Raw genomic sequence first — 42581 nt, forward strand, 5'->3', positions numbered from 1 at the left:
CGGCATCCGCACTAAACTGGGGAATTTTCATCCAGCCGTTTTGGGGAGATTACGTCCAGCACTCACAAACGGCACGTTCAACCATCTCGTGGCCTTCGGCGTGTCTGTTCTGGCGGGCCAGCGGGAGGCTGATGTTGACGAGGGTCTCCACGTTGTTGGGATCAAGCGATAGCGCCGCTTCGTAGGCCGCGATCGCATCCGTCTCTTCGCCGAGGTTGGCAAGGATCAGGCCGCGCAGATTTTGGGCGGGCGCAAATGACGGGCGCAAGGTCACCGCTTGATTGATCGCAACCTCTGCCGCGGTGAGATCGCCAAGGTGCACATGCGCCTGCGCCAGGAAAAAACAGGCGGTCGGGTCGCTGTCCCGCAGGGGTTCGACAATCTTGATAGCTTGCACGTGGCGCCCTGCCAGAATCAGGGTCTGTGCCAGATTGTGCCGCGCGTCGATAAAGCCCGGATCAATCTTCATCGCGCGTTGAAACTGTGCGATCGCCTCGGGCACCTTGTTCATGGCCGAAAGACAGATGCCAGCGATGTTAAACGGCTGTGGATCCCGCGGAGTCGTCTTTTGCAGGCGTTTTGCAATCTTCAGGGCCGGTTTGTAGGCGCCTGAGTTGAGATAAGAGGTAGCTATACCGAGGTCCCGACTCGCAATCATTCCGAAACCGCCTTGTTAAAAAACTGTTACAATTCGCTGCCCGTTATCACGATGTGCAAGCGCGAAGTGTGAAGCAGTTCACGTAAATCGGCGGATTTCTCGGGAGATTTGCGATTATCTGCACGGATGGGGGCAAAATCCCCATTATCGCCTGTTTTATAGCCATTCCGAAAACGCATAGCGGTCAAACGCTAGTGTCGGTTGTTAGGTCATGAAATGCGACCTATCTCCCCGGTGTCACAAAATAGACATGAACGACCAGCCGGGAAGGGATCCCGGTTTTGCCGAGATCAAGGACGACGACGATGGCCTATACAACTTCCGCTACCCAGACCTATTCCTTTGGCGCCCGCATCCGCGCCGCAGTTGCGAACTTCCGCACCACTCTGGCCCGCCGGTCCGAATACCGGCGCACCTATGCGGAACTGGAAAACCTGTCCAACCGCGAGCTGGCCGATATCGGCGTGCGCCGCTGCGATATCAGCAACATTGCCCGGCTGCACGCCCACGGTAACTGATCGGACACCATAGCCCGGCCTGACTTATTGCCTCCCCCGGACTGGCCGGGATCGAAAGACGCCTCTGCCCCGCGCAGGGGCGTTTTTAATTTGTCTGGCGACGCCTTGCGCGGGAAGCTTGGGGCGGACAGGGGGGGGGGCGTACCCGGAGGCAGGGCTTGATATCGCCCGGCACAGCGTCTATACGCCCCCGGTGGCAATCCAAGCCACAGAATCAACAATCAAGAAGAGCCGAGGTTGGCCCGCTTACGCTTCAGGGGTCACATCCGGCAAGGAGAAGCGAAATGAAACTTCATGAACTGCGCGACAATCCCGGCGCCGCCAAGAAACGCACCCGTGTGGCCCGTGGCCCGGGTTCCGGCAAAGGCAAAATGGGTGGCCGTGGTATCAAAGGTCAGAAATCCCGTTCGGGTGTTTCGATCAATGGCTACGAAGGCGGCCAGATGCCCCTCTACCAGCGTCTGCCTAAGCGTGGCTTCACCAAGCCGAACCGCAAGACTTTCGCTGTTGTGAACCTGGGCCTGATCCAGAAGTTCATCGACGCGGGCAAGCTGGACGCGGCAACCATCACCGAAGATTCGCTGGTCGAATCGGGCCTGCTGCGCCGCAAAAAAGACGGTGTGCGGATCCTGGCCAAAGGCGATTTCTCGGCCAAATCCAACATCACCGTGACCGGCGCGTCCAAATCTGCCATCGCGGCAGTTGAAAAAGCGGGCGGCACCCTGACCGTGGCGACAGCAGCTGCTGCTGAGTAACGGCTTGTGAGCGGCGCCGATGCCGCTTACATAGGTCACAGTTTTTCCATACGCCGCCCGAGCCGGAAAACGGTTCCGGGCGGCGTTTTCGCAAAAAGAGACCCATTTCATGGTATCAGCAGCAGAACAAATGGCGGCGAACACCAGCTGGTCCGCGCTCGGCAAGGCCAAGGATCTGCGCAACCGCATCCTATTCACCCTCGGCCTATTGATCGTCTACCGTCTTGGCACATTCATTCCGGTCCCGGGCATTGATGCCTCGGCACTGCGCGAATTTATGGAGTCGGCGGGGCAGGGCATCGGCGGCATGGTGTCGATGTTTACCGGCGGTGCGCTTGGACGGATGGGCATTTTTGCCCTCGGGATCATGCCTTACATCTCGGCATCGATCATCGTTCAGCTGCTCACCTCCATGGTTCCGGCGCTGGAACAGCTGAAAAAAGAAGGCGATCAGGGTCGCAAGAAAATCAACCAGTACACCCGTTACGGCACCGTCGCGCTGGCAACGGCGCAGGCCTACGGTCTGGCGGTGTCGCTGGAGTCCGGCGATCTTGCGACCGACCCTGGCATGTACTTCCGGTTGGCCTGCATGATTACCCTGGTGGGCGGCACCATGTTCCTGATGTGGCTGGGCGAGCAGATCACCCAGCGGGGCATCGGTAACGGTATCTCCCTGATCATCTTTGTCGGCATTATCGCTGAGGTTCCCGCAGCCATCGCGCAGTTCTTTGCCTCCGGCCGCTCCGGTGCCATCAGCCCGGCGGTTCTGATCGGCGTGATCGTGATGGTTGTCGCGGTAATCATGTTCGTGGTCTTCATGGAACGCGCCCTGCGCAAGATTCACATTCAATACCCCCGCCGTCAGGTGGGCATGAAGGTCTATGATGGCGGCTCGTCGCACCTGCCGGTCAAGGTGAACCCGGCGGGCGTGATCCCGGCGATCTTCGCCTCCTCGCTGCTGTTGTTGCCGACCACGATCTCTACCTTCTCGTCGGGTTCGGCCTCTGGTCCGGTAATGTCCTGGCTGCTGGCCAACTTCGGCCCCGGTCAGCCGCTCTACCTGCTGTTCTTCGTGTCGATGATCGTGTTCTTCGCGTATTTCTACACCTTCAACGTCTCCTTCAAACCTGATGAAGTGGCGACGAACCTGAAGAACCAGAACGGCTTTGTCCCTGGCATCCGTCCCGGCAAAAAAACCGCTGAGTACATCGAATACGTTGTGAACCGCGTTCTGGTTCTGGGCTCGGCCTATCTGGCGGCTGTCTGCCTGCTGCCGGAAATCCTGCGCGGTCAGTTCGCCATTCCGGTCTACTTTGGCGGCACCTCGGTTCTGATTGTTGTCTCGGTCACCATGGACACGATCCAGCAAGCGCAAAGCCATCTGCTGGCGCACCAGTACGAAGGTCTGATCGAGAAAAGCCAGCTGCGTGGCCGCAGTAAGAAACGCACAAAACGGGGGCCCGCTCGTCGATGAATATTATTCTTTTGGGCCCGCCGGGCGCGGGTAAGGGCACGCAGGCCCGTCATCTGGTCGAAACCCGGGGCATGGTACAGCTCAGCACTGGCGACATGCTGCGCGATGCGCAGGCTAGCGGCAGCGAGATGGGCAAGAAGGTGGCCGAGGTCATCGCCCGCGGTGAGCTGGTCACGGATGAGATCGTAATTGGTCTGATCCGCGAAAAGATTGCCGAAGGCGCCGAGGGTGGTTTCATCTTTGACGGCTTCCCGCGCACGCTGGGGCAGGCAGATGCCCTGACCGACCTGTTGGCCGAGATGGGGCAGAGCCTGGACGCCGTTGTTGAAATGGCGGTGGACGATGCAGCGCTGGTGGCGCGGATTACCGGCCGGTCGACCTGCGGCGATTGTGGTGAAGTCTACCACGATGAAACCAAACCCTGGCCCGCCGATGGCAAATGCGCCAACTGCGGCAGCAGCAACATCAAGCGGCGCGCGGACGACAACGAGGAAAGCCTCAAGACCCGTCTGATGGAATACTACAAGAAGACCTCGCCGCTGATCGGCTACTATTATGCCAAGGGCAAGCTGAACAAGATCGACGGTCTGGCATCCATCGACGAGGTTCAGGCCTCTATCGCCAATGTTCTCGACTGATCTGAAAAGTCGGTACAGAATGAAAAAAGAGCCGGGCTTGTCCCGGCTCTTTTCGTTTTGGTAAGGCGAGCAGGGAAGGATGGGCGGATCTTTTAAAAGGACCTTGCCAATGACGTCTCCCACCCGTTCCGTGATCAATGCCGCGGCTGTTCTCTGTATGGCGACGACGTCCCCCGGATTTGCCGAACGGTATTTCGTCAATGATCCCGCCGCCTGCCCGACAAACGCGGAGGAGCAGGACCAGCTGATGGATTTTGCCAATGACGGTGGGCTGATCCTGGAGGAGGACGGCTTCAGCTCAATGGAGTATTTCTGCAGCTTCGAGCCGGATCTGCAGTATCATTGGGACGGCTATCAGGTCACGACCCATGTGGGGCATTGCCAGACGCCCGGGCCGGTTTTCATGCCAACCTTGTTTACCTTCGTGATGACTGAAGAAGCCCCGGGGGAGATCGCACTGTTCGACAGCAACGAATACACGACGCGGTTTTATTCCTGCACCGATTGACGTCGTCCGGGCAGGATGCAGGCGATGTGGGAGGATGTTGCCCCTGGGCCCATAAACTTTGACGTTTCCGCCGGGCGCCGGGTTGACGACATGCGGAATTCTCAATAGGGAAGCCCATCCCTCTTGGGAATCAATCCAGGCGGCCCGATTCCGTGCCGCGTGAGTACCTCGATACATTATCTGATGAAAAGCCTCTCGGGGCGTCATCAGGTGTTGTGAAAAAAGGTTCTGGAGTTACGGAACCGCAACGAAAAGGAAAGTGACACGTGGCACGTATTGCCGGCGTAAACATCCCGACTGCCAAACGGGTCCCCATCGCCCTCACCTATATCACCGGAATCGGCAACACTTCGGCGAAAGCCATCTGTGAAGCCGTTGGCATCGACGCAACCCGTCGCGTCAACGAGCTGTCCGACTCCGAAGTTCTGGCCATCCGTGAGCACATCGACGCAAACTACACCGTTGAAGGTGACCTGCGTCGTGAAGTGACCATGAACATCAAGCGTCTGATGGACCTGGGTAGCTACCGTGGCCTGCGCCACCGTCGTAACCTGCCCGTTCGCGGTCAGCGGACCCACACCAACGCTCGCACCCGCAAAGGCCCCGCAAAGGCCATCGCTGGTAAGAAGAAGTAAGGGAGGGTTTGATCAATGGCACGCGATAAATCCCGCACGAAGCGTAAAGAGCGCAAGAACATCGCCACCGGCGTTGCACATGTGAACTCTTCGTTCAACAACACCAAAATCCTGATCTCTGACGTTCAGGGTAACGCGATTTCCTGGTCCTCCGCTGGCACCATGGGCTTCAAGGGCTCCCGTAAGTCCACGCCCTATGCGGCGCAGATGGCTGCAGAAGATGCAGGCAAGAAAGCTCAGGATCACGGTGTTAAAACCCTCGAAGTCGAAGTTCAGGGCCCCGGTTCGGGTCGTGAATCCGCACTGCGCGCCCTGGCCGCAATCGGGTTCAACATCACCTCGATCCGTGACGTGACCCCGATCGCGCACAACGGCTGCCGCCCGCCAAAGCGCCGCCGCGTCTAATTATTTACGACTTTCGCTGGGGCCCCGCTTGATTTGTCGGGCCCCAGTACGTCATTTTAAACCTCGGGCGTCTGCACCTTCGGACATGGGGTACGGACAGGAATGGAGGGACTGCATGATCCATAAAAATTGGGCAGAACTGATCAAGCCGACACAGCTTGACGTGAAGCCGGGCAATGACCCCGCACGGCAGGCAACCATCGTTGCAGAGCCGCTTGAGCGTGGTTTTGGTCTGACACTGGGCAACGCACTGCGCCGCGTCCTGATGAGCTCGCTGCAAGGCGCGGCCATCACCAGCGTTCAGATCGACAATGTTCTGCACGAATTCTCCAGCGTCGCCGGCGTTCGCGAAGATGTCACCGACATCATCCTGAACCTCAAAGGTGTGTCGCTGCGCATGGAAGTCGAAGGCCCCAAGCGCCTGTCGATCAATGCCAAAGGCCCCGCAGTTGTCACCGCTGGTGATATCTCGGAAAGCGCCGGTATCGAAGTTCTGAACCGTGATCACGTGATCTGCCACCTCGACGATGGTGCGGACCTGTTCATGGAACTGACCGTCAACACCGGTAAAGGCTACGTTTCGGCAGAGAAGAACAAACCGGAAGACGCACCCATCGGTCTGATCCCGATTGATGCGATCTACTCGCCGGTGAAAAAGGTCTCCTACGACGTTCAGCCGACCCGTGAAGGTCAGGTTCTGGACTATGACAAGCTGACCATGAAGGTTGAAACCGATGGTTCCGTTACGCCGGACGACGCCGTGGCCTATGCTGCGCGCATCCTGCAGGACCAACTGTCGATCTTCGTCAACTTCGACGAGCCGGAATCGGCTGGCCGCCAGGACGAGGACGATGGTCTCGAGTTCAACCCGCTTCTGCTGAAGAAAGTGGACGAGCTGGAGCTTTCCGTGCGTTCGGCAAACTGCCTGAAGAACGACAACATCGTTTACATCGGCGATCTGATCCAGAAGACCGAAGCAGAGATGCTGCGTACGCCGAACTTCGGCCGCAAGTCGCTGAACGAGATCAAAGAAGTGCTGTCGGGCATGGGCCTGCATCTTGGCATGGATGTCGAGGACTGGCCGCCGGACAACATCGAAGATCTGGCCAAGAAATTCGAAGATTCGTTCTGAGAATAAGGGGAGGGCGTAAGTCCTCCCCAACTACAAATGCCCACGTTGGTGGGGACAATCAGGGCAAACCCGCCCCAAGGAGAGCAGCTGACACGCATCGGCTGACAGACAAAGCAAAACCTTTAGAAGGAACTAGAAAATGCGTCACGCACGTGGATATCGCCGCCTGAACCGCACCCATGAGCACCGCAAGGCTCTGTTTGCAAACATGGCTGGCTCGCTCATCGAGCATGAGCAGATCAAAACCACTCTGCCCAAGGCAAAAGAACTGCGTCCGATCGTTGAAAAACTGATCACGCTGGCGAAAAAAGGCGACCTGCACTCCCGCCGGAACGCCGCCTCGCGTCTGAAGGAAGACCAGTATGTGTCGAAACTGTTCGACGTTCTGGGCCCGCGCTACAAGGATCGTCAGGGCGGTTACGTCCGTATCCTGAAAGCCGGCTTCCGTTATGGCGACATGGCGCCGATGGCGATCATCGAATTCGTTGATCGCGACGTAAATGCCAAGGGCGCTGCCGACAAGGCGCGCGTTGCCGAAGCCGAAGCGGCTGCCGACGACGAATAATAAATTACAGGCCACAATGGTCTGTCATTCTGGCCCCTGCAGCTGTGCCTGCAGGGGCTTTTTCATTTCTGTCCTCGCGTGCCGGTCCGGCAGGGGACCGCGACTGGCGCCGTTGCTGCGCTTGCATTCCGCCGCCAGCCTCCGCATATCCTGTTCTGACCGAGGAATGGAGGCGATATGATCCGCGCTGTTTTGACCGCTCTGATGCTGGCTCTTGCTTTGGGGACGCAAGCCCCTGCCGAAACGCGGGTGCCGCAGTCGCAGGCTGAGATTTCACTTGGGTTTGCGCCGCTGGTGAAACAGGCGGCCCCCGCAGTGGTCAATATCTACGCCAAGATCGTGACCGAGGCGCCGCAGGCATCGCCTTTTGCGGGCGATCCCTTCTTTGACGATTTCTTCCGCAGTTTTTCCAATCCGCGCCCCCGGGTGCAGAACTCATTGGGGTCGGGGGTGATCCTTGCCGAGGATGGCATCGTTGTGTCGAATTACCACGTGGTTGGCATGGCGACGGAAATCCGCGTCGTGACCACTGACCGGCACGAATATGACGCCCGCGTGGTCCTCGCAGATCAGGCCAGCGATCTGGCGATCCTGCGGCTTGAAGATGCAGAGGGCCTGCCGTTCCTCAATCTGCGCAACAGCGATCAGGTTGAGGTCGGCGAATTGGCTCTGGCCATCGGCAATCCCTTTGGTGTGGGGCAGACGGTCAGTAGCGGTATCATTTCGGGGCTGGCGCGCACGGGCACCGGCACCGGAGAAGGTTTTGGCTATTACATCCAGACCGACGCACCGATCAATCCCGGCAACTCCGGCGGCGCGCTGATCGACGTGAATGGCGAGCTCATCGGGATCAACACACGGATCCTTAGCCGTTCGGGCGGATCCAACGGCATCGGCTTTGCCATTCCGGCCAATCTGGTGCGGGAGTTCCTGCATCAGGCCCGCGCGGGCGCGGAAAGCTTTCAGCGCCCCTGGGCGGGGATGACCGGGCAGCCGGTGGATGCGGATCTGGCGGCCTCGCTGGGGATGCCACGCCCTGAAGGCATGCTAATCTCCGAACTCCACCCCGAAAGCCCCTTTGCCAAGGCGGGATTTGAAGTCGGCGATGTGGTGACCGAGGTCGACGGCGAGCCGGTAAATTCACCCTCCGAGATGGTGTTCCGCATGACCATTGCCGGTCTGGGCGGCAGTTCGGACGTGGCGCGCTGGCGCGGCGGTGAGAAAAAAGTGGTGCGGGTCGAGATGTACAGCGCCCCGGACAGTCCTGCGGCCGACCCAGTGCAACTGGGCGAACGCAGCCCACTGCCCGGGCTGACGGTGGCGCGCATCAATCCGCGGCTCATCGTGGATTTGCAATTGCCGTTGACGGCCGAAGGTGTGGTGATCGCCGATCCGGGGCCTTATGGCGCACGGGCAGGGCTGCAGCGGGGCGATGTCCTGCTCGGGATCAACGGCGAAGCGGTCACGGCGCCGCAGGATGTGGTCGATCTGATGGGCCGCACGCAGGGCTGGTTGGTTCTCGACCTGTTGCGGCGCGGGCAGCGCGTCAGCCTGCGCTTCCGGCTCTGATCCATGGCAGATCTTTTTGACAGCGACGCGCCACAGCCCACGGGCGGCGAAGAACCGAACAGGCCGCTGGCGGACCGTCTGCGCCCGCGCTCCCTGTCCGAGGTGATTGGCCAGCAGCAGGTGCTGGGACCGGAGGCACCGCTGGGTGTCATGCTGGCCTCGGGATCGCTGTCCTCTTTGGTGTTCTGGGGGCCGCCGGGCGTGGGGAAGACCACCATCGCGCGGCTTCTTGCTAAGGAAACCGATCTGCATTTCGTGCAGATCTCGGCCATCTTCACTGGCGTACCGGATCTGAAGAAGGTGTTCGAGGCGGCCAAGCACAGGCGCGCTAACGGGCAGGGGACGCTGCTGTTCGTTGATGAGATCCACCGTTTCAACAAGGCGCAGCAGGACGGATTCCTGCCGCACATGGAGGATGGCACCATCCTTCTGGTCGGGGCCACCACCGAAAACCCCAGCTTCGAGCTGAACGCCGCTCTGTTGTCGCGCTCGCAGGTGCTGGTGCTGGAACGCCTGCCGCTGGCGGATCTGGAACTGCTGACCCAGCGCGCCGAGAAGGAACTGGGTAGGGCGCTACCGCTGACCGGCGATGCGCGCGACGCGCTGCAGGAAATGGCGGATGGCGATGGGCGTGCGCTGCTCAATCTGATCGAACAGGTCTCTGCCTGGCGGGTCGAGTCGCCGCTCGGGCGCGAGGCGTTGGCGACCCGGCTGATGCGGCGGGCGGCGAAATACGACAAATCCGGCGAAGAGCATTACAACCTGATTTCGGCGCTGCACAAATCCGTGCGCGGCTCGGATCCCGATGCGGCGCTTTACTGGTATGCGCGCATGCTGGAGGGCGGCGAGGATCCGCGTTTTCTGGCCCGGCGGCTGACCCGGATGGCGGTCGAGGATATCGCGCTGGCGGACCCGCAGGCGCAGGCCGTCTGTCTGCAAGCCTGGGAGACCTACGAACGGCTCGGTAGCCCGGAAGGGGAGCTGGCGCTGGCGCAGGCGGTGATCTATCTGGCACTCGCGCCAAAGACCAACGCGGGCTACATGGCCTACAAGGCCGCCCGACGGTTGGCCAAGGAAACGGGCAGCACGCCGCCACCGAAACATATCATGAATGCCCCGACTAAGCTGATGACCGAACAGGGCTATGGCGCGGGCTACCAGTATGATCATGATGCCGAGGATGGCTTTTCCGGGCAGAACTATTTCCCCGAAGGCGTCAAACGCCCGGTTCTCTATCAGCCCGTCGAGCGCGGGTTTGAACGGGAATTGAAACGGCGGACCGAGTTCTTTGCCAAGCTGCGGCTACAGCGGAACAGTTGACCGGGTGACGGGCGGATCAGGTCAGGCGGTGACCTCGACCCAGGTGCCCATGCCCGCCGCGTGATGCGATAGCATATGGCAATGCAGCAGCCATTTGCCGGGGTTGTGGGCGTTGAATGCGACGGTCCGCGTCTCCCCGCGCATCATCAGCAGCGTATCGCGCAGGGGACCAAGCCCGCCGCCCGGCAGGACTTCGGCAAAATGCATGCCGTGCAGATGCATCGCATGGGGAAAGGCGGTGTCGTTGACCATGGTGAGTTTGACCGTCTCGCCAATGGACGCGCGCACAAGCGGGGCGTTCGGTCGGCCGACCACGCCATTCAGCGCCCAGAATTGACCCGCCTGCGCTAGCGAGCGCATGCCTTGCGTCTCTCCCTGCCACTCAGCGGCCCGCATGCCGCCCATGGCGCCGCCCTCCATGCGCAGGGTCGCACTGCGCGCATTGCCGAGGGTGATCGCATGGTCCGGGTTGGGTGGGAGCGGTGCGGGCATGTTGCGGGTGCTCTTGGTTCCGGCTGAGACCGGAAAGCTCGCCTGCGCGTAACCGCCATCGCGTTCGAACTGCACCAGAAAGGCATCCTCGCCCGCGTCGGCCGTCACATCGACGATCAGGTCGATCCGCTGTGCGGGTGCCAGCAGCAGTTGGTCGGGGATCTCTTCCGGCGCCGTCAGAGGCATGCCATCATAGGCCATGATCCAACCTGTCAGCCCCTGCAGCCCAAGGGCAAAGATCCGGGCATTGGCGCTGTTGATCAGCCGCAGGCGCAGCCGGTCGCCCTGCTGCACGGGGTAGCGCGCCTCGATCTGTCCGTTGGTCAGCATCACATTGCCCATGCGCCCGGCGTGGGACATGTCGTGGGGGTGATCGAACACCGGGTCGACCGCGGCATCCTGCATGAGGCGGATGTCATCCAGCATTAGAACAAGATCCTGATCCACATCGGGGGCGTCGTGTTCGGCCACGATCAGTGGGCCCTGAATGCCGCGCTCCACCTGTTCGACCGACTGGGCGTGGGAATGGTACCAATAGGTCCCGGCATCCGGCAGGGCGAAATCATAGGTGAACTCTGCGCCCGGCGCGATGGGGGCCTGCGTCAGTCCCGGCACGCCGTCCATGGCGTTTTCGATGCGGATGCCGTGCCAGTGCATCGAGGTTTCTTGCGGCAGCCCGTTGTTGACCTGAACCTTCAGCCGGTCCCCTTGCCGGGCCTGCAGGGTCGGTCCCGGCATGCTGCTGTTCACCCCCCAAAGATCTGTCTTGCCGTATTGCGCGGGCGCGATCTGTTGCTGCAGGGGCGCCAGCGCAAGCTGAACCGGCGTCGCGGCCCAGCCACTGCGGGGCAAAAGCGGCAGCGCGGCAAGGCTGGCGAGAAAGGAACGGCGAGATGGCATCAGGGTCTCCTCCCAGTGGATGGCTGACAAACTAAGGGGGCCTGCAGGTCTGACAAGACATCCACCCACTGGAAGGTTGGCATGAATTTTGCGTTTGGCCGCCTTGCGCGTTGAAAACTTGACATCCGTGGCCCGCCGCGCGACAGACCGCGCATGTATCTCACCGTTCTATATGTCGCCCTCGGCGGCGCCCTTGGGGCCGCCTGCCGCTATCTGACCGGGCTTGGCGTGGTCCGACTGTTCGGCCATGGCGATTTTCCCTTGGCGATCATCACCGTCAACGTGATCGGTTCCTTCATCATGGGGGTCTTTGCTGTCACCGCCGCACACAAGGGGCTGACCCATCTCAGCCCCTTTGTGATGACTGGCATGCTGGGTGGCTTCACGACCTTCTCGGCCTTCTCGCTTGAGACGGCGAATATGATCGAACGGGGTGCAATGGGGCAGGCGGCTCTCTATATTGTGCTGTCTGTGGGACTGTCTGTTGGCGGTCTGTTTTTGGGCCTGATGGCCGCCAGAGGAGTTTTCGCATGAGCGGCGTTCAGACAATCACCGTCACCGAAGAGGATGCGGACCAGCGCGTGGACCGCTGGCTGCGGCGCCTTTTTCCGCATGTCAGCCAGGGCCGCATCGAGAAGATGTGCCGCAAGGGTGAGCTTCGCATTGACGGTGGCCGGGTCAAGGCCAGCACCCGTGTTGAGGCCGGGCAGTCCGTGCGCGTGCCGCCGCTGCCGTCGGCTGATCACCAGCCGATCACGCCGGAAAAGCGGCGGATTTCGGATGCTGACGCAAAGATGATCCAGTCCTGTGTGATCTACAAAGACGACGATGTCATCGTGCTGAACAAGCCCCACGGGCTGGCAGTGCAGGGCGGCAGTGGCACCACCAAACACGTGGATGGCCTGTCCGAGGCTCTGCGCTTTGGCTATGATGAAAAGCCCCGACTGGTGCACCGGCTGGACAAGGATACCTCGGGTGTACTGGTTCTGGCGCGAACGCGGGCAGCCGCGCAGGCGCTGACCGCCGCCTTCCGCCATCGCAACACGCGCAAGATCTACTGGGCGCTGGTTGCCGGCGTTCCGACGCCGTACCTGGGCGAAATCAAGGCTGGTCTTGTAAAGGCGGGCGGCCATGGTCGCAGCGGCGAAGGCGAAAAAATGATTGCGGTGCACCCTTCCGAGATCGACAGCACGCCAGGCGCCAAGCGGGCGCATACCTTTTATGCCACGCTCTACCGGGTGGCGGGGCGCGCGTCCTGGGTGGCGATGGAGCCGGTCACCGGCCGCACCCATCAGCTGCGCGCGCATATGGCCGAGATCGGCCATCCGATTGTCGGCGATGGCAAATACGGCGGCTCGGGTCAGGAAAACCTGGGCGACGGTTGGGGCGCACAACTGGGCGGTATCATCAGCAAGAAGCTGCATTTGCATTGCCGCCGGATGGCGTTTGAGCATCCGGTGACGAAAAAGCAGATCTCGGTCACCGCGCCGTTGCCCGAGCATATGAAAGACAGCTGGGATACCTTTGGCTGGACCGAGGATCTGGCGGCGGAGGATCCGTTCGAGGGCCTCCTATGAGTGCCCCGCTGCGGCTGGTACTGTTCGATGTGGATGGCACCCTTGCCGACAGTCAGGCGGCCATCACTGGCGCGATGAGCGCGGCCTTTGCGACGGTGGATCTGCCCGCACCTTCGCGCGATGCGGTCCTGTCGATTGTCGGGCTGTCGCTGCCGCAGGCCATGGCGCAGCTGGCGCCCGAGGCTGGCGCGACGGCGCAGGCTGCTTTGGTGGACGGTTACAAGCAGGCTTACATGTCGGCGCGCCAGGCTGCAGGGGCGGGGCACTCGCCGCTGTTTCCGGGCGCACGGGAGGCTTTGGACGCCCTGCACGCGGTGCCCGAATACCTGTTGGGTGTCGCGACCGGGAAATCACAGCGGGGCCTCGATGCGCTGATCGCGGCGCATGATCTGGACTGTTTCGTGACCCGGCAGGTGGCCGATCACCACCCGTCCAAACCGCATCCCTCGATGGTGCTGACGGCGCTTGCTGAAACCGGAGTGGACGCGCGCCATGCGGTGATGATCGGCGATACCAGCTTTGATATGGATATGGGCCGCGCGGCCGGGGTCACCACCATCGCGGTGGACTGGGGCTATCACCCGTCAGAGCGGCTGCAGGCAGACCATATGATCGGCAGTTTTACCGAGTTGGAACCGCTGCTAGAGAAGATCTGGAAGGCATAAGACAATGAGCGAATGGGCACCGAAACGATTCTGGAAAGCCACGGCAGTCGCCGAGACGGATGACGGCTATACCGTTGAACTGGACGGGCGCCGGGTCAAAACCCCGGCAAAGGCTCTGCTTGAAGTCCCCTCGCAGCAGATGGCCGAAGCCATCGCAGCGGAGTGGGACGCGCAGACCGAATCGGTCAATCCCGCCACCATGCCTTTTACCCGCTCGGCCAATGCTGCCATCGACAAGGTGACCCATCAGCACGCCGAAGTGGCCGATATGCTGGCTGAATATGGCGATTCCGATTTGCTGTGCTACCGGGCCGATAGCCCGAAGGAACTGGTCGCCCGTCAGGCCGAGGAATGGGATCCGGCGCTCGACTGGGCGCATGAGGCGCTGGGCGCACGCTTGCATCCGCGCAGCGGTGTTCTTCATCAGCCGCAGGATGCGGCCACTATTGCTGACCTGCGCGCCCGGGTGCATGGGATGACCCCATTTCAGCTCGCTGGGTTTCACGATCTCGTGGGGATGTCGGGGTCTCTGATCCTGGGATTTGCCGCGGCTATGGACTGGCGCGACGCCGAGGAGATCTGGCAGTTGTCCCGGCTGGATGAACGCTGGCAGGAAGAGCAGTGGGGCGTCGATGAAGAGGCGCAAACCACAGCAGAGCTGAAGCGTGATTCTTTTTTGCACGCTAAACGGTTCTACGATTTCTCGGGTTGAGACAGCCGCCGGGATAGGACGTGAGACAGGAAATATCACAGCGGGACGGTTGAGCGAAAAATTTTAACAATCGCCCCCCTGTTCGCTATGCGTCCATCGAATTTGGTGATCCAACCCTTGACGTTTGTTTATGAATCCGCCCAAACTTCCCTGTGATTTAGGTGTTTTCCCTAGATCCCGTCGTTCCGGTATGGCTAACGGCGGAAAAAAACCACCAGTACAGGTGGAACATCAGGAAGAGGTAAAAATGAACAAATCCGTATTTTTGGGCGCGCTGACCGTGGCCGGGATTGCAGCTGGTGCAGCTGCTGCCGGTACGCTGGACGATGTGAAAGCCCGCGGCAAACTGAACTGCGGCGTCACCACCGGTCTGGTCGGTTTTGCTGCTCCGAATGCGAATGGGGAATGGGAAGGTTTTGACGTCGCCGTCTGCCGCGCTGTTGCTGCGGCCACTCTGGGCGACTCGACCGCTGTTGAATTCGTGCCGACCACCGGCAAAACCCGCTTCACGGCTCTGGCCTCGGGTGAAATCGACATGCTGGCGCGTAACACCACCTGGACCTTTTCGCGCGACGTCGATCTGAAGTTCGAATTCACCGGCGTGAACTACTACGACGGCCAAGGCTTCATGGTTCCCAAGGACCTGGGTGTTTCCTCGGCGAAGGAACTTGACGGCGCAACCGTCTGCATCCAGACCGGTACCACCACCGAGCTGAACCTGGCGGACTTCTTCCGCTCGAACAACATCAGCTACGAGCCGGTTCCGATCGAAACCAACGCCGAAGCACAGCAGCAGTATCTGGCTGGCGCCTGTGACGTTTACACCACCGACGCATCCGGCCTGGCCGCGACCCGCGCAACCTTTGACGATCCGGCAGGCCACGTGCTGCTGCCCGAGATCATCTCCAAAGAGCCGCTCGGTCCGCTTGTCCGCCACGGCGACAACGAATGGGGCGACGTGGTCCGCTGGACCCTCAACGCTCTGATCACCGCCGAAGAGCTGGGCGTGACCTCGGCCAACCTGGCTGAGATGTCCGCAGGCACCAACAACCCCGAAATCAACCGTCTGCTGGGCACCGAAGGTACCCTGGGCGAGATGCTGGGTCTGTCGGCTGACTGGGCCAAAAACGCAATCGCCGCTGGCGGTAACTATGGCGAAATCTTCGCCAAGAACATCGGTGAGGACACCCCGATCGGTCTGGCCCGTGGTCTGAACGCACAGTGGACCGAAGGTGGTCTGCTGTACTCGCCGCCGTTCCGGTAAGCACAAAACGAAGAGGGCGCAGGATATCCTGCGCCCTTTTCCTATCTGAAAAAAATGAGCTTCGGATTTCTGCGGAGCAGGGGAAAACCCTGCCGGGACACAGATCTGTAGCCTCGGGGATCTCTTTACATGTCAACTCTCTCTGACCCTCCACAGGACGGGTTCCGGCTGTCTATGTTGATCAACGATACCCGCTATCGTTCATTGACCTTTCAGGCGATTGCCGCGCTCCTGCTTGCACTTTCGATCTGGTATCTGGGGAATAACCTGATCCAGAACCTGCGCGCCGCGGGCCTCAACATCTCTTATGACTTTCTGGGCAATCCCGCCGGCTATGATATCAACCAGCGGCTTGTCGAATATGACAACCAGGACAGCCACGGGCGTGCCGCCCTTGTGGGCGTTCTGAATACGCTTCTGGTTGCTTTCCTTGCCTGCGTTACGGCGACGATTTTCGGCGTGATCGCCGGCGTTCTGCGCCTGTCCAACAACTGGCTCGTCTCCAAGCTGATGGCGGTCTACGTCGAGATCTTCCGCAACATTCCGGTTCTGATCTGGATCATCATCATCTTTACGATCATGACCGCCGTATTGCCGGGACCGCGGGCCTTCCGCGGTGACAATCCGGATTCGACGATGCTGCTGGATCTCTTCGCCTTCACCAACCGGGGTGTCTACATTCCGATGCCGTGGTTCGAGAGCGGTCTGTTTGCTTCCACCGCCCTCAATTGGGTTCTGGTGCTGGCGGTTCTGATCGGCTCGCTGTTCGTCACCCGCCGGATCGAGACCTGGGCGACCGCGAAACAGGAGGCCACCGGCGTGCGCCCCAAGACGCTGCTGATGGTGCTGGGCGTCTGGCTGGTGCCATTCATCCTGCTGATGCTCATCATGGGGCTGACCTGGGAAGTTCCCGCACTCAAAGGGTTCAACTTCCAGGGCGGTATCAAGATCGGCGGTCCGCTGATCGCACTGTGGTTCGCACTTTCGATCTACACCGGTGCCTTTATTGCAGAGAACGTGCGGGCAGGGATCCAGGCGATCTCCAAGGGCCAGACCGAAGCGGCGGCCGCGCTGGGACTGCGGCCCGGACGCATCATGAACCTGGTGATTCTGCCTCAGGCGCTGCGGGTGATCATTCCGCCGCTGATTTCGCAGTATCTCAACATCACCAAGAACTCCTCGCTGGCGATCGCCGTGGGCTATGCGGATATCACCGCGACCCTGGGCGGCATTACCCTCAACCAGACCGGACGCGCAATCGAATGCGTGCTCCTGTTGATGCTGTTCTATCTCACGGCATCGCTGGTCATCTCGATGGTGATGAACATCTACAACGCCTCCGTGAAGCTGAAGGAGCGCTAAGCCATGAGTGACAAGACAACCCATCAGATTGCCTTTGTCGCCGAAGGCACCATTCCGCCCTCACCGCCGCCTGCCAGTCAGGCTGGCGTGGTCAGGTGGCTGCGGGAAAATCTGTTCTCCAGCATTCCCAACGGGATCCTGACCCTTGTGGCGCTGACCCTGATCTACATGATCCTGCAGAACACCGTGCCCTGGCTGGTGAATGGCGTGTGGACGACCAACTCGCTGAATGAGTGCCGCGAGGTTCTGGATGGCAAGGTCGGGGCCTGTTTCTCGGTTCTGACCGAACGCTGGCACCAGCTTCTTTACGGGTTCAAATACCCGGCGGAGTTCTACTGGCGCCCGAACCTCGCGCTGGTTCTGCTGCTGGTGGCGATTGCGCCAGTGCTGTTCTTCGATCTGCCCCGCAAGATGCTGATCTTCACCGCGCTCTATCCCTTTATTGCCTTCTGGCTGATCTGGGGTGGCACAATCATGGCGCCGATCCTGGCCCTTCTGGGGTTCATCGTTGGCGGCGTGGTGTTCCAGATCTATGGACGGGGTTCCTTCGCCGCGGGCTTCTTTGGTGGCATTGCTGCAGCCCTGATCATTTGGTGGCTGGGCAGCTTGCTGATCCCCGAAGGGGCGTCGGACAATGCGATGCTGCCAGCGGTGCCTTCGCGTGATCTGGGGGGCTTCATGCTGAACCTGATGCTGGGTGTGACCTGCGTGTCGCTGTCCCTGCCGCTGGGCATTGCCCTGGCGCTGGGCCGTCAGTCTGACATGCCGCTGATCAAATGGATCTGCGTGGTCTTCATTGAGTTCGTGCGCGGTGTGCCGCTGATCACGCTGCTGTTCGTGGCGTCGGTGATGCTGGCCTATTTCTTCCCGCCTGATGCCACCGTGGACCTGTTCCTGCGTGTGGTCATCATGATCACCATGTTCTCCGCGGCCTATATCGCCGAGGTGATCCGTGGTGGTCTCGCGGCCCTGCCCAAGGGGCAGTATGAGGCGGCGGATTCGCTGGGGCTCGATTACCCGCAGGCAATGCGTCTGATCATCCTGCCGCAGGCGCTCAAGATCTCGATCCCGGGCATCGTCAACGTGGCCGTGGGCCTGTTCAAGGATACCACGCTGGTGTCGGTCATCTCGATGTTCGACCTAGTGGGTATGATCCGCGGACCGATCCTCGCTTCGACCGAATGGAATGGCGTCTACTGGGAGCTTCTGGGCTTCGCTGCCGCTCTGTTCTTTGTCGTCTGCTACGGCATCTCACAATACTCGCAATGGCTGGAACGCCGCCTTGCGACCGATCACCGATAAGGAGGCCAAGACATGACTGGCACTTCACAAATGCAGGTATCCGACAAAGTCGCGATCACCATTGACGGAATGAACAAGTGGTACGGGTCCTTTCACGTGCTGCGCGATATCAACCTGACGGTCTATGAAGGCGAACGGATCGTGATTTGCGGCCCGTCCGGCTCTGGTAAATCGACACTGATCCGCTGCATCAACGCGCTGGAAGAGCACCAGCAGGGGTCGATCACCGTGGATGGCACGCTGCTGTCGTCGGATCTGAAGAACATCGACAAGATCCGGTCCGAGGTTGGCATGTGCTTTCAGCACTTCAACCTGTTCCCGCATCTGACCATTCTGGAAAACTGCACGCTGGCGCCGATCTGGGTTCGTAAGACGCCCAAGAAGGAAGCCGAAGAGCGGGCGATGCATTTCCTTGAAAAGGTCAAGATCCCCGATCAGGCCAACAAGTTCCCGGGCCAGCTGTCCGGTGGTCAGCAGCAGCGTGTGGCGATCGCGCGCTCGCTTTGCATGATGCCGCGCATCATGCTGTTCGATGAGCCGACCTCGGCGCTTGACCCCGAGATGATCAAAGAGGTGCTCGACACCATGATCGAACTGGCGGAAGAGGGCATGACCATGCTTTGCGTGACCCACGAGATGGGGTTTGCCCGTCAGGTGGCGAACCGGGTTATCTTTATGGATGCGGGTCAGATCGTTGAGCAGAATGAGCCGGAGGCCTTCTTCAACAACCCGCAAAGCGAACGTACCCAGCTCTTCCTGAGCCAGATCCTGGGTCACTGATCTTCCCGATCATTGCGCCAATAAGAAACCCGCCGGATATTCCGGCGGGTTTTTCTTATTGTGGGGGCTCAGGCGCCCAGAAGTTCGCGTGGCACGATGAAATCCACCACCTTGCCGCTGCCCCAGGTCAGATCGCTCCAGCGGTCGATGTCAAAGCGGGCGATCAGCGTGGCGCCGGTGGGGTAGTCGTCAAATCGCGAATGGTCTGGCGGATGGCTTACGATGGCATGGGCAAATGCGGCAATGCCCGGGTTGTGGCACAGGATCATGGTTCGCGGATGTTCGGCCTGTTTCAGAACCTCAAAGATGATCTCCGGGCTGGCGTGGAACAGCCGCTCGGTAAAAACAGCCGGGGCGAAGAGATCCATCAACTGATAGGTTTCCCGCGTGCGCTGCGAAGAGGAAGAAAGCACCTGTCCCGGCAACTGATCGATGTCCCGCAGCCAGTCGCCCAATGCCTTGGCCGAGGCGCGGCCCCGTTTGTTCAGCGGGCGGGCATGGTCGCTGGGGGCGCTGGTGTCCCAGGCGGATTTGGCGTGGCGGGTCAGAATAAGTGTGCAGGTCATGTCTTGTGAAAATAGCTCATGTGATGGGCCGATTGCACCGGGTCGCGACTGGCCCCGTGGCTGAGGGGGCAGGCAAGCCGGGCAAGGCAGCCGTTTTCAAGGCAAGGAGCGCCCTCCGGGGTGTCCAGATGGCTGTGGCAGGCGGTAACACCGTAGGGGCCACCCGCCACCAACGCCTGCACCGGACAGGTGCTGAGGCAGGGTCTGGCCACGCAGCTGTCGCAGGGGGACTGCGCCAGAGGAGGCGGTGGTAGATCGATCTCCTGCTGCAAGTGAAGCGCTCCCCGGTACGAGATCATCATGCCAACCGTATCATGGACCAGCATGTGCGACGGGGATGTGAAAACCCGCCCCGAGGCCAGCGCCCAGTTGATGAAGGGCGTATAGGGCGGCCCGCCAAAGGGGTAGTGGGCGGTGGCTCCGGTATCTGTCGCCAAGGCGTCGATGATCCGCTCAGACCAGCGGTCCAGCGGATCGTCCGCAGCATCTCTGAACTCCGGCGCGCCGGTGATGCGGGTCCAGCATTCCGCCCCCAGAAGGCCTAGGAGGACCAGCGTACCGCCCTTCAGGTCCTGAACTGGGCTATGGCGCGGGTGTAGGGCGCCAAGCACAGCAAGGTCGCGGTGTTTGGCGGCGCGCTCGATCTCCTGATAGCTGGGTGCGGATGTCATAGGCTTCCCTGGGTGATGGTAGCCAAATGTAGCCTCTGGACCCGTGATCCCAAAGAAAAACCGCCCGGGGGAGGGGCGGTTTCAATACTGTCTTGATGTCACCCGTGCGGGTTAGGCCCGGATCATCGACCCGGCGCCATGATCGGTGAACAGCTCCAGCAGCACCGCATTCGGCACCCGTCCATCGACGATGGTGCAGGCCCGGACACCGTTTCGGACCGCTGACAGGGCGGTTTCCGTCTTCGGGATCATGCCGCCTGCGATGACGCCTGCCTTTGTCATTTCCTCGACATCAGCGGCCTTCAGCTCGGTAACCACTTCGCCGCTGGCGTTTTTCACGCCGGACACATCCGTCAGCAGCAGCAGGCGATCAGCGTTGAGGGATTCGGCAATCGCCCCGGCGGCGGTGTCGCCGTTGATGTTGAACGTCTCGCCGTTGCGGCCCGCTCCGATCGGAGCGATGACAGGAATGATGTCATTCTCGAACAGGTGGTGCAGCACCGCCGGATTCATTTCTACCGGTGTGCCGACGAATCCCAGATCCGGGTTGGTCTCTTCGCAGGTGATCAGATCCGCATCCTTGCCTGACAGGCCAACACCCATACCGCCCTGTGCATTGATCGCCTGCACGATGCGTTTGTTGACCAGACCGGACAGGACCATTTCGACCACTTCCATCGTGGCCTTGTCGGTGACCCGCTTGCCGTTGACGAACTCGGACTTGATCTGAAGCTTGTCCAGCATTGCGTTGATCATTGGACCGCCGCCATGCACGATGACCGGGTTCACTCCGACCTGTCGCATCAGCACGATATCGCGGGCAAAGGTTTCCATGGCCTCGTCGCTGCCCATGGCGTGTCCGCCGAGCTTGATCACGACGATGGCACCGTCATAGCGCTGCATATAGGGCAGGGCGCTCGACAGTGTCTCGGCGGTTGCAATCCAATCGCGGTTCATATCTTGCTTCTTCATGGCTGGGTCCCTCTGGCAAGTGGTGTTACGCGGTTCTGCGCCCTGTGCCAAGTGCGCCGTTGCAGCGCGGTGCGGGAATGATAGGGTCAGGCCGTAGAGCCCTCAGACCGGAACCCACCCAATGAGCCAGAAGACCCTTTTGCTGACCGGAGCCAGCCGCGGCATTGGCCATGCCACCGTGCGGCATTTCAATGCCGAAGGCTGGCGGGTGATCACCTGTTCCCGCCACCCGTTTCCGCAGGAATGCCCCTGGGGCGGCGGAGAAGAGAATCACGTGCAACTGGACCTGTCGGACCCCTCGGACACCATTAATGCGGTTGGGGTCATTCAGGAGCGTCTGAACGGGCGGCTGGATGCACTGGTCAATAATGCGGGGATTTCCCCCAAAGGGCCGGATGGCGAACGGCTGAACACGCTCGACACTGATCTGATGACATGGGGCAAGGTGTTCCACGTCAATTTCTTTGCCTCGGTGGTGCTGGCGCGGGGGTTGAAGGATGAACTGGCAGCCGCCAAGGGCTCCGTGGTCAACGTGACCTCAATCGCGGGCAGCCGGGTGCATCCCTTCGCTGGGGCGGCCTATGCCACGTCAAAGGCAGCCTTGGCAGCACTGACGCGGGAGATGGCGCATGACTTCGGCCCGCTCGGCGTGCGGGTCAATGCCATCGCGCCGGGAGAGGTGGAAACGGCAATCCTGTCACCGGGGACCGAACATATCGTGGAAAAACTGCCGATGCAGCGTCTGGGCCAGCCCGAGGAAGTCGCCTCTGCGATCTACTTCCTCTGCTCTGAAGGCAGCTCATATATCTCCGGGGCGGAGATCGAAGTGAACGGCGCCCAGCACGTCTGACGGGCGCCGAGCGGCTTAGTCGATGCCGGAGATGATCGAGCGCAGCGTGGCGATTCCCTCGCCCTTTTCCGAAGAGGTCATCACGATTTCAGGATAGGCCGCCGGGTGTTTGGACAGGGCACCACGCACCTGTTCCATCACCTTGTCCAGATCCTTCGCCTTGACCTTGTCGGCCTTGGTCATCACGCATTGGAAGGTGACCGCAGCACTGTCCAGCAGCGCCATGATCTCGTCGTCGACCTTCTTGATGCCGTGGCGGCTGTCGATCAGCACAAAGGCGCGGCGCAGGGTTTGACGCCCGCTGAGATAGCGTTTCAGCAGTTTCTGCCATTTTTCGACCACCGCCAGCGGTGCATTGGCATAGCCATAGCCCGGCAGGTCGACGAGGTAGAGATCGGGACCTTGGGTGAAATAGTTGATCTCTTGCGTGCGGCCTGGGGTGTTAGAGGCTCGCGCCAGCCCCTTGGTGCCGGTCAGCGCATTGATCAGGCTGGATTTGCCTACGTTGGAGCGGCCGGCAAAGCAGACCTCGACCCGGTCGGCTTCGGGCAGGCCCGACATGGCGACCACGCCTTTCAGGAATTCGGACTGGCCAGCAAAGAGTTTGCGGCCCTTTTCGGCGGTTGCCTCGTCGGGCGCTTCGGCCAGGGAAAATTGCATTTGCATCAGAGCACCTTTACCAGATCGCCAAGGCGGATAATTCCGCCGCGCACGACCTCTGCATAGACTGAAAAATCCTGATGGCCAAAGGCACTGTTCAGGGTCTTCAGCGTTTCGGCATCGCGTTCGCCGGTGGCCGGGTTGGCGGTTGTCGCCATGCAGCGGCGGGTGCGTTCGCGCACCGCAAAGACCGCTTCCCCGATCTGCACCTCACGGCCGAGCCATTCGTTTTCCACCCAGGGCGTGCCCAGATCGAACCAGATGTTGCCACGCCAGCGTTGTGGCGACAGCTCATGACCGATCGCCGCCTCGACCGCGCGGTGCGAGGCAAGGTTGCACAGCGACACCGAGGGGAAATCGGTGTCTGTCATGCCACGCCCCGGCACCCGAACGATATGCGCCGAGGCGGCGCGCTCTGCGGGCATCAGCGGGGCCACCCAATCAAGAAACCGGGGCAGGTCCTCTGCGGCGTCGGGGTCGAAGGTCAGTTCGCCCCGGCTGGGATGGCGCAGCGTGACGTGGCCGGTGGCCTCGTCGTAGCTGGCATCAATCGCCATCAGTTGCGGCGCCTTGGCGCCACGGCTGAAATTGGAACAGGGCACCCATGCGCTGCCATCGGCGGTAGAGGCCTCATGCGCCACCGCCCAAACACGATCGCCGGGCATGGTCTGCCCGGCGGTCAGTGTTACCGTTTCCAGCGCTTCCCGGCCGTGTGATTTGACCGGGTGGCGCCAGATCTCTGTAACGGTGTCTGTCATTTGTCTTCCGTCTTGGGTGCGCGTTTCATGCTGGATTTGATATTGCCAAACACGTCCGGTTTATACCCGTGGCTGCGCATGATCAGATACTGCTGCGTAAAGGTGATGGTGTTGTTCGCAATCCAGTAAACCACCAGACCCGAAGCAAAACCGCCAAGCATGAACATGAACACCCAAGGCATCCAGGCAAAGATCATCTTTTGCGTCGGATCGGTGGGCGCCGGATTCAGTTTCTGCTGCAGCCACATGGACACACCCAGAAGGATGGGCAGGATCCCGATGAACACGGTGGCAAAGATGGTTCCGGGCTCGGGGCCAGAGAACGGCAGCAGGCCGAAGAGGTTCATCAACGAGGTCGGATCGGGCGCGCTGAGGTCCTGGAAGGGACCAAAAAAGGCCGCGTGCCGCAGTTCCAGCGTGACGAAGATCACCTTGTAGAGCGAGAAGAAGATCGGGATCTGGATCAGGATCGGCAGGCAGCCCGCAGCGGGGTTCACCTTTTCCTTCTTGTAGAGCTCCATCATTTCTTTCTGGAGCTTCTGACGGTCGTCGCCTGCGCGCTCTTTCAGCTTTTCCATCTGCGGCTGAAGTTCCTTCATCTTCGCCATCGACGCATAGGATTTATATGCCAGCGGGAAGACCAGGATCTTGATGAAGATGGTGAGGCCGATAATGGACCAGCCCATGTTGCCGATCATCGCGTGCAGCCAGTGCAGGACGGCAAAGATCGGTTTGGTCAGGAAGAAGAACCAGCCCCAGTCGATGCTGTCGAGGAAGCCTTCGATGCCGTCTTTTTGGTAGCCACGGATGGTCGCCCATTCCTTGGCGCCGGAAAACAGCATGGTGGTGACTTCGCTGCTTTCGCCATCGGCGAGGGTCGCGGTCGGCAGCACGACGTCGGTCTGGTAGATCTCGCGCCGCTCGTCGTATTTCGCGATCGAGCGGAAGCCCTGACCGGGTTCGGGAATCAGCGTGGACATCCAGTAGTGGTCGGTGAAGCCGAGCCAGCCGTTGGATTCGACCTGCTTGACCTCGGCGCGCGATCCATCACGCGGATCGGGGTCGAAATCGGCCATGTCGCCATAGTCGATTTCCGCCAGCTCTCCGTCGGCCATGCCGACGACGCCTTCGTGCAGGATGAAGAAGTTTTTCAGATTCGCAGGTTCGCCGTGACGCGCCAGGGTGCCATAAGGGGCCAGGGCCACGGTGGCGCCGGTGGCGTTCTGAACCGATTGGGTGACCGAGAACAGATAATCCTCATCCACTGCGACGGTACGGGTAAAGGTCAGGCCCTTGCCGTTGTCCCAGGTCAGGGTCACCGGGCTGTCCGGTGTCAGAACCTGGCCTTCGTCCGCAGACCAGACGGTATTGGCGCCCGGAACATCGTCAAAGCCAAGCCCGGTGCCCGGTGCCCAGCCATAAAGCGCGTAAAAGGCATTGTCCTCGCCCACCGGGGACAGGACCCGCACGATGTCGGAGTCCTCTGCCAGCTCGACGTGGTAGTCTTTCAGCGCCAAATCATCGATCCGCCCACCCTGAAGCGAGATACTGCCCGCCAGGCGCGGGGTATCGATGGTCAGGCGCGGAGCGTCGGGGGCCTGGGCCTCTTCGCTGGGCTGGGTGCTGACTGCGGTATCGGGCTGGGCTGCGCCGGGCGCAGCTGCCGTGTCTCCCGCAGGAGCCGTTTCATTCGCCACGGTTTCCGGAGCAGGCTCCGGTTCCGGCGGCGGGAAAAAGCTGTACCACCCAAGGATCACCAGGAAACTGAGTGCTGTTGCGAGAATGAGATTCTTGTTCTGATCGTCCATTGGGGACCGCCACCTCGTGCATGGAATGACAGGGTGTGGTTCAACAGAGGTGGACCCCAAAGGTCAAGCGGAATCCGGGAAAACAGGGGCGGCATTCCGCCCCCGGCGCCGGGAAATCCAAAAAATCAGGGGTTTTGCCGTCCAATGGCCGGTGCGTCCTGCAGTTTGGACTGATGCGCGGTGATCCAGTCCAGAGTCTGGTCAAAGGGCATCGGGCGGCCGATGCCAAAGCCCTGAACATGGTCACAGCCCAGTTGCGACAGCAGCGCGTGCTCGCCCACGGTTTCAACGCCTTCGGCCAGGGTTTCCAGGTCCAGACGTTCGGCCATGGTCAGGATCGCAGCAATCAGTTTCTGCTGCTCCGGATCGCGGTCCGATTTCATCACGAAAGAGCGGTCGATCTTGATCCGGGAGATATTGAAGCGCCGCACCGCCGAGATCGAGGCATGGCCGGTACCGAAATCATCCAGCTCAATCCGGCAGCCCATGGCGCTCAGCGCTGCGATATTACGGGTCACCACATCGTCGGGCTGGTCCGTCATGACGGTTTCCAGAATTTCGACCGACAGGCGGTCCGACGACAGGCCAAAGCGTTCCAGTTCCCAGCGGATATTGTCGGCAAGGCCGGGGTTGCGCAGCTCCTGGGTGGCAAAGTTCACCCCGACAGAGGGAACCTCCACACCAGCCGCGTCCCATGCCTTGATGGCGGTGAGAGAGTGGAACAGCATGACCTGGCTCAGCCGCTCCATCAGCCCGGCTTCTTCCAGCGCGGGCAGGAAAGTATGCGGCGGGATCAGGCCGCGGACCGGATGCATCCAGCGGGCCAGCGCCTCAAACCCGGACACTCGTCCGGTATCCGTTGAGATCTGGGGCTGGAACCAGGGCATGATCTGACCGGTTTCCAGCGCCTCGGCAACTTCGTCGCGCAGATTACAGCGCGCTTTGGTGCGGTGATAGATATCTGCGGAATAGACCCGGATGCCCGAGGGGCCATTTTGCTGCGCCTCGGCCAGCGCGGTGGCGGCGGCAGCGACCCAGTCGGAAGGTTTGGTGCCCGGCGCACGGCTGCGCAGGCAGAACCCGATGGAGCAGGAGATATAAACCGATGTGCCATCAAGCGAGATCGGTTCTTCGACCGAGGCCTGCATGCGGCCGGACAGCTGCACGCAGGATTCCAGGTCCAGCTGCAACACGGGTGTCAGGCAGATGCCGAATTTGCTGTCGCCGATCCGTGCCACGATATCCTTATTTCGCAGGGTGCTGGCGATGCGGTCGCCGCAACGCTGCATGATCTGATCGCCGGCTTCCTGACCGTAGCGATCCACCACGTTTTTGTAATCGTCGATTTCGATGATGTAGATCACCGAGCGCAGCCCGGTATCAGAGGTGTCCTCGAACACGTCGCGCACACCCAGTTCGAACCCTTCGCGCAGCATCATGCCGGTGATGCTATCCCGGGGTGTGCCGCGATTACGTGAGCGGTCAAAGCCGCCAAGGGCTGCGAAGAGAATGGGAAGGCCGAGGGCCACCCAAAGCAGCGCAGCCTCGCCGCCAATCCAGAAGGTCGCCAGTGTCAGGGCAGGCAGAAACGCCAAGACAGGAGGCGTGAACAACGCAGGAGCGATCTTTCTCCGGATGTGCGTCAGCAGACCTGAATTGAGTTTTGGCATGAGCGGACCTTTCACCTTCTGCACAGGGGTGCATGCAAAGACTATGATCCGCTTCTAACTGCGGAGTTAACGCAATACGGGAATCTTGTCCAAATCTTCTGTTTCTGATGGGTTTTTCACGCTCAACCCTACAAAATCGAACAGTTTCGGGTCAAGAAGATGCGAAGGACGTGCATTCATCAGGGCCCGGAACATAACCTGGCGGCGCCCGGGGCTGTTTGATTCCCACTGATCCAGGATCTGTTTGACCTGCTGGCGTTGCAGGCCGTCCTGGCTTCCGCACAGGTCGCAGGGGATGATCGGGTAGTTCATCGCCTTGGCAAATTTCTCGCAATCCGCCTCGGCCACATGGGCCAGGGGGCGGAACAGGAAGAGGTCGCCCTCTTCATTGACCAGCTTGGGCGGCATGGTAGCCAGTCGCCCGCCATGAAACAGGTTCATGAAGAACGTCTCAAGGATGTCATCGCGGTGATGCCCCAGCACAACTGCGGAGCAGCCTTCCTCGCGCGCGATCCTATAAAGGTTACCCCGGCGCAGGCGGGAGCACAGGGCGCAATAGGTCCGCCCCTGTGGCACCTTGTCGACGACGATACTGTAGGTGTCCTGATATTCGATGCGGTGCGGAACGCCCATCTTTTCAAGGAATTCCGGCAGAACCGTTGCCGGAAAACCGGGCTGACCCTGATCCAGATTGCAGGCCAGAAGGTCCACCGGCAACAGCCCACGCCATTTCAGTTCATATAGAACCGCAAGCAGGGTGTAGCTGTCCTTGCCGCCGGACAGGCAGACCAGCCAGCGCGGCGTGGTGCCGTCCGTGCGTCGTTCCACCATGCCGTATTGATCAATCGCTTCGCGGGCATAGCGGACTATGCGTTTGCGCAGCTTCTTGAATTCGGTGGTGGAGGGCGCACCGGCAAAGAGCGGATGGATTTCGTCCAGATCATCATCAAGCATGACGGCCCCGTAGCCTGTCAAAACGGCTTTGCCAAGAAAAAAGCGGGGCACAAGGTTTTGAGCCGAGAGTGCCTGTCGTGGGCGCTGGGTGGGGAATAGCAGCCCCTTAACCCTGTGACTTGCTCTTTTGTTCGGTCTCGTGCTGTGGATCGCTGCCCGGTACCGGATCGTAGCCATCTCCGCCCAAGGGATGGCAGCGGCCGATTCGCCGCAGAGACAGCCATGTTCCCTTTACTGCGCCGTGTTTTTCCAGCGATTCCAGCGCATAGGCCGAGCAGGTGGGTTGATACCGGCAGTTAAAACCGACCCAGGGACTGAAGATCAGCCGATAGGCGCGCACGGGCAGGGCAAGGATGCGGGCAAAGAAGGTCATGTTGATCAAGATAGGAAGCAGGTTGGGCCCGGGGAAGGCCCCGCAGACAGGATCAGCCGTGAATCTTCTTCAGGGCGTAGATCAGGTCGCGTTTCAGTTCTTCGAACGGGCGCTGGGCGGTTTCATTGGCGCGGCCAATGAGCACGTAATCCCAGCCGGGGCGACCGTGACTGGGCAGAATCATCCGAGCCACCTCGCGCAGTCGGCGTTTGGCCCGGTTGCGGGCAACGGCATTGCCGACCTTTTTTGAGCAGGTGAAGCCAACGCGAATGCCGCCGGTATCCCGGCGGTTGCGACCCTGGACCATCATGCCCTTGCTGCCCTGACGACGCGCGCGCGCAGCCGCAAGAAACTCGCGGCGCTTGGTCAACACCTCAATCCCTTGCGGGGATTCGGCGCCATCTGGACAAACGGAAACCGCCGAAGGCGTGTCCCGGTCGTCGGCAGAGCCGTCTTTGGGGGCCTTCGGCGGTGTCATACCGTCAACGCGGATCAAGCAGTGAGCGCGGTTTATGCGCTCAGCTCTTTCCGGCCACGTGCGCGGCGTGCGTTCAGGATCTTGCGGCCTGCCTTGGTGGCCATGCGCGCACGGAAGCCGTGGCGGCGTTTGCGAACCAGGTTCGAAGGCTGATAGGTGCGTTTCATCGCTCCGGTCTCCACATTGTATCTACGGGCAGGGCGCGGAATCGCCTCCCGGGGTCAAATCTCGAAGCCCGGTCATTAGAAGGGATCGGGCGGCAAGTCAAACCCATTGGCCGGTGTTTTCGCCGCTTTTCGTCCCCTCATGCAATATTTATGTCAAAATTCGGGGGGCTGCGGCGCTGTCGTGTCACGAAAACCGGTGGGATTGTTACAGAGCGCGCATGTGGGCCAGTGGATTTCTCACGAAAAATGTCCGGTGATCAAGCGCCCGTGAACTGCTATGCGTCAGGCTCGTGCCGGGGCCATATCGATCATAGAAAAATGCACCGGAGCAGCAAAAGGCGCCGGGGCAGGCGGATCAAGGGGGGCGGACCTCCCCCGGTGTCCGTGCCCTGCCGAACAGCCAAGACATGGGTGAGAGCAAGATGACAGACCTCAAAAAGCCGGGCATCGCGCGGCACCTGCCTTTGATTATCGTGGCTGTGGTCGCGGTGATCGGAGCCGTGACGCTGAAGGATTACCTTACCTTCGACACGCTTCGGGACAATCGGGAGGCGCTGTTGCAGTTCCGTGATGAGAATCTGATCGGCCTCGCGGCGGTTTTTGCGGCCGTTTACATCGTCATGGTCGTGTTTTCGCTGCCCGGCGCCGCTGTTGCTTCGGTGACCGGCGGGTTCCTGTTCGGCCTTGCCACCGGGACTACGCTCAATGTGGTCTCGGCCACCATCGGTGCAGCAGGCATCTTTCTGGCGGCGCGCTGGGGGCTGGGCGAAACACTCTCGGCCCGCTTCGAAGCCGCCGAAGGACGCGTGCAAATGTTAAAACAGGCGCTGCGGGAAAACGAGATTGAGGTGCTCCTGCTGTTACGCCTTGTTCCGGCGGTACCGTTTTTCGTGGCTAATCTGCTGCCCGCCATGGTCGGGGTGAAGTTCGGAAACTTCCTGTGGACGACGGCGGTGGGAATCATCCCCGGCGCCATCGTCTTTACCTGGATCGGTGTTGGTGTCGGCGCCGTGTTCGACCGAGGCGAGGATCCCGACCTGTCGCTCCTGTGGGAGCCGCATGTGATCGGCCCGATTCTGGGGCTCTGTGTGCTGGCGGCCATGCCAATCATCGTCAAATCGCTGCGCCGCAAGGGTGCAGGCAAAACGCCGGAGGCATGATCATGCAGCGTATTAAATGTGATCTGCTGGTCATCGGGGCCGGGTCAGGTGGCTTGTCTGTCGCGGCCGGGGCCAGCCAGATGGGCGCCGATGTGGTCCTTCTGGAGGGGCACAAGATGGGCGGCGATTGCCTCAACTACGGTTGCGTACCTTCAAAGGCGCTGCTGGCCAGCGCCAAGGCGGCCTATGGCGCCGCGCATTCCGCGGCCTTCGGGGTGGCTGATCAGGTGCCGCAGGCGGATTACGCGGCGGCCAAGGATCATGTTCAGGATGTGATCGACACCATTGCACCGGTCGACAGTCAGGAGCGGTTCGAAGGGTTCGGGGTGCGGGTGATCCGTGCGCTCGGGCGGTTTATTTCTCCGCGCGAGGTGGAGGCGGGCGATCACGTCATCACCGCGCGGCGGATTGTCATCGCCACGGGATCGTCGCCGCTGGTGCCGCCAATCCCCGGGCTGGATCAGGTGCCTTATGAGACCAACGAGACCCTGTTTGATCTGCGCGAGCGCCCAGATCATCTGCTGATCATCGGCGGTGGCCCCATCGGTCTGGAAATGGCGCAGGCGCATGTGCGTTTGGGCAGCAAGGTGACGGTGATCGAAGGTGACACCGCGCTGGCAAAGGATGATCCTGAGGCCGCAACCCTGGTGCTGGATCATCTGCGCGCCGAAGGCGTTGAGATTGCCGAACAGGCCCTGGCCAGTGAGATTCGCGGCGCGGCGGGGGCTATTGAAGTTGAAGCAAAGGATGGCCGCATCTTCAAAGGTACGCATCTGTTGGTGGCGGTCGGGCGCAAGACCAATACGGAGCGGCTAAACCTGGACGTAGCGGGGATCGAGACCACGCGCTCGGGGATCAAGGTCGATGACAGCCTGCGCACTACCAATCGCCGCGTCTATGCCATCGGTGACGTGGCCGGGGGGCTGCAGTTTACCCATGTGGCGGGATATCATGCCGGGGTGATCATCCGCTCTGTCCTGTTCGGGCTGCCGTCAAAGGCAAAGACCGCCCATATTCCCTGGGCCACCTATACGGACCCGGAACTGGCGCAGGTCGGCCTGACCGAAGCAGAGGCGCGGAAGAAACACGGCAGCCAGCTGGAGATCGCGCGGTTTGATTTCAGCCACAACGACCGCGCCCTTGCCGAGCGCAAGGCGAAGGGTTTCATCAAGGCGATGGTGGTCAAGGGCCGTCCGGTGGGGGTCACGATTGTCGGCCATCAGGCAGGCGAACTGATCAACCTCTGGTCGCTTGTTCTGGCCAATAATATGAAGATGAGCCAGGTCGCGGCCATGGTCTCGCCCTATCCGACGATTGGTGAGGTTAACAAACGGGTCGCGGGGGCCTATTTCTCTCCTCGTCTATTTGATAATCCCAAGGTTGAACGCGTGGTCCGGTTCGTACAGCGCTGGATCCCCTAAGCCGGAAGGGGCGAAATGCTGAATACGCTGTCGGGCAGATTTCTGGTTCTGACCACGGTCTTTGTAATGCTGGCCGAGGTGCTGATCTTCGTGCCCTCCATTTCCCGGTTTCGGCTGGATTACCTGTCGGACCGTCTGGAGCGGGCGCAGCTCGCCTCGCTGGCGCTTCTGGCGGACGACATGCTGGATTCGGAGCTGGAGAAGGAGCTTCTGGCGAATGCGGGAGTCTTCAACGTGGTCCTGCGCCGGGACGAGATGCGCCAGCTGGTGCTGTCCTCGCCGATTCCGCAGCCGATCGAAGGTACCTTTGATCTGCGCATGGCCGGGCCGTTCACACTGATTTCCGATGCGATGACGCGTATGGTGACGCCCGGAAACCGCATTATCCGGGTCATTGGCGCGCCGGTGCGAGATGCCGGGCTGCTGATCGAAATCACCATGGAGACCGCGCCCCTGCGGTCGGCGATGATCGATTATGGCGTTCGTATTCTGATCCTGTCGGCGGTGATCTCGGTCTTTACGGCGCTTTTGCTGTTCATGGCGGTGCGGGTGTTCCTGGTGCGCCCGATCAAGGGCGTTGTGGGCTATATGCAGCGCTATGCAGCCGCGCCCGAGGATGCGCGGGGAATCATCCAGCCAAACGCAGGCGTAACTGAACTGCGCGAAGCCGAAGAGGCGCTGATGAAGCTGCAGACCGAGCTGACCCACGCGCTGAAGCAGAAAGAACGGCTGGCGCAGCTGGGCGGAGCGGTGGCCAAGGTCAGCCACGATCTGCGCAATATCCTGACCTCGGCGCAGCTGTTCACCGACCGCATCGAAACCAGCGAGGATCCACTGGTGCGCAGGCTGGCGCCCAAGCTGGTGAATTCCATCACAAGGGCCGTTTCGCTGTGCGAAGGCACGCTGGCCTTTGGCCGTGCCGAAGAACCCGCGCCAACATTTGCTTTCGTCTCCTTGCATGAGATCGCCTGTGACGTCGCCGAAAGCGAGACCCTGGCGGCCAGCGGTGGAGAGGTCGAGATCGTGGCCTCGGTCCCGGCTGGACTGACTGTGCGGGCAGATCAGGAGCAGCTCTACCGGATCGTGATGAACCTGGTGCGCAACGCCCGCCAGGCCATTGCCGCGACCGGAAAGCCGGGGCAGGTCAAAATCACCGCCAGCGAAGAGGATGACGCCTGGATAATCCGGATCACCGATACCGGGCCGGGGCTGCCAAAAAAGGCGCAGGACAACCTGTTCACCCCGTTCCAGGGTGGCGCGCGCAAGGGGGGCAGTGGCCTTGGCCTTGCCATCGCGCAGGAATTGGCGCGGGGCCATGGCGGCGCCGTTTACATGCGTCAGACTGGCCCGGAGGGCACGGTTTTTGAGATCTGCCTGCCCAAAGGAGACGGAGCGTTTTAAGTCGCTCACGCGCCCGTGCGGGTGCGCTGAAACTAATTTCGTTTTTGGGGTTGCGCCTATCTGCGGGTCACATTAAACCCCGCCACCAGTGGACCGATAGCTCAGCTGGATAGAGTACTTGACTACGAATCAAGGGGTCGGGGGTTCGAATCCTCCTCGGTCCGCCACTACCTGAAACACTGAAAATGGTGTGGACGGCGCAGGTTAGACGAATGGTAAATCCGCATTCGTCTGGGAGCCTTAAATCCCGCAGCAGTGGACCGATAGCTCAGCTGGATAGAGTACTTGACTACGAATCAAGGGGTCGGGGGTTCGAATCCTCCTCGGTCCGCCACTGCTTCTCTTCTCCCCTTTACTTTGTTCCGGTGTGGCAGAGACGTCCTGTCGCAGTGGAGCGGGCATGCCGCATTTTCCCGTCGGCATCTATCCCGTCGAAGCGTGAGCTATTCTTTTGCACCGCGGATTTTCTGCAAGCGTTAAAGTTTAGATAGAGATTTCCGGATAGTTTGAGCTTTCAGTACACAACCAATCCAACTCATCGCGGAGCGCTGGAGTGTTTTTTAAAGGTAGGACGCGGGCAGCGCCCGAAAGATCGGAAATGGATCGCGTGCTCGTGGATATGATCGAGCGAACTCAGGCGGTTATCCAGTTCAAAGCTGACGGAACCATCATCTCTGCGAACGAGAATTTTCTTTCGTTGCTGGGATACCAGCTCGACGAGATTGTCGGCAAAAACCATGCCATGTTCGTGGATTCGAAATTTGCAGCAAGCGGGGACTATGCACAGTTCTGGACGGCGCTGCGAGCCGGGCGCAGTATGTCGGATCAATATCCCCGGCTTGCCAAGGATGGGTCGGTGGTGTGGATCCAGGCGACCTATGCACCTGTGGTTGGTGCCGATGGTGTGACCGAAAAGGTCATCAAGGTTGCAACCGATGTCACCGCCCGCCGCCGTGCCCTCCAGGAGGTTGCCGCCGGACTTCAGGCGTTGAGCGAGGGAGATCTGCGTCAGCGGGTCAATGTGCGCAGCTCGGAAGACACGGTGGTAATCGCCAAGGCCTTCAATCGCTCCATGGAACAGCTGGAAAAGGCCGTTAACACGGTCAAGAATGTGTCCTTCGCGGTGGAGCAGACCGCATCCGAGATCAGTCAGTCGTCCACCGATCTGTCGCATCGCACCGAAAGCCAGGCAGCCACGCTGGAGCAGACGGCGGCGGCTTTGGAACAGCTGACATCGACCGTGCGCGCTGCTGCTGAAGGCGCGCGCAAGGTCGAGGAAATTGTTGGCAACACGCAGTCTGTCGCCGTGCAGAGTGAGCGGGTTGTATCCGATGCCATTGGCGCCATGTCCGCGATCGAAAACTCATCCGAGCGGATCGCCAAGATCATCACTGTGATTGACGAGATCGCCTTCCAGACCAACCTTCTGGCGCTGAATGCGGGGGTTGAGGCCGCCCGTGCCGGAGACGCAGGGCGTGGGTTTGCTGTTGTTGCCGCAGAGGTCCGGGCGCTGGCGCAAAGGTCGGCGACGGCGGCGGGTGAAATCAAACAACTGATCGACGAGAGCAAGGACAACGTCGGCACTGGCGTCGATCTGGTTGGCCGCAGCGGCGAGGAACTGAAGCGAATCGTCGATGCGGTGGGGACGATCTCCGGTCACATTTCCGAGATCGCCACCGGCGCTTCAGAGCAGTCCACCACTCTGGTCGAGATCAGCGCCGGCGTTTCGCAGCTGGATCAGGTGACCCAGCAGAACGCGGCCATGGTGGAGCAGACGACGGCCGCGACACAGATTCTGTCCAACGATGCGTCGCATCTGATGCAAGAGGTGCAGTCCTTCAAGACGCGTCCTGATATCGGCATGGAAACCAAGGGTGAGAGCTCTGGGAAAGGCCCCTCGGCCAAGGCTTCCGCCCCCCGGCCAAGGCCAGCCGCGCCGGTTGCGGTCGGGAACGCCGCCACGGCTGAGGCTGTGCGCTGGGAAGATTTCTGAACCCTCTGATCGACACGCGCCGCCTTGTCTTGGCTGGTACGGAGATGTCTCCTGTTATGGGGGCGGGGGTGCCCTCGCGGGGGCCTGATCCCCGGCGAGGATTGAAACTGCTGTGTTGACACTCCCGCCCTGCGCCGCAACGTTTGCGCGCAAAACAGGGGGCATGAATGACTTCGCACGTAGCTTCGGATTTCCCAATGATCCGCACGGTCGGCCTGACGGGTATGCTGGTGACCTTTGCCGATGCATTGAGTGAGCCTTCGAACCGGGCGACACTTGCCTTTCGTCAGCGACTTGAGGCGCTGGGCCTTGATGGCGTGCTTGAAACGGCAACCTCGCTGGCCTCGGTCTATATCCGTTTCGATCCCGCGATCCTTGATCATCACAGGCTACAGGCCCGGCTTGAGGAAGAGCTGAGTACCCGGGATTGGTATCAGCAGGCGCTGCCGCCCGGGCGCAGGTTCTGGCGGGTCCCCACCGTCTATGGCACCGATCTGGCGCCGCAACTGGCAGAGGCCGCCGATGCTGCGGGGATGAGCGAGGCGCAGGCCATCGACAGTCTGGGATCGGCGCGGGTGCGGGTTCTGACCATCGGCTTTGCGCCGGGGCAGCCTTATCTGGGTCCGCTGGGTCCTGAATGGGATCTACCGCGCCAGACCGAGCTGACGCCGATGGTGCCGCGCGGGGCGCTGGTTCTGGCGATCCGTCAGTTCGTGTTGTTTTCTTCTGCCACACCGACGGGTTGGCGCCATGTCGGGCAGACGGGTTTCATGATCTTCCGCCCCGAATCCGAAGCACCCTTTGCGCTGCAGGCGGGCGATGAGTTGCAGTTCGAACCGGTCTCGCGCGCTGATTTCCTGAAATTGCGAGAGAGTGATGCAGCCATGGGCGGCGCCATCGCAGAGGAGATCCCGGCATGAACGCGCTGAAAGTGCTGAAAATCGGCCCGGCGGCCTCGGTGCAGGACGGCGGGCGTCCGGGTCTACTGGATCAAGGTGTGTCGCGCGGCGGCGCTGCGGATGTGCTGGCGTTGGCTGAGGGCGCTGCCTTGCTGCGGCAGGATCCGGGGCTGGCCGCGCTGGAAATGGGCGGCATGGGCGGCACTTTCGAAGCAACAGCGCCCCTGCGCATTGCCCTGACCGGGGCACCGATGGCCGCGACGCTGGATGGGGCGGCGTTGGCGTGGAACGCCAGCCACCGGATTGAGGCTGGACAGCGGCTGGACATCGGCCCGGCCCGGCGCGGTGTTTATGGCTATCTGCACCTAGGGGGCGGTATCGATACGGAGCCGGTGCTTGGCTCCCGCTCCGCCCATGTGGCGGCGGGGCTGGGCCGGGCAGTCGCCGTGGGTGATCTGTTGCCTGCCGGATCGGACGGGCCTGCCGAAACGGGGCTGACCCTTGCTGCAGAAGACCGGTTTCAGGGCGGCGAGCTACGCATCGTGGAGAGTTTCCAGAGCGCGCTGTTCCCACCCGATGTGCGCAACCGCTTCGCGGAGACAGAGTTCACTCGCGGCAGCCGGGCCAACCGGATGGGGGTTGAGATGCTGTCGGACGGGGAGGGCTTTGCGGCTGCCGGGCAGCTCAACATCCTGTCCGAAGTGATCGTGCCCGGTGATGTGCAGATGACCGGCGACGGTAAACCCTTCGTGCTGCTGCGTGAGGCCCAGACCACTGGCGGATATCCCCGGATCGGGACAGTCCTGCCTTGCGATCTGCCCAAGGTGGCCCAGGCACAGGCGGGCGCGTCGATACGGTTCCGCTGGGTCTCGCTGGAGGAGGGGTTGCAGATTCAGGACGCATATGACCGGGCGCTGCGCGCCTTGCCGGGCGATTGCCATCCTCTGCTGCGGGATCCCGCAGATATTCAGGACCTTCTGTCCTATCAACTTGTCAGCGGTGCGGTCTCTGCTTTGGCCGACCCCTTTGCCACTGGAGGCGATACATGAGCAAAACTGTCGATCTGAACGCGGATATGGGCGAAAGCTTTGGCCCGTGGAATATGGGTGATGACCAAGCGCTGCTGGACGTGGTGTCCTCTGCCAATATTGCCTGTGGGTTCCATGCCGGCGATCCGGATGTGATGGCGCGTACCATGGGGCTGGCCCGCGACAATGGCGTCGGAATCGGCGCGCACCCCGGTTTTCCGGATCTGCAGGGTTTTGGCCGCCGCCGGATGCATGTGCCGCATGAAACGCTGGCCAATCTGGTACGCTATCAGCTGGGTGCAGCGCGCGGCATGGCGGCGGCGCTGGGCACCGAAGTGCGGCACCTGAAACTGCACGGCGCCCTGTCCAACATGGCCTGCACCGACTACGATATGGCGCGGGCTTGCTATCAGGCGGCACTGGAGGTGGATCCGGACATCATCGTCATGGTGCTAGCGGCCACGGCCATGGAAGAGGTGGTGCGGGATCTGGGCTGCAACTGGTGTGGCGAGATCTTCGCGGACCGCGCCTATAACGACGATGGCACCCTGGTTGATCGCAGTCAGCCGGGTGCGGTGATCCATGATCCGGAACTGGCCGGTCCGCGCATGCTGCAGATGGTCACGGAAGGCGCGATCATCACCGAAAGCGGCAAGCGTATCCCGACCGCCATCGACACGATCTGCCTGCACGGGGACACACCGACGGCGGTGTCTCTGGCCCGCGCGGTGCGCGCCAGCTTGACCGAAGGCGGAGTGGATGTCCGCCGTTTCGACGGCCGCACGGGCTGATCCGTCGCTTGGCTGTCGGCCTGATAAGAAGTGGAGAGCTGCGTTACCTAGCGCGTCTCTCATTATTGTTCTTAAATTATTCAGTGACTTAAGTGGATTTTATGTGAAATTGGATATTGGCTGCTACCGATAGGCCTGTACCTGCGGTATAGACTGCGCAGCTTTTTCATTCACAGCAGGATCCGGTGTTATGGCGATGCGTTTCTTCTCTACTCGTGACCGGCCCGTTCATCTGGGGCCTTTCCCGCTTGAGCGGCTGGCGCGGGGCAGGATGCCGGATCTCACTGCGGTGCCTCCGTTTCAGCCGCTGACCTTCAGCCGCCCGGATCTGCCGGGGTCGATCGTCAACGCCATGGGCGATTATCAGGCGATGATGGACGCCATCCGGGATGGACTGGTCAACAAGGTGCAGGCAGGCTGCCCGGAGGATCCCCAGGTGCGGGCAGATCATATCAAGGCGTTTGGCTATTTTGCTGATGCTGCGATGGTCGGGATCGGCCCGGTGCCACAGTCGGCGCATCTGCAGCAACCCTATCGCAATCCGGATATCGACCGGCTGGCCCATGATCTGAAGACCAAGCAGACCAAGACGCTGGCTTCGGGCATTGATATGATCATGGCGGATCTGCGCGATGCCATGCAGGCGCCGCCCAGTGGGATCGGCGGGCATACCCGTGCGATCACCTTCCTTTACGAGATGCCGCGCGACCCGCATCCGGGTGAGGATGGCTGCGACTGGCTGCACGATGCGGAACATCACCGCGCCTGCCTGCGGGCCAGCGAAACCGCCGTGGTGCTGGCCAATTACATTCGCCTTCTGGGCTGGGACGCCAAGGCGCATACCGGCACTTCTGCAGATGTTGATCTCAATCAGTTGGCTGTGTCTGCGGGGCTGGCAACGGTGAAGGGCTCCCGTTTGCAGAATCCCTATCTGGGGGATCGCTTTGGCCTTGCGGTGGTGACCACCGATTTCGATCTTGCGATGGATCGTCCGCTGGCGCCAGAAGACCAGCAGCCGGGCCTTTCTACCAAGGGGCCGAAATGGTGGCTGGGCGTTGGTTCGGAACGTTCGGCGCTGAATGGGGATCCCTTTGCGGCGCGGGATTTCAAGGATGGGCCGCATCCCTTTGAAACCCTGAAGCGGGTCGATACGCCGACCACCTATATCGACGAGGCGCGCGTCGCCCGCGTTCCCAAACGCGCCGACATGTTTGCCCGCAGCCAGTTCGGTGACATGGGCAAGGCAAATCAGAAGGCCGCGACCGGTGGGCTGTATGCGCGCAAGGCGGCGCCATCGATGGCACAGCGGCGGATGCTGGGGGCCTTTGTCCTTTTGCAGGATGGTGAACCCGCGCGAGGACCGCGCCCCGTGGATGCAGAGCGCAACGCCGCCAACGTAAAGGCGGCCAGTTACTGGCTGGGGATCGACGCGGTCGGCATCAGCCGCTGCCCCGACTGGACCTGGTACAGCCATGACGCGACCGGCACGCCCATCGTGCCCGACCACGATCAGGCGATCAGCATGATCGTCGATCAGGGGTTTGACACTACCGAGGGCACATCGGGTGATGACTGGATCGCGGTGGCGCAATCCATGCGGGCCTATCTGCGGTTTTCCCTGCTGGGCGGGGTGATCGCGCGGCAGATCCGCAACCTTGGCTACAAGGCCAAGGCACACACCGTGATGGATGGCGAAGTCCTGCAACCGCCGCTTTTGCTGCTGTCGGGGCTGGGGGAAGTCAGTCGCATTGGCGAGGTGATCCTGAATCCCTTCCTTGGCCCGCGCCTGAAATCCGGGGTGGTGACCACCGATATGCCGCTGGCGCATGACAAGCCGATCGACTTTGGCCTGCAGTCCTTTTGCGAGAGCTGCAACAAATGCGCCCGCGAATGCCCCTCGGGGGCGATCACGGCCGGACCCAAGCTGATGTTCAACGGCTATGAGATCTGGAAAAGCGACAGCCAGAAATGCACCACATATCGGATCACCACGCCGGGCGGCGCCATGTGCGGGCGCTGCATGAAGACCTGTCCGTGGAATCTTGAGGGGATCTTTGCCGAAAAACCCTTCCGCTGGGCGGCGATGAAGCTGCCCAAGGCGGCGCCTGCGCTGGCGAAACTGGACGATGCGCTCGGCAATGGCGAGATGAACCCGGCCAAGAAATGGTGGTGGGATCTGGAGCTGGAAGAGGACGGTGGCTATCGCCCGACTCGTCACCCGGTCAATGCCCGCGGTCTGCAAAAGGATCTCGATCTGAAGTACGAGGATCAGACTCTTGCGGTCTATCCCGCGCCGCTGGCGCCGCACCCCTGGCCCTATCCGTTCCCGATGGACCGGGAGGCCGGGATCGAGGCCTATCAGGCGATGGTCACCGCCGAAGAATATCGATCCCGCCGGGCGCGCGGGGAAACCGGGGCCTGGGATCACATCTATTCCAACGACGCGGACAGTCCCGTGCTGCAGGTGATCGTCTCCAAGGTCGAAGATATGAGCGCCGATGTCAACAAGTATGAATTCCGCAGCCCCGATGGCAGCGACCTGCCGGAATGGACCGCCGGAGCGCATCTCGACATCGTCGTGGCGCCGGAATTCCTGCGGCAATACTCCATGTCGGGCGATCCCGCCGACCGGTCAAAGTATCAGATCGGTGTTCTGCGCGAGGATGCCGGGCGGGGCGGCTCTAAACTGCTGCACAGGATCTTTACCGAAGGTCGCCGGATCTTCATTTCAAAGCCGATCAACCATTTCCCGTTGGAGGAGGGCGCTGCGAAGTCCTTCCTGATGGGCGGCGGCATCGGCGTCACCCCGATGATCGCGATGGCGCATCGTCTGCATGCGCTGGGCCGCCCGTTCGAGCTGCACTATTCCATAAGCGACCGCGCAGCGGCGGGATATCTGCCCGATCTTGCGCAGGCGCCTTGGGCGGATCGCGTCCATGTGCATGTCTCGAAGGAAGGCACCCGGGCCGATCTTGATCAGGTTCTGGCGGGCTATCAGGCAGGGTACCACGTCTACACCTGCGGCCCGGATCGCTACATGCAGGGGGTGCTTGAGGCCGCCGAGCGCCAGGGCTTTCCCGAGGAGGCGCGGCATCTGGAGTATTTCTCGGTCCCCGAGGTGCCCGAGTATGAAAACCACCCCTTCACACTGCGCCTGCGCAAGTCTGGGCGGGATCTGCACGTCCCGGCGGACAAAAGTGCGACCGATGTGCTGGCAGAGGCCGGGATCGGCGTCGATGTGAAATGTGCCGACGGGATCTGCGGGGTCTGCAAATGTGACCTCCTTTCCGGAGAGGTCGAGCACCGGGATTTCGTCTTGTCCAAGGCGCAGCGCAAAGGCGCGGTCATCCTGTGCCAATCGCGCGCAGCACAAAAGGACGGCACCATCGAGGTCGACCTGTAAGGGAAAGAGCGAAAGGGCAGGGCTAGCCTCTGCCCTTAGTCTCCGCGGGGCGGAAACCAATCCGGCAGATGCACCCGGCTGTCAAATCGCAGGCTCTTGCTGCGCAGGACCGAGATCCCCTCGTCCCGCACCGGCGATTGCAACGCGTCCCAGGCCGCTGCCTCTGCTTTCTCCCATGGCGACAGTGGCAGATCGGCAAGGGCCGCGTATTGCGCTGCCATTTCCTGATGTGCTTGCTTCCAGGCCTTGCCGGGGGTCCCGCTGCCTTCTGCGCCTGCAACTTCGGTTCGGATGTCGGCCATCTCGGTCGCCGCCTGCCGGTTGGCGAACTTCAGATGCGCAAGATAGACACCGTGTGGCATGCAATAGGGGAACTCCGCCAGCCGCCTTGGCCGCACCTGTACCCCGTGGCGCCGCAGGTCATGCGGCTGACGCACGGCCCAGGCCTTGCTGTAATGCCCGGAGAACACACCTTGATAGAGAGGCGAGCCGGATGCCTCATCTGGTGCAAAGACATTCACCCCAAGGGCAAAGATGGCGCTGGCCTCTTGTGCGGCCAGCATCTTCGGCAGAGAGGACCAGAGTTGCGGGTCGACGCAGATCAGCTCATCCGCATCGGTCCGGATCACCCAGTCGTAGATCTCCAGCAGGCCGCGCTGAATTCCGTTCAGAAGACGCCCGCGCCAATGATCGAACCCTTGCAACCGGTCCCGAGGGATCGTGATGACCGATGCCGCCGGGCAAATCTCCTGCACCACCGGGTCCGGCCCATGGGCGACGACAAAGAGATTCTCAGCCCCCAGGGCGCCGGAATAATGCCGGTACCACTGGCGCAAAGCCCAGTAGTCCTTGTGCACCATGGTGATTGCAGCTGCTTTCATGCCTGCACTATGCGCATTCGGTCCCGCTTGGCCAAGTGGATCCTCGCGCCACGCCGCAGAGGCAACTGCGGCGGTAGGGGAGGGGGGGAATATCCTCCGACGTCGCCGCCAGACTGCAGACGATGGTCCGTCGGTTGTTAGCAGAACCGCCGACGCGGAGGATTCGACTGTTTTGCGACGGATATCAGTCCGAGTCGCTGCCGCGAGTCGCGGGTGTCTTGTGGTCTCATTGTGGCATTCGTCTAGATGTGGGGTTTTGTCGCGATTGAGTCTTTCCGCGCGCCCGTCTGCTGGGCAGGCATGGGGCGGCTCCTGCCAGTTCTTTGGCGCGATGGCTTCACTTAACTCATTGTATTTGCCTGTTATTTCACCTTTCTTCCTGAAAAATGTGTTTTTGTTGATTTTGGGGTTGCGGGTATTTGGAGTTGGGACTAGAACCCCCTTCA

43 protein-coding genes and 2 tRNA genes are annotated in these 42581 nt (G+C 61.2%); 31 read left to right on the forward strand and 14 right to left on the reverse strand.

Annotated elements, in window-relative coordinates:
• Positions 1-49: 49 nt before the first annotated feature.
• Positions 50-658 carry a tetratricopeptide repeat protein gene (locus C6W91_RS16445; RefSeq protein ID WP_370571138.1) on the reverse strand — a complete coding sequence of 203 codons (609 nt, stop codon included), beginning with the start codon at positions 656-658 and terminating at the stop codon, positions 50-52.
• Positions 659-963: 305 nt separating this feature from the next.
• On the opposite strand from C6W91_RS16445, the gene C6W91_RS16450 reads away from it, so the two are divergent.
• From C6W91_RS16450 to C6W91_RS16500, 11 genes are all read left to right on the forward strand, one after another.
• The gene (locus tag C6W91_RS16450) at positions 964-1176 is read left to right on the forward strand and encodes a DUF1127 domain-containing protein (protein WP_274840199.1); all 213 of its coding nucleotides are present in this window, start codon (positions 964-966) and stop codon (positions 1174-1176) included.
• A gap of 284 nt (positions 1177-1460) precedes the next feature.
• Positions 1461-1931 carry a 50S ribosomal protein L15 gene (gene rplO / locus C6W91_RS16455; protein ID WP_065271453.1) on the forward strand — a complete coding sequence of 157 codons (471 nt, stop codon included), beginning with the start codon at positions 1461-1463 and terminating at the stop codon, positions 1929-1931.
• A 109-nt stretch (positions 1932-2040) separates the two neighbouring features.
• Positions 2041-3405, forward strand: coding sequence for a preprotein translocase subunit SecY (gene secY, locus C6W91_RS16460; RefSeq protein WP_065271452.1), 1365 nt, complete (start codon positions 2041-2043; stop codon positions 3403-3405).
• Entirely contained in the window at positions 3402-4043 is a 642-nt protein-coding gene (locus C6W91_RS16465) for an adenylate kinase (RefSeq protein ID WP_370571140.1), read from the forward strand. Before secY ends, C6W91_RS16465 begins: the two co-directional genes overlap by 4 nt.
• Positions 4044-4152: 109 nt before the next feature.
• Positions 4153-4551 (forward strand): hypothetical protein, encoded by a 399-nt coding sequence (locus C6W91_RS16470; RefSeq protein ID WP_065271450.1) that lies wholly within the window; start codon positions 4153-4155, stop codon positions 4549-4551.
• Between the two features lie 266 nt (positions 4552-4817).
• The gene (rpsM, locus tag C6W91_RS16475; RefSeq protein ID WP_065271449.1) at positions 4818-5186 is read left to right on the forward strand and encodes a 30S ribosomal protein S13; all 369 of its coding nucleotides are present in this window, start codon (positions 4818-4820) and stop codon (positions 5184-5186) included.
• A gap of 15 nt (positions 5187-5201) precedes the next feature.
• Positions 5202-5591, forward strand: coding sequence for a 30S ribosomal protein S11 (rpsK, locus tag C6W91_RS16480; RefSeq protein WP_065271448.1), 390 nt, complete (start codon positions 5202-5204; stop codon positions 5589-5591).
• 115 nt (positions 5592-5706) lie between these two features.
• A complete protein-coding gene (locus tag C6W91_RS16485) occupies positions 5707-6723 on the forward strand; it encodes a DNA-directed RNA polymerase subunit alpha (RefSeq protein ID WP_065271447.1) in 1017 nt (338 codons plus the stop codon).
• Between the two features lie 139 nt (positions 6724-6862).
• Complete coding sequence (gene rplQ / locus C6W91_RS16490; protein ID WP_065271446.1) at positions 6863-7288, forward strand: 50S ribosomal protein L17; 426 nt, start codon at positions 6863-6865, stop codon at positions 7286-7288.
• Between the two features lie 177 nt (positions 7289-7465).
• On the forward strand, positions 7466-8857 hold the full coding sequence (locus C6W91_RS16495) for a trypsin-like peptidase domain-containing protein (RefSeq protein WP_274840200.1): 1392 nt from the start codon (positions 7466-7468) through the stop codon (positions 8855-8857).
• Between the two features lie 3 nt (positions 8858-8860).
• Positions 8861-10177, forward strand: a complete 1317-nt coding sequence (locus C6W91_RS16500) for a replication-associated recombination protein A (protein WP_065271444.1) — start codon at positions 8861-8863, stop codon at positions 10175-10177.
• A 21-nt stretch (positions 10178-10198) separates the two neighbouring features.
• On the opposite strand, the gene C6W91_RS16505 is transcribed toward C6W91_RS16500, so the two are convergent.
• Complete coding sequence (locus tag C6W91_RS16505) at positions 10199-11569, reverse strand: multicopper oxidase family protein (protein ID WP_065271443.1); 1371 nt, start codon at positions 11567-11569, stop codon at positions 10199-10201.
• 153 nt (positions 11570-11722) lie between these two features.
• Between C6W91_RS16505 and crcB the strand changes: the two genes are divergently transcribed.
• The 8 genes from crcB (at position 11723) to C6W91_RS16545 (ending at position 19231) form a co-directional block, all read left to right on the forward strand.
• Positions 11723-12103, forward strand: coding sequence for a fluoride efflux transporter CrcB (gene crcB / locus C6W91_RS16510; RefSeq protein WP_065271442.1), 381 nt, complete (start codon positions 11723-11725; stop codon positions 12101-12103).
• Positions 12100-13146: an RluA family pseudouridine synthase gene (locus tag C6W91_RS16515; protein ID WP_065271441.1), complete on the forward strand. Its 1047-nt coding sequence runs from the start codon at positions 12100-12102 to the stop codon at positions 13144-13146. The genes crcB and C6W91_RS16515 overlap by 4 nt, the downstream gene beginning before the upstream one ends.
• Positions 13143-13811, forward strand: coding sequence for an HAD-IA family hydrolase (locus tag C6W91_RS16520; protein ID WP_065271440.1), 669 nt, complete (start codon positions 13143-13145; stop codon positions 13809-13811). The genes C6W91_RS16515 and C6W91_RS16520 overlap by 4 nt, the downstream gene beginning before the upstream one ends.
• A 4-nt stretch (positions 13812-13815) precedes the next feature.
• Positions 13816-14523 (forward strand): ATP12 family chaperone protein, encoded by a 708-nt coding sequence (locus C6W91_RS16525; RefSeq protein WP_274830243.1) that lies wholly within the window; start codon positions 13816-13818, stop codon positions 14521-14523.
• Positions 14524-14770: 247 nt separating this feature from the next.
• Complete coding sequence (locus tag C6W91_RS16530) at positions 14771-15787, forward strand: amino acid ABC transporter substrate-binding protein (RefSeq protein ID WP_274836222.1); 1017 nt, start codon at positions 14771-14773, stop codon at positions 15785-15787.
• A gap of 129 nt (positions 15788-15916) precedes the next feature.
• Entirely contained in the window at positions 15917-17149 is a 1233-nt protein-coding gene (locus C6W91_RS16535) for an amino acid ABC transporter permease (protein WP_065271438.1), read from the forward strand.
• A 3-nt stretch (positions 17150-17152) separates the two neighbouring features.
• On the forward strand, positions 17153-18451 hold the full coding sequence (locus C6W91_RS16540; RefSeq protein ID WP_274834283.1) for an amino acid ABC transporter permease: 1299 nt from the start codon (positions 17153-17155) through the stop codon (positions 18449-18451).
• Between the two features lie 30 nt (positions 18452-18481).
• Positions 18482-19231, forward strand: a complete 750-nt coding sequence (locus C6W91_RS16545) for an amino acid ABC transporter ATP-binding protein (RefSeq protein WP_082996035.1) — start codon at positions 18482-18484, stop codon at positions 19229-19231.
• Positions 19232-19299: 68 nt separating this feature from the next.
• Here C6W91_RS16545 and C6W91_RS16550 read toward each other — a convergent pair whose 3' ends face one another.
• The 3 genes from C6W91_RS16550 to argB all read right to left on the reverse strand — a co-directional run bounded on the left by C6W91_RS16550 (position 19300) and on the right by argB (position 21440).
• Positions 19300-19797 carry a histidine phosphatase family protein gene (locus tag C6W91_RS16550; protein WP_065271435.1) on the reverse strand — a complete coding sequence of 166 codons (498 nt, stop codon included), beginning with the start codon at positions 19795-19797 and terminating at the stop codon, positions 19300-19302.
• Positions 19794-20468: a ferredoxin gene (locus tag C6W91_RS16555; RefSeq protein ID WP_274840201.1), complete on the reverse strand. Its 675-nt coding sequence runs from the start codon at positions 20466-20468 to the stop codon at positions 19794-19796. The genes C6W91_RS16550 and C6W91_RS16555 overlap by 4 nt, the downstream gene beginning before the upstream one ends.
• 111 nt (positions 20469-20579) lie before the next feature.
• Positions 20580-21440, reverse strand: a complete 861-nt coding sequence (argB, locus tag C6W91_RS16560) for an acetylglutamate kinase (RefSeq protein WP_065271433.1) — start codon at positions 21438-21440, stop codon at positions 20580-20582.
• A gap of 121 nt (positions 21441-21561) precedes the next feature.
• Between argB and C6W91_RS16565 the strand changes: the two genes are divergently transcribed.
• Positions 21562-22290 (forward strand): SDR family NAD(P)-dependent oxidoreductase, encoded by a 729-nt coding sequence (locus tag C6W91_RS16565; protein WP_065271432.1) that lies wholly within the window; start codon positions 21562-21564, stop codon positions 22288-22290.
• A 15-nt stretch (positions 22291-22305) separates the two neighbouring features.
• Here the strand turns inward: C6W91_RS16565 and yihA are convergent, their stop codons facing one another.
• From yihA to rpmH, 8 genes are all read right to left on the reverse strand, one after another.
• Complete coding sequence (yihA, locus tag C6W91_RS16570) at positions 22306-22956, reverse strand: ribosome biogenesis GTP-binding protein YihA/YsxC (protein ID WP_274836224.1); 651 nt, start codon at positions 22954-22956, stop codon at positions 22306-22308.
• Complete coding sequence (locus C6W91_RS16575) at positions 22956-23708, reverse strand: MOSC domain-containing protein (protein ID WP_274840202.1); 753 nt, start codon at positions 23706-23708, stop codon at positions 22956-22958. The genes yihA and C6W91_RS16575 overlap by 1 nt, the downstream gene beginning before the upstream one ends.
• Positions 23705-25516, reverse strand: coding sequence for a membrane protein insertase YidC (gene yidC / locus C6W91_RS16580; RefSeq protein ID WP_065271429.1), 1812 nt, complete (start codon positions 25514-25516; stop codon positions 23705-23707). Before yidC ends, C6W91_RS16575 begins: the two co-directional genes overlap by 4 nt.
• Before the next feature lie 125 nt (positions 25517-25641).
• A complete protein-coding gene (locus C6W91_RS16585) occupies positions 25642-27186 on the reverse strand; it encodes a bifunctional diguanylate cyclase/phosphodiesterase (RefSeq protein ID WP_065273587.1) in 1545 nt (514 codons plus the stop codon).
• Positions 27187-27252: 66 nt separating this feature from the next.
• Entirely contained in the window at positions 27253-28140 is an 888-nt protein-coding gene (gene ttcA / locus C6W91_RS16590) for a tRNA 2-thiocytidine(32) synthetase TtcA (protein WP_065271428.1), read from the reverse strand.
• Positions 28141-28246: 106 nt separating this feature from the next.
• Positions 28247-28513 (reverse strand): membrane protein insertion efficiency factor YidD, encoded by a 267-nt coding sequence (gene yidD / locus C6W91_RS16595; RefSeq protein WP_065271427.1) that lies wholly within the window; start codon positions 28511-28513, stop codon positions 28247-28249.
• Positions 28514-28565: 52 nt separating this feature from the next.
• Positions 28566-28991 (reverse strand): ribonuclease P protein component, encoded by a 426-nt coding sequence (gene rnpA, locus C6W91_RS16600; protein ID WP_065271426.1) that lies wholly within the window; start codon positions 28989-28991, stop codon positions 28566-28568.
• 32 nt (positions 28992-29023) lie between these two features.
• A complete protein-coding gene (rpmH, locus tag C6W91_RS16605; protein WP_008554144.1) occupies positions 29024-29158 on the reverse strand; it encodes a 50S ribosomal protein L34 in 135 nt (44 codons plus the stop codon).
• Positions 29159-29580: 422 nt separating this feature from the next.
• Here rpmH and C6W91_RS16610 point away from each other — a divergent pair, with 422 nt between their 5' ends.
• The 10 genes from C6W91_RS16610 (at position 29581) to C6W91_RS16655 (ending at position 41254) form a co-directional block, all read left to right on the forward strand.
• On the forward strand, positions 29581-30318 hold the full coding sequence (locus tag C6W91_RS16610; RefSeq protein ID WP_335645307.1) for a VTT domain-containing protein: 738 nt from the start codon (positions 29581-29583) through the stop codon (positions 30316-30318).
• Positions 30319-30320: 2 nt separating this feature from the next.
• Positions 30321-31739 (forward strand): NAD(P)/FAD-dependent oxidoreductase, encoded by a 1419-nt coding sequence (locus C6W91_RS16615; protein ID WP_065271424.1) that lies wholly within the window; start codon positions 30321-30323, stop codon positions 31737-31739.
• Between the two features lie 15 nt (positions 31740-31754).
• Positions 31755-33140 (forward strand): HAMP domain-containing sensor histidine kinase, encoded by a 1386-nt coding sequence (locus C6W91_RS16620; RefSeq protein ID WP_065271423.1) that lies wholly within the window; start codon positions 31755-31757, stop codon positions 33138-33140.
• A 90-nt stretch (positions 33141-33230) separates the two neighbouring features.
• Positions 33231-33307 (forward strand) — tRNA-Arg (locus tag C6W91_RS16625).
• Between the two features lie 90 nt (positions 33308-33397).
• A tRNA-Arg gene (locus C6W91_RS16630) sits at positions 33398-33474 on the forward strand.
• Between the two features lie 219 nt (positions 33475-33693).
• On the forward strand, positions 33694-35133 hold the full coding sequence (locus tag C6W91_RS16635; RefSeq protein ID WP_370571141.1) for a methyl-accepting chemotaxis protein: 1440 nt from the start codon (positions 33694-33696) through the stop codon (positions 35131-35133).
• Between the two features lie 167 nt (positions 35134-35300).
• On the forward strand, positions 35301-36053 hold the full coding sequence (locus C6W91_RS16640; protein WP_065271421.1) for an allophanate hydrolase subunit 1: 753 nt from the start codon (positions 35301-35303) through the stop codon (positions 36051-36053).
• Positions 36050-37081 (forward strand): biotin-dependent carboxyltransferase family protein, encoded by a 1032-nt coding sequence (locus C6W91_RS16645; protein ID WP_274840362.1) that lies wholly within the window; start codon positions 36050-36052, stop codon positions 37079-37081. Before C6W91_RS16640 ends, C6W91_RS16645 begins: the two co-directional genes overlap by 4 nt.
• Positions 37078-37851 (forward strand): LamB/YcsF family protein, encoded by a 774-nt coding sequence (locus C6W91_RS16650; RefSeq protein ID WP_065271419.1) that lies wholly within the window; start codon positions 37078-37080, stop codon positions 37849-37851. The genes C6W91_RS16645 and C6W91_RS16650 overlap by 4 nt, the downstream gene beginning before the upstream one ends.
• Positions 37852-38041: 190 nt before the next feature.
• Positions 38042-41254, forward strand: a complete 3213-nt coding sequence (locus tag C6W91_RS16655; RefSeq protein ID WP_274840363.1) for a 2Fe-2S iron-sulfur cluster-binding protein — start codon at positions 38042-38044, stop codon at positions 41252-41254.
• Positions 41255-41289: 35 nt separating this feature from the next.
• Here C6W91_RS16655 and C6W91_RS16660 read toward each other — a convergent pair whose 3' ends face one another.
• On the reverse strand, positions 41290-42135 hold the full coding sequence (locus C6W91_RS16660; RefSeq protein WP_065271417.1) for a glycosyltransferase family 2 protein: 846 nt from the start codon (positions 42133-42135) through the stop codon (positions 41290-41292).
• A 265-nt stretch (positions 42136-42400) separates the two neighbouring features.
• On the opposite strand from C6W91_RS16660, the gene C6W91_RS16665 reads away from it, so the two are divergent.
• Positions 42401-42581, forward strand: a 181-nt coding sequence (locus C6W91_RS16665; RefSeq protein WP_370571142.1) for a hypothetical protein, incomplete at its 3' end; no start/stop codon positions are given.

Source organism: Phaeobacter sp. SYSU ZJ3003 (assembly GCF_041300735.1).
GTDB lineage: Bacteria > Pseudomonadota > Alphaproteobacteria > Rhodobacterales > Rhodobacteraceae > Phycobacter > Phycobacter gallaeciensis_A.

What these genes read in the sequence shown, in the direction of transcription:
- C6W91_RS16640 (WP_065271421.1), top strand. Translation starts at nt 35,301, where the DNA reads ATGACTTCGCACGTAGCTTCGGATTTCCCAATGATCCGCACGGTCGGC.
- rpmH (WP_008554144.1), bottom strand. Translation starts at nt 29,158, where the DNA reads ATGAAACGCACCTATCAGCCTTCGAACCTGGTTCGCAAACGCCGCCAC.
- C6W91_RS16655 (WP_274840363.1), top strand. Translation starts at nt 38,042, where the DNA reads ATGGCGATGCGTTTCTTCTCTACTCGTGACCGGCCCGTTCATCTGGGG.
- C6W91_RS16645 (WP_274840362.1), top strand. Translation starts at nt 36,050, where the DNA reads ATGAACGCGCTGAAAGTGCTGAAAATCGGCCCGGCGGCCTCGGTGCAG.
- ttcA (WP_065271428.1), bottom strand. Translation starts at nt 28,140, where the DNA reads ATGCTTGATGATGATCTGGACGAAATCCATCCGCTCTTTGCCGGTGCG.
- yidD (WP_065271427.1), bottom strand. Translation starts at nt 28,513, where the DNA reads ATGACCTTCTTTGCCCGCATCCTTGCCCTGCCCGTGCGCGCCTATCGG.
- C6W91_RS16545 (WP_082996035.1), top strand. Translation starts at nt 18,482, where the DNA reads ATGCAGGTATCCGACAAAGTCGCGATCACCATTGACGGAATGAACAAG.
- C6W91_RS16445 (WP_370571138.1), bottom strand. Translation starts at nt 658, where the DNA reads ATGATTGCGAGTCGGGACCTCGGTATAGCTACCTCTTATCTCAACTCA.
- C6W91_RS16575 (WP_274840202.1), bottom strand. Translation starts at nt 23,708, where the DNA reads ATGACAGACACCGTTACAGAGATCTGGCGCCACCCGGTCAAATCACAC.
- rpsK (WP_065271448.1), top strand. Translation starts at nt 5,202, where the DNA reads ATGGCACGCGATAAATCCCGCACGAAGCGTAAAGAGCGCAAGAACATC.
- C6W91_RS16530 (WP_274836222.1), top strand. Translation starts at nt 14,771, where the DNA reads ATGAACAAATCCGTATTTTTGGGCGCGCTGACCGTGGCCGGGATTGCA.
- C6W91_RS16555 (WP_274840201.1), bottom strand. Translation starts at nt 20,468, where the DNA reads ATGACATCCGCACCCAGCTATCAGGAGATCGAGCGCGCCGCCAAACAC.
- C6W91_RS16465 (WP_370571140.1), top strand. Translation starts at nt 3,402, where the DNA reads ATGAATATTATTCTTTTGGGCCCGCCGGGCGCGGGTAAGGGCACGCAG.
- C6W91_RS16650 (WP_065271419.1), top strand. Translation starts at nt 37,078, where the DNA reads ATGAGCAAAACTGTCGATCTGAACGCGGATATGGGCGAAAGCTTTGGC.
- C6W91_RS16535 (WP_065271438.1), top strand. Translation starts at nt 15,917, where the DNA reads ATGTCAACTCTCTCTGACCCTCCACAGGACGGGTTCCGGCTGTCTATG.
- rplO (WP_065271453.1), top strand. Translation starts at nt 1,461, where the DNA reads ATGAAACTTCATGAACTGCGCGACAATCCCGGCGCCGCCAAGAAACGC.
- secY (WP_065271452.1), top strand. Translation starts at nt 2,041, where the DNA reads ATGGTATCAGCAGCAGAACAAATGGCGGCGAACACCAGCTGGTCCGCG.
- rplQ (WP_065271446.1), top strand. Translation starts at nt 6,863, where the DNA reads ATGCGTCACGCACGTGGATATCGCCGCCTGAACCGCACCCATGAGCAC.
- C6W91_RS16585 (WP_065273587.1), bottom strand. Translation starts at nt 27,186, where the DNA reads ATGCCAAAACTCAATTCAGGTCTGCTGACGCACATCCGGAGAAAGATC.
- C6W91_RS16565 (WP_065271432.1), top strand. Translation starts at nt 21,562, where the DNA reads ATGAGCCAGAAGACCCTTTTGCTGACCGGAGCCAGCCGCGGCATTGGC.
- C6W91_RS16525 (WP_274830243.1), top strand. Translation starts at nt 13,816, where the DNA reads ATGAGCGAATGGGCACCGAAACGATTCTGGAAAGCCACGGCAGTCGCC.
- rnpA (WP_065271426.1), bottom strand. Translation starts at nt 28,991, where the DNA reads ATGACACCGCCGAAGGCCCCCAAAGACGGCTCTGCCGACGACCGGGAC.
- yidC (WP_065271429.1), bottom strand. Translation starts at nt 25,516, where the DNA reads ATGGACGATCAGAACAAGAATCTCATTCTCGCAACAGCACTCAGTTTC.
- C6W91_RS16450 (WP_274840199.1), top strand. Translation starts at nt 964, where the DNA reads ATGGCCTATACAACTTCCGCTACCCAGACCTATTCCTTTGGCGCCCGC.
- C6W91_RS16660 (WP_065271417.1), bottom strand. Translation starts at nt 42,135, where the DNA reads ATGAAAGCAGCTGCAATCACCATGGTGCACAAGGACTACTGGGCTTTG.
- argB (WP_065271433.1), bottom strand. Translation starts at nt 21,440, where the DNA reads ATGAAGAAGCAAGATATGAACCGCGATTGGATTGCAACCGCCGAGACA.
- crcB (WP_065271442.1), top strand. Translation starts at nt 11,723, where the DNA reads ATGTATCTCACCGTTCTATATGTCGCCCTCGGCGGCGCCCTTGGGGCC.
- C6W91_RS16515 (WP_065271441.1), top strand. Translation starts at nt 12,100, where the DNA reads ATGAGCGGCGTTCAGACAATCACCGTCACCGAAGAGGATGCGGACCAG.
- C6W91_RS16620 (WP_065271423.1), top strand. Translation starts at nt 31,755, where the DNA reads ATGCTGAATACGCTGTCGGGCAGATTTCTGGTTCTGACCACGGTCTTT.
- C6W91_RS16495 (WP_274840200.1), top strand. Translation starts at nt 7,466, where the DNA reads ATGATCCGCGCTGTTTTGACCGCTCTGATGCTGGCTCTTGCTTTGGGG.
- C6W91_RS16470 (WP_065271450.1), top strand. Translation starts at nt 4,153, where the DNA reads ATGACGTCTCCCACCCGTTCCGTGATCAATGCCGCGGCTGTTCTCTGT.
- yihA (WP_274836224.1), bottom strand. Translation starts at nt 22,956, where the DNA reads ATGCAAATGCAATTTTCCCTGGCCGAAGCGCCCGACGAGGCAACCGCC.
- C6W91_RS16540 (WP_274834283.1), top strand. Translation starts at nt 17,153, where the DNA reads ATGAGTGACAAGACAACCCATCAGATTGCCTTTGTCGCCGAAGGCACC.
- C6W91_RS16505 (WP_065271443.1), bottom strand. Translation starts at nt 11,569, where the DNA reads ATGCCATCTCGCCGTTCCTTTCTCGCCAGCCTTGCCGCGCTGCCGCTT.
- C6W91_RS16520 (WP_065271440.1), top strand. Translation starts at nt 13,143, where the DNA reads ATGAGTGCCCCGCTGCGGCTGGTACTGTTCGATGTGGATGGCACCCTT.
- C6W91_RS16550 (WP_065271435.1), bottom strand. Translation starts at nt 19,797, where the DNA reads ATGACCTGCACACTTATTCTGACCCGCCACGCCAAATCCGCCTGGGAC.
- C6W91_RS16615 (WP_065271424.1), top strand. Translation starts at nt 30,321, where the DNA reads ATGCAGCGTATTAAATGTGATCTGCTGGTCATCGGGGCCGGGTCAGGT.
- C6W91_RS16500 (WP_065271444.1), top strand. Translation starts at nt 8,861, where the DNA reads ATGGCAGATCTTTTTGACAGCGACGCGCCACAGCCCACGGGCGGCGAA.
- C6W91_RS16610 (WP_335645307.1), top strand. Translation starts at nt 29,581, where the DNA reads ATGACAGACCTCAAAAAGCCGGGCATCGCGCGGCACCTGCCTTTGATT.
- C6W91_RS16485 (WP_065271447.1), top strand. Translation starts at nt 5,707, where the DNA reads ATGATCCATAAAAATTGGGCAGAACTGATCAAGCCGACACAGCTTGAC.